The sequence below is a fragment of the Acinetobacter sp. HR7 genome (assembly GCF_000773685.1).
In the GTDB taxonomy this organism is placed as follows: Bacteria; Pseudomonadota; Gammaproteobacteria; order Pseudomonadales; family Moraxellaceae; genus Acinetobacter; species Acinetobacter thermotolerans.
In genome coordinates this window covers 1-57,671 of sequence record NZ_JPQO01000215.1, presented here as the reverse complement: position 1 = coordinate 57,671, position 57,671 = coordinate 1, and the positions used below count along the sequence as shown (strand labels likewise).

General features: G+C 46.1%; 50 protein-coding genes and 1 riboswitch (1 of these 51 running past the window's edge). Of the genes, 17 read left to right on the top strand and 33 right to left on the bottom strand.

The genetic code is table 11. From position 1 onward, the window contains the following. Window positions 1–2,194, top strand: partial view of a PAS domain-containing hybrid sensor histidine kinase/response regulator gene (locus GW12_RS14005; protein WP_034588714.1) — the 3' portion only. The gene continues 1,298 nt to the left of window position 1, outside the view; 2,194 of the gene's 3,492 nt are visible here — the last part of the coding sequence; its start codon lies off the left edge, out of view; it ends in the stop codon at window positions 2,192–2,194. A gap of 415 nt (window positions 2,195–2,609) precedes the next feature. After that, window positions 2,610–3,371, top strand: a complete 762-nt coding sequence (locus GW12_RS14000) for a hypothetical protein (protein ID WP_034588712.1) — start codon at window positions 2,610–2,612, stop codon at window positions 3,369–3,371. Between the two features lie 63 nt (window positions 3,372–3,434). Here GW12_RS14000 and GW12_RS13995 read toward each other — a convergent pair whose 3' ends face one another. After that, window positions 3,435–4,088: a response regulator transcription factor gene (locus GW12_RS13995; protein ID WP_034588710.1), complete on the bottom strand. Its 654-nt coding sequence runs from the start codon at window positions 4,086–4,088 to the stop codon at window positions 3,435–3,437. Window positions 4,089–4,461: 373 nt separating this feature from the next. Here GW12_RS13995 and msuE point away from each other — a divergent pair, with 373 nt between their 5' ends. The 4 genes from msuE (at window position 4,462) to phrB (ending at window position 8,647) form a co-directional block, all read left to right on the top strand. Further along, window positions 4,462–5,196: an FMN reductase gene (msuE, locus tag GW12_RS13990; protein ID WP_034588708.1), complete on the top strand. Its 735-nt coding sequence runs from the start codon at window positions 4,462–4,464 to the stop codon at window positions 5,194–5,196. Between the two features lie 31 nt (window positions 5,197–5,227). Further along, window positions 5,228–6,337 (top strand): dimethylsulfone monooxygenase SfnG, encoded by a 1,110-nt coding sequence (sfnG, locus tag GW12_RS13985; RefSeq protein ID WP_034588706.1) that lies wholly within the window; start codon window positions 5,228–5,230, stop codon window positions 6,335–6,337. A 155-nt stretch (window positions 6,338–6,492) separates the two neighbouring features. Next, entirely contained in the window at window positions 6,493–7,113 is a 621-nt protein-coding gene (locus tag GW12_RS13980) for a riboflavin synthase (protein WP_034588703.1), read from the top strand. 118 nt (window positions 7,114–7,231) lie between these two features. Further along, window positions 7,232–8,647 carry a deoxyribodipyrimidine photo-lyase gene (gene phrB / locus GW12_RS13975; RefSeq protein WP_034588701.1) on the top strand — a complete coding sequence of 472 codons (1,416 nt, stop codon included), beginning with the start codon at window positions 7,232–7,234 and terminating at the stop codon, window positions 8,645–8,647. 204 nt (window positions 8,648–8,851) lie between these two features. Here phrB and GW12_RS13970 read toward each other — a convergent pair whose 3' ends face one another. Further along, window positions 8,852–10,033 carry an acyl-CoA dehydrogenase family protein gene (locus GW12_RS13970; RefSeq protein ID WP_034588698.1) on the bottom strand — a complete coding sequence of 394 codons (1,182 nt, stop codon included), beginning with the start codon at window positions 10,031–10,033 and terminating at the stop codon, window positions 8,852–8,854. Between the two features lie 145 nt (window positions 10,034–10,178). Then, the gene (gene acs, locus GW12_RS13965; RefSeq protein WP_034588694.1) at window positions 10,179–12,122 is read right to left on the bottom strand and encodes an acetate--CoA ligase; all 1,944 of its coding nucleotides are present in this window, start codon (window positions 12,120–12,122) and stop codon (window positions 10,179–10,181) included. Window positions 12,123–12,415: 293 nt separating this feature from the next. Here acs and GW12_RS13960 point away from each other — a divergent pair, with 293 nt between their 5' ends. Both GW12_RS13960 and GW12_RS13955 read left to right on the top strand, forming a co-directional pair. Next, the gene (locus GW12_RS13960; RefSeq protein WP_034588692.1) at window positions 12,416–13,000 is read left to right on the top strand and encodes a DUF805 domain-containing protein; all 585 of its coding nucleotides are present in this window, start codon (window positions 12,416–12,418) and stop codon (window positions 12,998–13,000) included. 106 nt (window positions 13,001–13,106) lie between these two features. Continuing rightward, window positions 13,107–14,084: a mechanosensitive ion channel family protein gene (locus GW12_RS13955; protein WP_034588690.1), complete on the top strand. Its 978-nt coding sequence runs from the start codon at window positions 13,107–13,109 to the stop codon at window positions 14,082–14,084. On the opposite strand, the gene GW12_RS13950 is transcribed toward GW12_RS13955, so the two are convergent. From GW12_RS13950 to prfB, 5 genes are all read right to left on the bottom strand, one after another. After that, complete coding sequence (locus GW12_RS13950; protein ID WP_034588688.1) at window positions 14,058–14,771, bottom strand: 16S rRNA (uracil(1498)-N(3))-methyltransferase; 714 nt, start codon at window positions 14,769–14,771, stop codon at window positions 14,058–14,060. The genes GW12_RS13955 and GW12_RS13950 overlap by 27 nt on opposite strands. 372 nt (window positions 14,772–15,143) lie before the next feature. Next, entirely contained in the window at window positions 15,144–16,424 is a 1,281-nt protein-coding gene (locus GW12_RS13945) for a 3-deoxy-D-manno-octulosonic acid transferase (protein ID WP_034588734.1), read from the bottom strand. A gap of 98 nt (window positions 16,425–16,522) precedes the next feature. Then, window positions 16,523–17,581, bottom strand: coding sequence for an alkene reductase (locus GW12_RS13940; protein WP_034588686.1), 1,059 nt, complete (start codon window positions 17,579–17,581; stop codon window positions 16,523–16,525). 25 nt (window positions 17,582–17,606) lie between these two features. Further along, on the bottom strand, window positions 17,607–17,906 hold the full coding sequence (locus tag GW12_RS13935) for a helix-turn-helix transcriptional regulator (protein WP_034588683.1): 300 nt from the start codon (window positions 17,904–17,906) through the stop codon (window positions 17,607–17,609). Between the two features lie 145 nt (window positions 17,907–18,051). Next, a protein-coding gene (gene prfB / locus GW12_RS13930; protein WP_152598555.1) for a peptide chain release factor 2 occupies window positions 18,052–19,147 on the bottom strand; the annotation gives its coding sequence in 2 pieces (ribosomal slippage) (window positions 18,052–19,074 and window positions 19,076–19,147; 1,095 coding nt in all). A gap of 491 nt (window positions 19,148–19,638) precedes the next feature. Here prfB and GW12_RS13925 point away from each other — a divergent pair. Further along, entirely contained in the window at window positions 19,639–20,418 is a 780-nt protein-coding gene (locus GW12_RS13925) for a putative porin (protein WP_034588678.1), read from the top strand. A gap of 162 nt (window positions 20,419–20,580) precedes the next feature. Beyond that, window positions 20,581–21,315, top strand: a complete 735-nt coding sequence (locus GW12_RS13920) for a putative porin (RefSeq protein WP_227504173.1) — start codon at window positions 20,581–20,583, stop codon at window positions 21,313–21,315. A gap of 45 nt (window positions 21,316–21,360) precedes the next feature. Here GW12_RS13920 and recJ read toward each other — a convergent pair whose 3' ends face one another. The 11 genes from recJ to GW12_RS13865 form a co-directional block, all read right to left on the bottom strand. Then, entirely contained in the window at window positions 21,361–23,064 is a 1,704-nt protein-coding gene (recJ, locus tag GW12_RS13915; protein ID WP_034588672.1) for a single-stranded-DNA-specific exonuclease RecJ, read from the bottom strand. Further along, entirely contained in the window at window positions 23,065–23,721 is a 657-nt protein-coding gene (gene pdxH / locus GW12_RS13910; RefSeq protein WP_034588671.1) for a pyridoxamine 5'-phosphate oxidase, read from the bottom strand. Between the two features lie 26 nt (window positions 23,722–23,747). Next, window positions 23,748–25,082 carry a phosphoglucosamine mutase gene (glmM, locus tag GW12_RS13905; RefSeq protein ID WP_034588669.1) on the bottom strand — a complete coding sequence of 445 codons (1,335 nt, stop codon included), beginning with the start codon at window positions 25,080–25,082 and terminating at the stop codon, window positions 23,748–23,750. Between the two features lie 126 nt (window positions 25,083–25,208). After that, on the bottom strand, window positions 25,209–26,675 hold the full coding sequence (guaB, locus tag GW12_RS13900; RefSeq protein ID WP_034588666.1) for an IMP dehydrogenase: 1,467 nt from the start codon (window positions 26,673–26,675) through the stop codon (window positions 25,209–25,211). A 233-nt stretch (window positions 26,676–26,908) separates the two neighbouring features. Continuing rightward, a complete protein-coding gene (locus GW12_RS13895; RefSeq protein WP_034588664.1) occupies window positions 26,909–27,721 on the bottom strand; it encodes an MBL fold metallo-hydrolase in 813 nt (270 codons plus the stop codon). A 248-nt stretch (window positions 27,722–27,969) separates the two neighbouring features. Beyond that, the gene (locus GW12_RS13890; protein WP_081403508.1) at window positions 27,970–28,335 is read right to left on the bottom strand and encodes a YkgJ family cysteine cluster protein; all 366 of its coding nucleotides are present in this window, start codon (window positions 28,333–28,335) and stop codon (window positions 27,970–27,972) included. 97 nt (window positions 28,336–28,432) lie between these two features. Further along, window positions 28,433–29,230, bottom strand: coding sequence for an MBL fold metallo-hydrolase (locus GW12_RS13885; protein WP_034588660.1), 798 nt, complete (start codon window positions 29,228–29,230; stop codon window positions 28,433–28,435). Between the two features lie 181 nt (window positions 29,231–29,411). Beyond that, window positions 29,412–29,987 (bottom strand): TMEM165/GDT1 family protein, encoded by a 576-nt coding sequence (locus GW12_RS13880; RefSeq protein ID WP_034588733.1) that lies wholly within the window; start codon window positions 29,985–29,987, stop codon window positions 29,412–29,414. Between the two features lie 77 nt (window positions 29,988–30,064). Continuing rightward, a riboswitch (yybP-ykoY riboswitch) is annotated at window positions 30,065–30,207 on the bottom strand. An 88-nt stretch (window positions 30,208–30,295) separates the two neighbouring features. Continuing rightward, window positions 30,296–32,323, bottom strand: a complete 2,028-nt coding sequence (locus tag GW12_RS13875) for a 2-oxo acid dehydrogenase subunit E2 (protein ID WP_034588658.1) — start codon at window positions 32,321–32,323, stop codon at window positions 30,296–30,298. Window positions 32,324–32,325: 2 nt separating this feature from the next. After that, window positions 32,326–35,028: a pyruvate dehydrogenase (acetyl-transferring), homodimeric type gene (aceE, locus tag GW12_RS13870; RefSeq protein WP_034588656.1), complete on the bottom strand. Its 2,703-nt coding sequence runs from the start codon at window positions 35,026–35,028 to the stop codon at window positions 32,326–32,328. 328 nt (window positions 35,029–35,356) lie between these two features. Then, a complete protein-coding gene (locus GW12_RS13865; protein WP_034588652.1) occupies window positions 35,357–36,058 on the bottom strand; it encodes a M23 family metallopeptidase in 702 nt (233 codons plus the stop codon). A gap of 108 nt (window positions 36,059–36,166) precedes the next feature. On the opposite strand from GW12_RS13865, the gene GW12_RS13860 reads away from it, so the two are divergent. Further along, window positions 36,167–36,607: a DciA family protein gene (locus tag GW12_RS13860; RefSeq protein WP_034588649.1), complete on the top strand. Its 441-nt coding sequence runs from the start codon at window positions 36,167–36,169 to the stop codon at window positions 36,605–36,607. Between the two features lie 97 nt (window positions 36,608–36,704). Here GW12_RS13860 and lpxC read toward each other — a convergent pair whose 3' ends face one another. The 7 genes from lpxC to murG form a co-directional block, all read right to left on the bottom strand. Beyond that, window positions 36,705–37,607: a UDP-3-O-acyl-N-acetylglucosamine deacetylase gene (gene lpxC / locus GW12_RS13855; protein ID WP_034588647.1), complete on the bottom strand. Its 903-nt coding sequence runs from the start codon at window positions 37,605–37,607 to the stop codon at window positions 36,705–36,707. Between the two features lie 126 nt (window positions 37,608–37,733). Then, complete coding sequence (ftsZ, locus tag GW12_RS13850; RefSeq protein WP_034588644.1) at window positions 37,734–38,921, bottom strand: cell division protein FtsZ; 1,188 nt, start codon at window positions 38,919–38,921, stop codon at window positions 37,734–37,736. 160 nt (window positions 38,922–39,081) lie between these two features. Beyond that, window positions 39,082–40,344 (bottom strand): cell division protein FtsA, encoded by a 1,263-nt coding sequence (ftsA, locus tag GW12_RS13845; RefSeq protein WP_034588642.1) that lies wholly within the window; start codon window positions 40,342–40,344, stop codon window positions 39,082–39,084. 72 nt (window positions 40,345–40,416) lie between these two features. Next, entirely contained in the window at window positions 40,417–41,271 is an 855-nt protein-coding gene (locus tag GW12_RS13840) for a cell division protein FtsQ/DivIB (RefSeq protein ID WP_034588641.1), read from the bottom strand. A gap of 3 nt (window positions 41,272–41,274) precedes the next feature. After that, the gene (locus tag GW12_RS13835; RefSeq protein WP_034588639.1) at window positions 41,275–42,204 is read right to left on the bottom strand and encodes a D-alanine--D-alanine ligase; all 930 of its coding nucleotides are present in this window, start codon (window positions 42,202–42,204) and stop codon (window positions 41,275–41,277) included. Window positions 42,205–42,262: 58 nt separating this feature from the next. Continuing rightward, window positions 42,263–43,711, bottom strand: a complete 1,449-nt coding sequence (gene murC / locus GW12_RS13830) for a UDP-N-acetylmuramate--L-alanine ligase (protein ID WP_034588635.1) — start codon at window positions 43,709–43,711, stop codon at window positions 42,263–42,265. A 12-nt stretch (window positions 43,712–43,723) separates the two neighbouring features. Continuing rightward, complete coding sequence (murG, locus tag GW12_RS13825; RefSeq protein ID WP_034588633.1) at window positions 43,724–44,821, bottom strand: undecaprenyldiphospho-muramoylpentapeptide beta-N-acetylglucosaminyltransferase; 1,098 nt, start codon at window positions 44,819–44,821, stop codon at window positions 43,724–43,726. 397 nt (window positions 44,822–45,218) lie between these two features. On the opposite strand from murG, the gene GW12_RS13820 reads away from it, so the two are divergent. Further along, complete coding sequence (locus GW12_RS13820; RefSeq protein ID WP_034588631.1) at window positions 45,219–46,415, top strand: CynX/NimT family MFS transporter; 1,197 nt, start codon at window positions 45,219–45,221, stop codon at window positions 46,413–46,415. 53 nt (window positions 46,416–46,468) lie between these two features. On the opposite strand, the gene GW12_RS13815 is transcribed toward GW12_RS13820, so the two are convergent. Beyond that, window positions 46,469–47,581, bottom strand: a complete 1,113-nt coding sequence (locus GW12_RS13815; RefSeq protein WP_161788393.1) for a phytanoyl-CoA dioxygenase family protein — start codon at window positions 47,579–47,581, stop codon at window positions 46,469–46,471. Window positions 47,582–47,602: 21 nt separating this feature from the next. Further along, a complete protein-coding gene (gene gshB / locus GW12_RS13810; protein WP_034588629.1) occupies window positions 47,603–48,547 on the bottom strand; it encodes a glutathione synthase in 945 nt (314 codons plus the stop codon). 116 nt (window positions 48,548–48,663) lie between these two features. On the opposite strand from gshB, the gene GW12_RS13805 reads away from it, so the two are divergent. Next, window positions 48,664–48,888: a DUF3565 domain-containing protein gene (locus GW12_RS13805; protein ID WP_034588627.1), complete on the top strand. Its 225-nt coding sequence runs from the start codon at window positions 48,664–48,666 to the stop codon at window positions 48,886–48,888. A 63-nt stretch (window positions 48,889–48,951) separates the two neighbouring features. Here the strand turns inward: GW12_RS13805 and pyrE are convergent, their stop codons facing one another. Next, window positions 48,952–49,602 (bottom strand): orotate phosphoribosyltransferase, encoded by a 651-nt coding sequence (gene pyrE / locus GW12_RS13800; protein ID WP_034588625.1) that lies wholly within the window; start codon window positions 49,600–49,602, stop codon window positions 48,952–48,954. Between the two features lie 40 nt (window positions 49,603–49,642). On the opposite strand from pyrE, the gene GW12_RS13795 reads away from it, so the two are divergent. Both GW12_RS13795 and GW12_RS13790 read left to right on the top strand, forming a co-directional pair. After that, on the top strand, window positions 49,643–50,464 hold the full coding sequence (locus GW12_RS13795; protein ID WP_034588622.1) for an exodeoxyribonuclease III: 822 nt from the start codon (window positions 49,643–49,645) through the stop codon (window positions 50,462–50,464). A gap of 466 nt (window positions 50,465–50,930) precedes the next feature. Next, a complete protein-coding gene (locus GW12_RS13790; RefSeq protein WP_034588620.1) occupies window positions 50,931–51,281 on the top strand; it encodes a Spx/MgsR family RNA polymerase-binding regulatory protein in 351 nt (116 codons plus the stop codon). A gap of 69 nt (window positions 51,282–51,350) precedes the next feature. Here GW12_RS13790 and GW12_RS13785 read toward each other — a convergent pair whose 3' ends face one another. Then, complete coding sequence (locus tag GW12_RS13785) at window positions 51,351–51,788, bottom strand: DUF2147 domain-containing protein (protein ID WP_034588617.1); 438 nt, start codon at window positions 51,786–51,788, stop codon at window positions 51,351–51,353. Window positions 51,789–51,945: 157 nt separating this feature from the next. Between GW12_RS13785 and GW12_RS13780 the strand changes: the two genes are divergently transcribed. Both GW12_RS13780 and GW12_RS13775 read left to right on the top strand, forming a co-directional pair. Continuing rightward, the gene (locus tag GW12_RS13780) at window positions 51,946–52,857 is read left to right on the top strand and encodes an alpha/beta hydrolase (protein ID WP_034588615.1); all 912 of its coding nucleotides are present in this window, start codon (window positions 51,946–51,948) and stop codon (window positions 52,855–52,857) included. A 276-nt stretch (window positions 52,858–53,133) separates the two neighbouring features. Then, on the top strand, window positions 53,134–54,342 hold the full coding sequence (locus GW12_RS13775) for a GGDEF domain-containing protein (protein ID WP_034588614.1): 1,209 nt from the start codon (window positions 53,134–53,136) through the stop codon (window positions 54,340–54,342). Window positions 54,343–54,372: 30 nt separating this feature from the next. On the opposite strand, the gene dsbD is transcribed toward GW12_RS13775, so the two are convergent. Genes dsbD through GW12_RS13760 form a run of 3 tightly spaced genes read right to left on the bottom strand, consistent with a single transcriptional unit; the run spans window position 54,373 to window position 57,545 of the window. Next, a complete protein-coding gene (gene dsbD, locus GW12_RS13770) occupies window positions 54,373–56,199 on the bottom strand; it encodes a protein-disulfide reductase DsbD (protein WP_034588611.1) in 1,827 nt (608 codons plus the stop codon). An 18-nt stretch (window positions 56,200–56,217) separates the two neighbouring features. Then, window positions 56,218–56,973, bottom strand: coding sequence for a transporter (locus tag GW12_RS13765; RefSeq protein ID WP_034588609.1), 756 nt, complete (start codon window positions 56,971–56,973; stop codon window positions 56,218–56,220). Between the two features lie 26 nt (window positions 56,974–56,999). After that, complete coding sequence (locus GW12_RS13760; RefSeq protein ID WP_034588607.1) at window positions 57,000–57,545, bottom strand: ankyrin repeat domain-containing protein; 546 nt, start codon at window positions 57,543–57,545, stop codon at window positions 57,000–57,002. Window positions 57,546–57,671 lie beyond the last annotated feature (126 nt).

The window sequence follows — 57,671 nt, the reverse complement described above, 5'->3', positions numbered from 1 at the left end:
GGGGGTTTATGCTGGTCTACTGACTGGTTTCGCACTATGGGCCTATACCCTGCTGTTGCCGACCATTCTGCGTAGCCTACCGGAACCATTCCAGCAGTTTAGTCAGGATTTTCTGAACTTCGGTCCATTCGGCTGGAACTGGCTACGTCCAGAAGCCCTGATTGGCTTTGAATCTTTCAACTCCCTGACCCATGGCGTGGTCTGGTCGCTGGGCCTGAATTTGCTACTGTATGTCTGGGTGTCACGAATTTTCCGTCCAAGCGTGGCGGAACAGATTCAGGCAGAAAGTTTTTTCTATTATGAAACTAAGCCATTGCCATCGCAGAGTCCAAGCACTGATGTCAGCTATTCCCATCAGGATGTCGCGCGTCTTAAAGTCGGTGACCTGATTACCCTGGCCAAACGCATTACCGGTGAAGAACCAACCATGCGCGCATTCCAGCAGTTCTGTAATCAAAATAGTGTCGAGCTAAATGAAAGCAGTAGTGCCAATGGCATGTGGTGGCGTTTTACCGAACAGTATCTGGCGGGAACCATTGGCGCCGCTTCCGCTCGTACTCTGCTAACGACCGCGATGGTGAATAATGGTCTGGCACTCGGCCAGGTCGCCAACATTCTTGACCAAGCTTCTCAATGGCAGCGTTTTAACCAGAACCTGATCATGACCATGATCGACCACATGACCCAAGGGGTCAGCGTCGTCGATGAAAACATGTGTCTGGTGGCCTGGAACAACCAGTACCTGAAGCTGTTCGATTATCCAAAAGATATTGTTTATGTTGGTTGTCCGATCGCAGATCTGATCCGTTATAACGCTGAACGTGGTGAATGTGGTCCAGGTTCAGTGGAAGAACACGTGCGTAAACGGATTCACTGGATGCAGGTCGGTAGTGCGCATGAATTCGAGCGGATCCGTAAAGATGGCCGTGTGATCCAGATGCGCGGGAACCCAATTGAAGGTGGTGGTTTCGTGACCACCTTTGCCGATATTACCGCTTTCCGTGAAAATGAAGCAGTGCTGGAAGCTCGCGTGCGTGAACGTACCCAGCAGCTGGCTGATGCTTTATCGGAACAGCAACTGGCACGTGAACAAGCGGACAAAGCCAATATGTCCAAAAGCCGATTTATTGCCGCCGCCAGTCATGACCTGTTACAGCCAATGCATGCCGCGCGTCTATTTAGTACCGCTCTGGAACAAAGTGTGCAAAGTGAAGAAGACCGCAAAACCTTGCAGCAACTGGATCGTGCGCTGCATGGCGCAGAAAGCATGCTCTCTGCCCTGCTGGATATTGCGCGTCTGGAAGGCGGTACCATTCAGCCGAAACGTCAGGCCTATCCATTGCATGACCTGCTCAGCGATCTGGAACTGCAATTCAAATCGATTGCAGCCCAACGTGGCATCAAACTGAGCGTACATGATGCCCAGTTCTGGATTGATACCGATCCACAGTGGATTCGCCGGATTATCCAGAACTTCGTCAGCAATGCCCTGCGTTATACCGCACGCGGTAAAGTCGTGGTCGGCGTGCTGCGTTCAAGTAACCGACCGAATCATATCCGTATCGGGGTCTGGGATACTGGTCCGGGTATTGCCGAAGAACAGCGCATCAAGCTGTTCCAGGAATTCGAGCGCTGTGGTCATACCTCACCTTGGGGTGAACAGGGTTTGGGCTTGGGTCTGGCCATCGTACAGCGTATGACCAGCATGCTGGACTATCCGGTACATGTCTATTCTGAACTCGGCAAAGGTTCCTGCTTCATGATTGACGTACCGCTGACCGAGGCTCCAAAAGTCGTACCAGCACCGGTACAGGCGGTTCCGCTGAAATCCAAAGCCTTTAAAGTCCTGTGTCTGGACAATGATGAAACCATTCTGGAAGGCATGTCGACCCTGCTGACCAAATGGGGCTATGAGGTATTTAAAGCGACTGAGCCAGAACAGGCACAACAGCTAATCGAGCAGGAAAATATTCAGGTCTGGTTAGTCGATCAACACTTGAATAATGACAAGCGTGGTCTGGACTTCATTATGGCCAATCGCCAAAATGATGTGCCAGTCGCCTTGATTACTGCCGATTCTGATCCGGAACTGCCACAACAACTAAAAGATTTAAATATCGTGCTGCTGAAAAAGCCGCTGAAACCAGCCTCTCTACGTTCTTGGTTATCCGGTTTAAAAATTTCAGATCGCTAAGATTATTGATACTGTGGATTGCCTGTTTTACCTAGTGTAAAACAGGCATTTTTATTGCAATTGTCACAAAAAATTTCAATATTTGCCTAATTTTCAAAGTTATAGGCCAAAAGCATCAAAATCAGACTAAAAATCCGGCTATGGATTGGCTAAAAATATCATTTTAAAAATCACTATGGCAAAACCTCACCATTGTTGCTGTCAACGTGTGTAAGCTTGGTTAAAATTTTGTAAGTTGTTATTTTTAATAAACTAATAATATCTTAAGGTCATAATTTGAACTTTAGTCGTACTTTCCTAACCCAGGTTTTAACCCTGAAAATAGGAATTAAGAAACGATCAGTTTCAACCATGTCGATCACCCTCATCCCCCATGGCAGCTGATCAGTTATTACTGCATAAAGGATGACGAATTATGAGCTTAGATATTATCCCTGACATCAATCAGAGCCGACAGTTTCACCGTCAGTATGGTGCCAATGCCATGCTGCCTGAAATCAACTGGATCCAGCTGTTTAAATACAGCAAGCTGAATGAAGCTCAGGTCGAAGCGCTGGAAACCTTATATCAGTGTGCTGTTCCCCTCGCCCTGCAGGTGTTTGATGAACTGCATTTTGATGTATTTGAACCACATGCCTATAAGCCACAGGGCTTGGGTCTGTTCGAACGTCTGGCCGAACAGGAAGACAAACTGATCCAGTCTTTAGAAGAAGCATCAGTTGAACTGAGTGAACACACTCGTCACCAAATCTGGAGTATGTTGCTGCGTGGCGGTGCGGTACTGGTATTCAAAGCTTGGCTGGGCAAAGTCAAAACCGGTGAAGACCAGCTGGATACCAACCATTTTGATGAGCTGTCAGAATTGCTCTTCATTAAGACTTCACCACACGAACTGGCAGAACGCCTGCGTGTGGAACCAATGGCGGACTATGACCATGTGTTCCTGATGTATGGCAATGACGTATATCTGGACCGCTTCAACAGTCTGGAAACCGCAGCGCTGTTTGTTGATCTGGGTGTATATGATGCCGCTTTCCTGAGTCTGCGTGATGACCGCGTGGCAGAATACTTAATCGATAAAGGTTATGTCACCCAAGAACAGATTGATGAATTGCAATGCGCGCTAAATCCATTGTTCTGTGCGGATCTGACACCTAAACAGGATTGCATTGCCTAATCACTTCTATATAGGCAATAAAAAAGACCTCGCTTGAGGTCTTTTTTTGTCGCTTGAGAAAGCTCAGATTTTCTTTTCTTCAATATTCAATGCATTGATCGCCAGTACCGCCTGGGTACGGTTCTGTACACCCAGTTTACGGAAGATTGCCGTAACGTGTGCCTTAATAGTTGCTTCAGACACATCCAGTTCATAGGCAATCTGTTTATTCAGCAAACCTTCAGCCACCATCATCAGTACACGGAACTGTTGCGGTGTTAAAGACTGGATTCGCTCAGCCAGTGCCGTTTCATCCGCAGCACGCGGGTCAAAGTTCATGTTGGCAACCGGCAGATTTGGTGGTAACCAGATTTCGCCTTCCAGCACTTCACGAATCGCTTCACCAATATGGCTTGGATGTGCTGATTTTGGAATATAGCCCATTGCACCGTGTGCAATCGCACGCTGGATAATGCTGACTTCTTCGTGTGCCGATACCACAATAATTGGAATCGAAGGATATTGGGCACGCACGTGAACCAGAGCAGAGAAACCAGAAGCCCCTGGCAGGTTCAGGTCGAGTAGCACAAGATCAGGTTCAGGGCCATTCTCGAGGCGTTCATAGAATTCATTGACGGCAGCAGTCTCATGGATTTGAGCTTGCGGCAAGCTATAACGAACGGCTTGAATTAAAGCATGACGAAACAGGGGATGATCATCAACGATTAAAATATTCATAGGACCTGAGGAGATCTTGTGCACGGTGACTCTATTCTAACCACACTCGACACTTTTGGGATATGCAAGACTGTACAATTTTTAAAAATAATGCCCAGTTTTGCTACATAAAAGCCAAAATTTCCCTATTTCAGTAATTCTTGAATTCTCAGCATTTTTTTATATATGGTTTATCTACTGCTAGAAAAGCTTATTAATATTGAATATAAGTTGAAATATCAAAATATTAGCAACTTGTATCCTGACAAGAACCAAGCAAATTACTTATATATAAAAATGAGATAACTTTTCTGATTTTCCTTATTTTACACTGCTAAGCCCATTTTGGATTAATAGGCTCATTCCGAGACCAACCGAATTTTTAGGTTCCAAAATGTCAAATCAAGATCTACAAAAACCACTGAATATCGTTGCCGTTTCTGGTGGTTTAAATAATCCATCTAAAACTGAAGCACTGGTTCAAGCCATTATTGATGAGCTGGGTGAAGCAACTCCAATCAATGTTCATTTCATTAAATTCAGTGAAATTGCTCACCTACTGGGTGGCGCAATCTACCGCAACCAGTTGCCACAACGCGTTCAGGACGACCTGGCAGCTGTGGAAGCTGCTGATGCGCTGATCGTGGGTACTCCTGTTTACCGCGCATCCTTCACTGGTCTGTTCAAGCATTTCTTCGACTTCGTAGAACAAACTGCGCTGGTGGATGTGCCTGTACTGTTAGCCGCTTCTGGTGGTAGTGACCGTCATGCACTAGTGCTTGAACATCAATTACGTCCATTGTTCAGCTTCTTCCAGGCGCAAACACTGCCAATCGGTGTATATGCAACCGATCGTGACTTCACCCCTGAATACACGATTCACAGCGAATTATTACGCGCTCGTATCACACTGGCTGTCGCACGTGCATTACCAATCCTGGAATGGGCACCAGCTAAAGGCAAACGCGCTGAAGTGATCAAGGAAAAGTCAGAACAGGCCAACCAGAACTTGGGCATTAATAAACAGATCGAGCAGGAAGAAGTATTGCCTTCAGCAGCAGTACCGAGCCTGGATGCAGCAGAGTCTCGTTTACACGGTAACAAAGCGCCAAAAACTCAAGTGGCTTAATAAGGCCACTTCTTCTAGAGGGTGAAGAAGAATGTCAAATAACAACAATATTACATTTGCATATTGGGTTCCAAACGTCAGCGGCGGTTTAGTCGTCAGTGACATCGAGCAGCGTACCGACTGGAGCTACGACTATAACGTGCGTCTGGCACAAACGGCGGAAAAGGCAGGCTTTGACTATGCCCTGACCCAAATCCGTTTTACCGCGGGCTATAACGCAGAAAACCAGCATGAATCAGTGAGCTTCAGTCACGGTATTCTGGCGAAAACTGAACGACTGAAAGTCATTGCTGCGATTCTACCGGGTCCTTGGAAACCGGCACTAGCAGCGAAACAGCTGGCAACCATTGACCATTTAACCAATGGCCGTATCGCAATTAATGTTGTCAGTGGCTGGTTTCGTGGTGAGTTTGATGCGATTGGTGAAGAATGGCCTGAGCATGATGAACGTTATGCGCGTTCTGAAGAGTTCATTCGCAGCCTGAAAGGTATCTGGACGCAAAACAATTTCAGTTTTGACGGCAAGTACTACCAGTTCAAGGACTACACCTTGAGTCCAAAACCAGTACAAAAGCCGCATATTGAAATCTTCCAGGGCGGCAGTTCCCGCGCGGCGCGCGACATGGCATCACGCGTATCGGACTGGTACTTCACCAATGGCAATACCCCAGCAGAGCTGAAAAAGCAGATCGATGACATTCGTGAAAAGGCCAAAGCCAACAATCACATAGTGAAAATCGGTGTGAATGCCTTCATCATCGCCCGCGATACCGAAGAAGAGGCGCAAGCGGTTCTTCAAGAGATTATTGCCAAAGCCAATGTGCAGGCGGTGAAATCTTTCAGTGACGCGACCCGTGAAGCCGGTGCAGCAACGGCGGAAGGTGAAGGCAACTGGGCTAAGTCCACTTTTGAGGATCTGGTACAGTACAACGATGGTTTCCGTACCAACCTGATTGGCACGCCACAGCAGATCGCAGAACGTATCGTTGAACTGAAAAAAATCGGGGTTGATCTGGTACTGTCTGGCTTCCTGCACTTTATTGAAGAAGTGGAATATTTTGGCCAGAAGGTGCTACCGCTGGTCCGTGAACTTGAAGCACAGCAGGCAACGGCGGTGCAACAAGAAGCTGAGCTCGTATAACGATTCCAATAATTCTCAGCGGACTCCATTCACTCCCCTAAGGCTCGGCTTAGGGGATTTTTTTATTGGAAAATCAACCGAACCAGTAGAACCCTAGCCGGATGCTACTTTCCCACCTACAATGTGATGCAACTGCAAGAATAGAACTTTGAACCATGTATACCGGTATTGTCCAAGGCCTGGAAAAGGTCGTAGAAATTCGTAAAGGCGATGGTTTTATCACCATCATCGTCAGTGACCAGCAAGGCTTCTTTGATGATGTGTTTATCGGCGCCAGTGTCGCGGTGAATGGCGTGTGCCTGACTGTGACCACCATTGACCGTGAAAACCAGCAGATTCATTTTGATGTGTCTGATGTCACCCTCAGCCTGACCACGCTGAAATCCCTGCAAGTTGGTGATGACGTCAATATTGAACGCTCAGCCAAGGTTGGTGCGGAAAATGGCGGCCATAACCTGTATGGGCATATTGAAGGGATGGCCAAAGTCACCCAGATCGAGCATCGTGGAGAAACCCTGCATATCGACCTGAAAATTCCAGATGGCAATATCAAATACTTCTTCCTGAAAGGCTTTATTGGGCTGAATGGCTGCAGCCTGACCGTGAACCGGGTTGACCGTGCCAAAAACGAGATTTCGATTGACCTGATTCCAGAAACCTTGCGCCTGACCACCTGGAAATCCGTTCAGGTCGGCGATGAAGTCAATTATGAAATTGACCAGATGACCCGTACCCTGGTGGATACGCTGGAAAATATCCATTTAGCCAAAGGCTGATTTCTTAAAGGCCGAGTAAGAGAATGCTCGGTCTCTATCTCGTTAATACTTCTCTACTATTTCTATCCTGCCAGATTGCCTAGAATGCTTGGCATCGTATTTTCTTTAGAAAAATGCCATGTATCTGATCTGGTTCCGGAACGACTTACGCCTGCATGACCATGCTGCCCTGTGGCATGCTACGCAAAGCAGACAATGTTTGGCGCTGGTCATCCTGTCGCCTGAGCAATGGCAGCTGCATCAGGATGCACCGATCAAGATTGACTTCTATCTGCGCCGACTCAAAATCCTGAAACAGCAACTTGAAGAATATAATATTCCCCTTCTGATTCTGAAAATTTCACGCTGGGAAAATATTCCAGAACAGCTTTTAAATCTTTGCCAACAGCTGCAGATCACTGCCCTGCATTGCAATATAGAAACCGGTGTCAATGAACAGCAGCGTGATCAAGCAGTTGAACAATTGTTGCAACAGCATCAGATTAATTTTGAAAGTTATGAAGACCGCACCCTGTTTCCTTTAGGCTCGATCCGCAATCAGAGTCAGCAGCCTTATCAGGTGTTTACCGCGTTTAAAAAGAAATGCTATGAACGACTGATTATCGATGTGCCTTCCTGCTTTCCAAAGATTGAAGCCCAGTCCAAGTTACAATTCGATTTTTCTAACTTTGATTTTGACTTAGATGCTTTTGCGCAAAATTATCGGCAAGAAGCTACCAGCCAATATTGGCCGGTTGAAGATCAGCATGCTTTTGAGCTACTGAACGAATTTATAGATGATCGGCTAGAGCTCTATAAAACTGATCGCGACTTTCCAGCCGTGGATGGTACCAGCCAGTTATCACCCTATTTAAATATCGGTATCCTTTCGATCCGGGAATGTGTCCAGGCTTTATTCGCTTCTTCTCAAGGTTATTTTCAGCTTAAAAATGAAGGCCAGCAGACCTGGCTGGATGAACTACTCTGGCGCGAGTTTTATCAGCATACCCTGCATGACTTTCCCAAAGTATCCAAACATCAGCCCTTTAAAGACAATACCAAAGCCATCGCGTGGCGAGAGGCACCTGAAGATTTAGAAGTATGGAAATATGGAAAGACCGGTATTCCCATTGTCGATGCCGGGATGCGCCAGCTGTTGGCAACTGGCTGGATGCATAATCGGGTGCGTATGATCACCGCCATGTTCCACACTAAGAACCTGCTGATCGACTGGCGACTGGGTGAAGCTTGGTTTATGCAACACCTGATTGATGGTGACCTTGCTGCTAATAATGGTGGCTGGCAATGGTGTGCTTCCACCGGCATGGATTCTGCACCCTATTTCCGGATTTTTAATCCCGTCAGCCAGTCCCAGAAGTTTGATCCTCACGGGGGCTATATCCGCAAATGGGTACCGGAACTAGCGCATCTGGACAGTAAAAGTATTCATGAACCTTATGCCAAAAATCCAGACTTAGAGCTGAATTATCCAAAGCCAATTGTCGATTTAAAGCAGTCCCGAACCCGGGCCATTGAAGCCTTTAAAAATCTGTAATCTAATTTTGAGTTAAATCATAAAAGAATATTGGAATGAAAGAGGTGGCATGGATGCCACCGTTTCCCATCATGACATGGATGTCATGTATGGGAAACAAAGGGCTTTTGCTGCTTTTGGCCCGTCAAAAGCAGGACACTGCCTAAACAACAGTTATTTGATGAATAACGGTATGTGAGGCTGTGCTATCATTCAAATGGTTGTTTAAGAATAAAAACTTGGATCAGGTACTTTACCGGTCAGCACCCATTCCCCCACTTCCTGATATTTATAATCCACCGGATCATGCAGAGTCTGGGTGCGCACATTGCGCCAGAAACGGTCCAGATTCAGCTTGGCTGTGGTGGCACGTGCACCCATCACCTGGAAGATATTTTGGGTAATATATAGTGAGGTATTGGTTGCGGCGATTTTAGCAGTCGCAATCGCAATCGATACTTCACCACGCTGTTCGGCATTCAAATCAGGACCAACCTCCCACGCTTTTTGCAAAGTCTGAATCGCTTTATTAGCCAGAAGGCGAACGCCTTCTAGCTGCACATAGAATTCGGCGAAATGCTTTTGGATAAATGGATCATTGGCTGCATTTTCGACCAATGACTTCGACCAGGCTTTCTGGGTTTGTACGGTCTGTTTCGCGACTTCAAAAGCTCCTTCAGCTACACCCAGGAACATATGTACAAAGATCAGTTGGGCAATCAATGGACGTAAGCTGGAATACGGGGTACTCAGTGGACCTGGATTCAGCAACAATTCATCTTCATGGATTTTCACCTGTTCAAAATGGCTGGTACCGCTATCGGTCTGGCGTTGCCCCATATTGTTCCAGTCACCGAGGAAACTCACTCCTTTACGCTGGGTTGGAATTACGCCAATCAACAGCTTGCCTTCGTCGTTATAGCCGGAACAGAGCAAAATATCGGAATCCATTGAGCCGGAGCAGAAGCTTTTGTCCCCATGGAAAATATATTCTTTCTCAGAAATCTTTGTCGCTGTAGTGCGGCGATCCAGCGGATTCAGGGTGTTGCCCCAGAATAGATTTTCTCGAGCAGTGTGCTCAAACCATTTGCCATATTGTTCTGGTTGAGAAAACAGCTCGACTGTCGCGATCAGCAGATGATGGAAGCCATAGACATGCGCCAGTGAACTGTCGACGCGTGCAATAATCTGGATAGTCTGATAAATCGTCTCCCAGTCTGCACCCTGCCCGCCATATTCCTTGGGAATCGACAGTCCCAGCAATCCGCTCTGACGAATCAGATCGCGTTGCTGCTTAGGATTGCCGCCCTGTTTGTCACGTTCAGCCGCGGTCAGGGCAAACTGATCTGCCAGGGATTGGGCAATATCCAGCGGAGATTGATCCAGGTATTGTTGTCGCGCATTCATTATTGTGTACTCATTTCAGCTCTCTACAGCATGTCAGAAGCTTAACAGATCAAACTTCCAGGCTATATCCGAAAGCATGCAGAGCTTATTAATGATATAAAAATACCGGCTGATCGTAGCCGGTATTTAATTGAATTTAAAATATTTAAGCTTTTCTTTGCACTTCAGCAATCAGGTTATCGACTACCTGTGGTTCGGCTAAAGTCGAGGTATCGCCAAGGCTATCCAACTCATTCGCCGCTATTTTTCTCAAAATCCGGCGCATGATTTTGCCAGAACGGGTCTTCGGTAATGCCGGTGCCCAGTGCAGAGCATCCGGGGTCGCGACCGGTCCAAGTATCTTACGTACCCAGGCCACCAGCTCAGCACGCAACTCCTCTGCGCTTTCCGTACCAGCCTGCAGCGTCACAAAAGCACAAATGCCCTGTCCTTTGATGTCGTGCGGCATACCGACTACAGCCGCTTCAGCAACCGCTTCATGTGCCACCAGTGCACTTTCAATTTCCGCCGTACCCAGACGGTGTCCGGATACATTCAGCACGTCATCAACACGGCCGGTAATCCAGTAATAACCATCTTCATCACGGCGCGCGCCGTCACCGGTAAAATAAGTCCCCGGATAAGTCGAGAAATAGGCCTCAATAAAGCGTTCTGGATCCCCCCAGATGGTGCGCATCTGACCTGGCCAGGAATCCTTGATCACCAGATTGCCTTCGGCTGCACCTTCCAACTCCTTGCCTTCAGCATCCACAATCGCAGGCTGAACCCCAAAGAATGGTCGTGTCGCTGAACCGGGTTTCAGATCCGTTGCACCCGGCAATGGTGTGATCATGAAACCACCGGTTTCGGTCTGCCACCAGGTATCCACGATCGGACAGCGGCTTTCGCCTACAACACTGTAGTACCAGTTCCAAGCTTCTGGATTGATCGGCTCACCCACCGAACCGAGTAGACGCAGACTGCTGCGGTCACTTTCACGCACGAAAGCATCGCCTTCACGCATCATGGCGCGAATCGCAGTTGGCGCGGTATAGAGAATAGTGACATTGTGCTTGTCGACGATATGCCCGGTACGTGCCCAGGTCGGATATTGCGGCACACCTTCAAACATCAGGGTAGTGGTACCATTAGACAGTGGACCATAGAGCACATAAGAATGCCCAGTAATCCAGCCCACATCGGCAGTACACCAGAACACATCATCCTGTTTAATATCAAAGACTTCACGGAAACTGCAGTTTACATAAGTGAGATAACCACCGGTGGTATGCAGCACCCCTTTCGGTTTCCCTGTTGAACCTGAGGTATACAGGATAAACAGCGGATCTTCCGCATTCATCGGCTCTGGCGGGCAGATTTCATTCACGGTCATGATTTCCATGTGATACCACAGGTCACGACCTTCCTTCATTTCAATCGGGTTACCAGTCCGGTGGACCACGATCACGTTCTGTACCGACTCAGTTCCTGGCAATTTCAGTGCTTCGTCCACATTGGCTTTCAGTGGAATCTGCTTGCCGCCGCGCATACCCGAGTCTGCAGTAATCACCATTTTCGCCTGACTGTCTTCAATTCGGCTGGCCAATGAGTCTGGAGAGAAACCACCGAACACGACACAGTGCACCGCACCAATACGGGCACAGGCCAGCATGGCTATCGCCGCTTCAGAGACCATTGGCATATACAATACGACGCGATCACCTTTTTTAATCCCGTTCTTTTTCAGTACATTGGCAAAGCGGCAGGTTTCATCATATAGCTCATGAAAGGAAATAATCTTGTGACGGGAGGGATGGTCGCCTTCCCAGATAATCGCCGGCTTATACGGATGTTCTTTCAGATGTCGATCCAGACAGTTGGCACTCACATTCAGCTGACCATCAGCAAACCACTCGATCTTGAAATTGTCTTTATCAAAACTGGTATCTTTGACTTTGCTAAATGGCTTGATCCAGTCGAGGCGCTGAGCCTGTTCGGTCCAGAACACATCCGGCTCTTCAATAGAACGTTTATAACGTTCAAAATATTCAGCCTCGGTGGTCCGTGCGGTTTTCTTGAATTCTTCTGGTACAGGATAGATCTCTTTCATTCTTTACTTCCTTGATCTTCTTCCATCTCATCACGAGAGGTTCATGCCACTTTATTGATTGTTTTTTATGCATAATCGCAGTATGAACTGCTTATTTCAAGTTGGACAATCATGCTTTGGTCGTATTCTGATCAATCCATTTAAAACATAGCTTTACAGGCGAATCCAACATATTCCTGTCTAATTTTCGTATCTCATAGTCCGATTTAATTCTATAATAGTGCTGAATTTTTATACTTTCATGCAGACAAAAATGCCTGCCTGTTCCGACTGGATTACTACTGGCTCAGCCCATGAACTCTAAAGATACTTCGCCCTTTTTCTCCCGCCCTCCGGCGTCCGCCAATGACAATCCGCTGTCACTGGAAGGCCGCTTTGGCCGTCTCAGCTTTATCGGCTGGTACGCTTTCCTAAATATCATTTTCTTTTTTGCTTCGATTGCCTTAAGCCTGGTTAGCGGTATGTTCAGCCTGACCACCTTGTCGCTAGATAATCAGCAGGTCGTAAATGCCGTGACCGGTCTAGGAGGTCTGGGGTACCTGTTGCTGGTGGTGTTCTATATCTATTTTTATATTGTTGTGGTGGCACGCCGCCTGCATGACTTAGATAAATCCGGCTGGCTGATGTTGCTAATATTGATTCCAGTAGTAAATATTTTCTTTATTTTTTATCTACTACTGGCGGCTGGTACACCGGGACATAACCGTTTTGGGCTACCACGTCCGGCTGCGGTCTGGGAAAAAATCTTGGCCTGGCTGATGATTCTGCTCACTGTACTCAGCCTGTTTGCGGCCAGCAGTGTGGTGTCCTTTATGATGGGCAGCGGTGAGCTGGAAAGCCCGCAGGAAGTGATCCAGAAAGGCACAGAATATTTTTAAACTTATGTTAAGTTTTGCTACCACCCGCAAGGGCTGTGCAACTTTCTATTAAGTTCACTGTAAAAATCAAGCAAAATAACGCGAATTTTTTAAAATCGGGATACTCGTGGCTGAAAAAGAAAATGCTCTAAACCAGGTGACTGAAGGGACAACTGAACTGTTGCAACAGGCAACGGAAAAAACCGCTCAGACCGTCATTGAGCACACGGCAAAATATAACGATGCGTACTCAACCGTCGATAAATTTATTGAGGCATTCTGGGAGCGCCTGCCTTATATCTGTATCGCTCTGGTGATGTTCAGCATTTTTTATCTGCTGTCGAAACTGTTTAAACTATTTGTGCGCAAAGCCATTAGTGAGCGCAGTTACAGTAAACAGAATCTGGTACTGGTCCTGAACCGTGTCGGTAGCTCCGCAATTATTTTTATCGGCTTCCTGATTGCCATGGTTATCGCCATTCCTGGCTTTACGCCAGGCCAGCTGATGAGTGCCTTGGGGATTGGTTCGGTGGCAATCGGTTTTGCCTTCAAGGACATTTTCCAGAACCTGCTTTCTGGGGTACTGATCCTGCTCGGTGAACCGTTCAAAATCGGCGATAGCATTATTGTTTCCGGCATGGAAGGTACCGTGGAAGACATTCAGATCCGTGCAACGTTCTTACGCTCACCCGATGGTCGCCGTATCGTGATTCCAAATGCAACTGTGTATACTAGCGCAGTAACCGTGAATACTGCCTATCCACACCGCCGTTGCCAGTTTGTGGTCGGTATTGGTTATGAAGATGATGTACAAAAAGCCAAAGACATCATCATGGCGATTCTGGATAAAGATCAGACTATTCTTAGCCAACCCGCGTTTAGTGTGAATGTGACTGAACTGGCTGACTTCTCCATTAATCTGACCGTGACTTGGTGGGTAAATACGGATGAATCGACTATCGGTAATTCGGTCAGTACCGTTCAGGAACATATCATCCAAGCCTTTGCTGAACATGACATTTCCATTCCATATCCGGTACAGGAAGTGAAAGTCTATCGTGGTGGCGGCGAAGATGTCTCAGCACGTGCTAAACATACGACCTAAGACATAAGGAATTACCGTTTCAGTACGGATAATACGGTTGCCAAGGCTCACTGCCTGGCAGCCGTTTTTTATGAGCAGATCCACCTCATACGGAATAAAACCACCCTCTGGACCAATCACTACCGTACACGGATGCTCAATCGCATAGGGCATTTTATTGTCGGTATAAGGATGCGCGACATAGGCAGGTCGCTCGGTACTGATCAAGGTAGGCAGCACATCTTCGACAAAAGGTTTAAAGCGTTTATACAACTCAATCTGTGGGGCAATAGTGTCCCCTGCCTGTTCCAGCCCGAGTTGTACATAATGATCCAACTGCTGCAAAAATGGCGTCTGCCAGTAACTTTTATCCACCCGATAGCTATGCAGCAAGATGATCTTTTCTACCCCTAATGTCACAGCATCCATAATCAAACGGCGTAGCACTTTAGGCCGTGGTAAAGCCACAATTAAAGTTACTGGCAATTTGGCTGGAACTCGCTCTTCCTGCAAGGGTTTTAACCGAACTACTTTTTCGGTGATCTCGACAATTTCTGTGAGATAACGTTTTCCCTCCCGAATCCCGACTTTCAGTGTATCCCCCACTTGAATCTCCAGATGCTGTTGTAGATGCTCCAATTGCCGCTTGGAACTGATTGACCACAGCTCAGATTCAGTTTGGCGGGGATCAAGAAGGACGATATTCATAAAGGAATTAAAACCAAAATAGAAAGAAGGTTAAGTTTCTGAATCATAAAACTAAGATTATAGGCAAAGCGAACCACTAGATTCTTATAAATACGAATTCAATTAAACATTTGCTACCAGATCGGCGACAGGGATGTCGCCCGCGGTGCTGGCTAGCGTATTTTTTAAAAGCAGTGCTTTAAAAAATACTCAGGAAGTACCTTCAGTGCTGCAAAAGATTTTTGCTACTTTTCATCTCTGAAAAGTAGAGAATTCCGACAAATGATTGAAGAACTTATCCTGTAAAATTAGGGTATAATGCAACTTAAATAATTAAAAATCGCAACTCAACCGTTCCCACAAAAAGATTGTTCTACGATGCAACTTTAATTTTTAAAGATATTGATCAATCACCTGAATATGCTTTGCCAATGAACCTCGATTCTGCTGCATAATCTTTTGTGCAGCAGCATTCAAACTTTCTGCTTTTACTGAACTGTTTAAAATTTTCAGTAAGGTCTCAGCAGCCTGCTTGGCGTCCTCCACTACTTCCACCGCTTGGGCTGCCACAAACTCATCAACAATAGTCTGGAAATTAAAATAATTCTTGCCCAAAATCGTCGGCACATTTAGTGCAATCGGCTCCAGAATATTATGCCCACCACCTGGCTCATTTAAAGAACCACCAACATAACAAGCCTGGCTTAAGGCATACCACAGCCACATCTCGCCCATCGAATCTGCCAGATAAATCTGAGTATCCACTTCAACTGTCTGTCCTAAGCTACGGCGCTGGGTACGTAAATTTAAAGCCTGCGCTGCCTGAAACACTTCCTCAAAACGCTCTGGATGTCTTGGCACAACAATACACAGTAAGCTTGAATCAGCATCTAAAGCTGCTTTCAATTCAACCATCAGCTGCTGTTCTTCAGGTACATGGGTACTGGCCAGAGTAATAATTTTACGGCCCTGTAATCCCCAATCCTGTTTTAACTGTTCAGCACGCTCAATAAACTGCTCTGGTGCAGTAATATCAAACTTGATGTTCCCCAACACCTGCGTTTTTTCAGGGGACATCCCTAGAGTAATATAACGCTGTTGAGTTGCAATATCTTGGGCCAATAACTGTCGCATTGAACTGAGCATACCACGTGTCAGGCCTTTGACCTTGCCATAGCCCTTGGCAGATTTTTCTGAAAGACGGGCATTGAGTAACAAACATGGGACGTTAAAATTCTGCGCTTGATCAATCAAATTCGGCCACAGTTCAGTTTCCATCAGCAGCAGTAATTTCGGCTGATATTTCTGATAAAAATCTCGGATCAGAGTTTTTTGATCGGCAGGTAAATACACTGCCTGAAAAAGATTTAAATAAGGCTCTTTTAAAAATAATGATTTTGCACGAGCCTGACCGGTTTTGGTGGTATTGGTGACCAGTACCGGATAACCGGCTTTTAAATAATGTTCAATCAAGGGCTGCGCAGCATTGGTCTCTCCAACCGAGACCACATGAAACCAGATGGCATGTTGATTTTTTGGTGTTTGAAACGGACCAAAACGCTCAAGCAGTTCCTGTTGCAGTTGTTCAGGACTTTCCGCACGCTTGCGAATACGTGACTGATATAAAGGCTTGATGAGTGCCAGTGCTGCGTTATACCAAAATGGAGTTGCCAAATGCTTTACCGAATTCCTTTCAATCGGCTGAATATAACAGAGCCACAGCAACATGTTAATCACTGTGGCTCAGGATTATTTTTAAACGGAAAAATTAACTAAGCTAAAGCCGGGTAATCAATATAACCTTCAGCCGTCTGACTGCCGATCATATTTTCCATTTTCAGCTCATTTAATGGCGCATTCTGCAGCAGGCGCTCATACAAATCCGGGTTAGCAATATAAGCCTTACCAAAAGAGACTGCATCCGCCTTGCCAGAGGCTAATAGTTCAATCGCATCCTCACGACTTAAACGCATATTGGCAATATAGGGTACGCCGCCTGAACGCTGTTTCATGTATTCAGAAATACTGTCTTCCGCTAGATATTCACGAGTAAAAAAGAAGGCAATCTTGCGTTTACCTAGTTGCTCCATGACATAGCCGAATGTTTCACGTGGATCATTATCACCCATATCATGCTCATCACCACGTGGTGCTAGATGTACACCAACACGATCGGCACCCCAGACTTCAATTAGCGCATCCATCACTTCCAGCAGGAAACGGGCACGGTTTTCAACTGAACCACCGTACTCATCTTCACGCTTGTTGGTTTTGCTTTGCAGGAACTGGTCAATCAGATAACCATTGGCTGCATGCAACTCTACCCCATCAAAGCCAGCTTCTTTGGCACGAATCGCTGCCTGTCTGTATTGCTCGGTGATCGCATGAATTTCCGCAATTTCCAGTGGACGTGGCAAGACATAAGGGCGCTTAGGACGTAGCAAGCTGACATGCCCCGCCTGTTGTACCGCACTTGCTGATACCGGTATTTCTCCATTTAACAAATCTGGATGCGACACACGACCCACATGCCATAATTGGGCAACGATCAAACCGCCCTTCTCATGCACGGCTTTAGTTACTAGCTTCCAACCTTCGACCTGCGCATCGGTAAACAGTCCCGGAGTATTCAGATAACCATTGGCTTCTTCAGAAATCACGGTTGCTTCGGAAATGATCAGACCGGCACTGGCGCGCTGGGCATAGTATTCTGCCATCATTGGCGTTGGAACACGGTCATCGGTTGCACGACTGCGAGTGAGCGGTGCCATCACGACACGGTTTTTCAGCTCAAGCGCACCGAGCTTGAGAGGAGAATTCAATTCAGCCATTCGGACTCCGACCTCGAGTTTTGACTCAGAGGTGTTGTTGTAGATGTTCGATATATTGCTGAATCAGGGCTTCATTGCGGGAGAAATAGGACCATTGCCCGTGTTTGGTGGCAGTAATTAGACCCGCCTGCTGTAACACGGACAGATGGTTGGACATGGTGGACTGGGAAACCTGACCAAGTTTTTCAATCTGCCCGGCGCATACACCACGCTGAAAGCCACCACATTCTTCCGCAGACAGATACTGCTCTGGTGTTTTCAACCATTGCAGAATTTGCCGGCGAGTCGGATTTGCCAAGGCTTTGAAAATCAGATCAAGATCCATAGTCACATCACATGTCATGCGCAACAAAGCTGAATCAGCATTTGTTTCAGTATATCGTATTTTTTCGATTTATATATCGATATTTTTAGATATACATATTCTAGGCTGTATCAACTTTGTTATGCAGGGATTTAGAAAGGCCTGCTTACAGACCTTGTTTCAAGCTTGCTTCAATAAATTTGTCCAGATCACCATCCAGAACAGCGCCAGTGTTGGAGTTTTCTACACCAGTACGCAAGTCTTTGATACGTGAGTCATCCAGAACATAAGAACGGATCTGGCTACCCCAACCGATGTCAGACTTGGAGTCTTCCAGCGCTTGAGCCGCTTCATTACGTTTGCTCATCTCCAGTTCATAGAGTTTTGCACGTAACTGCTTCCAGGCATGGTCACGGTTGGCATGTTGTGAACGCTGGTTCTGACACGCGACCACGATACCGGTCGGAATGTGAGTCAGACGTACCGCAGAGTCAGTTTTGTTAATGTGCTGACCACCTGCACCAGATGCACGGTAAGTATCGGTACGAACATCTGAAGGATTGATTTCAATTTCAATATTGTCATCGACTTCAGGTGATACGAATACAGCAGAGAATGAAGTATGACGGCGGTTACCTGAGTCAAATGGCGATTTACGAACTAGACGGTGCACACCAGATTCAGTACGCAGCCAGCCATAGGCATACTCACCTTCTACACGGATGGTTGCCGATTTAATACCTGCGACATCACCATCAGACACTTCCATCACATCAGCTTTAAAGCCATGACGTTCGATCCAGCGCAGGTACATACGTAGCAGCATCGATGCCCAGTCCTGTGCCTCGGTACCACCTGAACCCGCCTGAATATCCACATAGCATGGATTTGGATCCATCGGATTACTGAACATACGGCGGAATTCCAGTTTCGCCAGCTCCGCTTCTGCAGCATCCAGCTCAGCCTGTACATCTGCCAGCATGCTTTCATCATCGGCTTCAACTGCCAGATCCAGCATCGCCTGCACATCTTCTAATTGGGTAGAAAGACCATCCAGCACATTGATCACGTTTTCAAGCTCACCTTTTTCTTTGGCCATGGCTTGAGCACGGTTCTGGTCATTCCAAATTGCCGGGTCTTCTAATTCACGGAGAACCTCTTCTAAACGCTCTTTTTTTAGATCGTAGTCAAAGATACCCCCGTAGTGTTTGACCACGTTCGTTTAAGTCTTTCAGCTGGAGTAGATAAGGATTAATTTCCACGTGAATTTCTCTCAATCAATAAGGCATAAATTTTTAGCAGGCCATTATATCACAGACCTTTCCTGCAATTTTAGCGCTACAGTTATATGATTTTTTCTTTTAAATCATGATCCAGTTCCAAGCAAAAATACAACTCGATTATGTTTCATTTTAGATATTTAAAGAGCTAAAAGCATTCCTCAAATCCCCCTCTTTTTATAAAAGAATTTCCCGATTTTTCACTTCTTAAATAGAATTATAAAATGACAACATTTAGCCTATTTTTTAATCAAAATCCTTAAAATCCACAATTATTACACAGTTTTAATAAAACAAAACATTTCATTTTTATTATTATATTTCAAATATTTAAAATTAAAAAATTACAAAAAATTACTATCTTCACATTACTGCAACTTTCTCTTGATTGACCCAATTTTTAGTTGCGCTAGACTGAAACTGTAACAAAAAATGTATTAATCCCAGCCAAACTTTCAGAGGGGAGAATCCGCATGAAAAAATTAGCAATCGCTTCAGCACTACTTTCAGCAGTCGCACTTACAGGCACAGCAGCACATGCATACCAAGCTGAAGTTGGTGCATCAGCAGGCTTAGTCGATCCGGATAACGGTAGCTCAAGCGGCTCTTTCGGTGTCGAGGGTACTTATTACTTTAACCCGGTTCAAACCCGTAACTCCCCTCTTGCAGAAGCAGCGTTCCTAGATCGTGCAAGTAACGTAAAAGCTGAATATGAATATCAAGAAGTTGGTGATTCTGAAGCACATCGTTATGGTGTAGGTGCAGAAGTTTTCGTACCAAATTCTGATTTCTACTTGAGTGGTAAAGTCAGCGGCCACGATTTCCAGGATAATAATGAGTTAGATAACGACCTGACTACCTATGCAGCAGAAGTAGGTTATCTGCCAGCTCCTGGCTTATTAATCGCTGCTGGTGTGAAAGGTTGGGATAATGACCGTGATGACGGTGTAGACCCTACCCTTCGTGCCAAATATGTGACTACATTAGCAAATGGTAAAGACATTAACCTTGAAGCCGGTGCCGCTTTTGGTGACCTTGATGAGTACAACGTGAAAGCTGACTACTTCATCGACAAAACTTTAAGCGTTGGTGCTGATTATCAAAGCAATGATATTACAGACCGCAGCGAGTTTGGTGTAAGTGCCCGTAAATTCTTTACCCCTCAAGTCAGCCTTGAAGGTCGTGTAGGTTTCGGTGAAGTCGGTAATAACGACTACAACAAATTTGGTGTAGCTGCAAAATACCGCTTCTAATCATCTAGCCTTACACGTTGAAAAGAAAAGCCTCTCTCTGGAGAGGCTTTTTATTGCACCAAAATAAGACAAGTGGTATTGATCAAAAGAATAAAAAACATACTATTTGTTACATCTGTAATCTGACAGATTTAACCTTCTAATAACCGAGATTTTGAAATGATAAAAAAAATTGCTCTTACAACTGCACTTCTTGCCAGCCTGGGAACCGCTCATGCTTATCAAACTGAAGTAGGCGGCACTATTGAGATTCTAGACCGAGATCGTGGGGGCTCAGATGTAGGATTTGCGATTGATGGCACTTATTACTTCAACCCAGTTCAAATTAAAAACTCGCCTTTAAATGAAGCTGCTTTCTTGAACCGTGCGAGCAATGTAAATGGTGCTCTAAGTTATATTGATGACTCCGACACTTTCGGCATTCATGCAGGTATCGAATACTTTGTTCCAAATTCAGATTTTTATTTGAATGGCAGTATTTCGCATTTTGACAATGATCTTGGAGATTTAACCAGTTATGCTGCGGAAGTAGGTTATCTTCCAGTTCCAGGACTATTAGTCGCGCTTGGTCTTATCGGTATTTCAGAAGATGATGCAGATGATGAAATTGACCCGACCTTACGTGCAAAATATGTAACTCAGGTTAGCGCTTATGATATGAATTTTGAAGCAGGTGCCAGTTTTGGCGATATCGATGCTTATAACTTAGGTGCAGATTTATATCTGGATAAAACTTTCAGTGTCGGTCTTGGATTCTCTGATTCTGACTTAGACGGTACTGATGTATTTACTATCCGTGCCAAGAAATTCTTTACTCAGCAATTCAGCTTAGAAGGTGCTATTGCTTTTGGTGATGATGCAGATATCTTTGGTGTACGCGGCGCTTACCGCTTCTAATCCCCCTAAGCAAATAATAAAAAACCGCTCAACGGAGCGGTTTTTTTACTGTTCCAGATGGGCAATCCGCATTTGTAGGCTGATATTGCCATTAAAGACATTTTTATCCAGCTCATAGACCAGACGCACACTGTCCTGCATCGGATCAAACTGATATTTGCTGGCTGCATTAAAAGCAATCGCATCCACGACTTGACCATTTTCCAAAGCTACACGTAGTTTTAGATGTACATCCTTCAACCAGCGGTAATCCAGCACCTTAAAGATACCTTCAAATATCGGCTGTGGAAATTTCTGTCCCCACGGACTTAAGTTATGCAGTAAATCAACAGTATTAATCTGGAAAGCTGAAGCTGGCAACTCACCATCGGTCCATAACGTCGCGGTAAACAGACTCTCATCCATACTACCAATCAGCTGTTCAAAGGTCTGCTTAAACTCGGCAAAGTGTTCGCGTTTGATGGTCAACCCCGCTGCTGCTGCATGCCCACCAAAGTGACTGACGATATGCGGATGCTGTTCTGCCACCAATTCAATCGCATCGCGAATATGAATGCCTTCTATCGAACGTGCCGAACCTTTGATATGCACGCCATCTTCATCCGCAGCAAAGACGATACTTGGACGGTGGAACTGCTCTTTTAAACGGCCAGCCACAATACCAATCACACCCTGATGCCAGTGCTGTTCAAACATGATCAAAGCAGCCGGTAACTCTGCTTCATCCAGCTGGATTTTTTCCAGTTCAGCCAGGGCTTCCTGCTTGATCTTGCCTTCCACCTGACGGCGTTCAACATTGAGCTGGTTCAGCTGTTCTGCCAGTGGATAAGCCGTTGCCAAATCCTGAGCCAGCAGACATTCAATACCAATATCCATGGTTTCCATACGACCCGCAGCATTGATCCTTGGGCCGAGAACAAAACCCAAATCCTGTGCTTTTAAAGTCGCGGCATCCCGACCCGCAATCTCCAGCAAGGCACTAATCCCCGGACGGCATAAATGCTGCTGAATCCGCTTTAGACCAGCATCAATCAGAATACGGTTGTTATAGTCTAGACTGGCGACATCAGCATAAGTCCCGAGCGCCACCAGATCCAGATAATTGGTAATGTTAGTAAAAGATTTACCCAGCTTTTTACGATGTGTCGACAGATTCGCCAAGACATAAAAGGCCACCCCCACACCAGCCAGTGCCTTGCTTGGAAACTCGCAACCTAACTGGTTTGGATTGACCACAGCCTCTGCGGCAGGCGTCGGCTTGGTGGTTAAGTGGTGATCGGTGATGATCACTTGCATGCCATGATCCTGGGCTTGCTTAACCCCATCATGACTGGAAATACCATTATCCACGGTAATCAACAAATCAGGCGTAAACCGAGTAAAAGCCAGATCGGCAATCGCCGGGGTCAGGCCATAGCCATACTTGAAACGATCCGGTACCAGATACTCGACATTAGCTCCCATATCCCGTAGCGCCAGCATCATGAGTGCTGTACTGGTCGCACCATCAGCATCATAGTCCCCGACAATCACGATCTTCTGACCTGCATCAATGGCAGCATCCATCAACTGGATTGCTTCAGGCAAGCCTTTCATGGTGGGTGCCAGCAGATGCTTGAGTTTCAGCTCAAGCTCTTGCTGAGATTCCACACCACGACGTGCCAAAATTTCAGCAACAAAAGGCGGCACACCCTGAAATGCTTCAGGACAGGTTAGAAAGGGTCGCTGTCTGATTTCAAGTTTTGACATTTATGGCATCAGTCGCTGTAAAGTCCACTGACCATCGGTCTTGGTATAGCTGAGACGGTCATGTAGGCGGTTCGGACGTCCCTGCCAGAATTCATAATAATCCGGTACCAGACGGTAGCCGCCCCAGAATGCCGGCTTGTCCAGTTGCTCCTGATTGGCAACACGGTCATGCAAATCCCAGAAACGTTGCTGCAGCTCTTCACGGCTAGAAATTACCCCACTTTGCGGAGTGCTAACATATGCTGCAATCTGACTGTCACGTGGACGCTTGTGATAATAATCAGTCGATTCTTCTTCAGAGATTTTGACTACACGACCAGAGATACGGATCTGACGTTCCTGCTCCTGCCAGTAAAACAATAGCTCTGCATAAGGGTTGTTCGCTAAGTCTATGCCCTTCTGGCTGTCATAATTGGTATAGAAGTCATAACCTTCTTCGGTGGCACCACGCAACAATACGGTACGCACATGTGGACGTCCCTCTGCATTAGCCGTAGCCAATGACATCGCATAGGGTTCATGCAAGCGTGCTTCTAGCGCATGGTTAAACCAGAGCAAAAACTGTTCATGCGGATTCGGATTGACCTGCTCTTCATGCAACTCCCCTTTCTGATAATTCAGACGAAGTTCACTCAGATCCTTAATTAAATCAGTCATTATATCTTTCTCGTCAGAAGATAAATTTAGGCAGCTGCGTTGGCACGTACTGCATCTGCCAGTGAATGTGCCAGTGCATTGACTTCTTCCAGGTCTTCGCCTTCCACCATGACACGAATTACTGGTTCTGTACCGGATTTACGGATCAATAGGCGGCCACGACCTTTCAGCTGTTCTTCAGCTTTGGCAAATTCAACGGCTAATGCAGGCACTGAATACGGGTCAAACATGGCTTCCAGACGCACATTGACCAGCACATTTGGCAATAAATGGAAATCTGCGACCAGTTCATGTAGGGCTTTTTGCTGCTCGACCATCACAGTCAGGACTTGCAGTGCAGAGATGATAGCATCACCGGTAGTACTCTTGTCCAAAGTCAGGATATGACCCGATGGTTCGCCGCCAATCACCCAACCTTTTTCTTCCAGACCTTGTAATACATAGCGGTCCCCGACTTTGGCACGCAGCAGTTCAACACCTGCTTTTTGTAAAGCCAGTTCCAGTGCCATATTGCTCATCAACGTACCAACAATACCTGCTGGTTTTTTACTGCTCTGTGTCGCTAGGATATACAGGATATGGTCACCGGTAATCAGCTCACCATTTTTATCGACCATAATCACGCGGTCAGCATCACCGTCAAAGGCAATACCAAGGTCAGCACCATGTTCTACTACTGCTTTTTGCAGGTTTTCCGGATGGGTTGAACCACAGTTTTTATTGATATTCAGACCATCAGGCTCATCATACAGCGCAATCACTTTGGCACCGAGTTCACGGAATACCGCCGGACCAACGTTATAAGCCGCACCATTGGCACAGTCCACCACAATTTTCAGATCATTAAGGTCCAGATGATACGGGAAAGTTGATTTACAGAATTCGATATAACGGCCGTTGGCATCCTTCACTCGGAAGCTTTTACCCAGGTTCGCGGTATCTTCAATCACCAGCTCTTTTTCAAGTTCGGCATTGATTTCATCCTGCAACTCGTCTGATACCTTTTTGCCTTCACTCGAAAAGAATTTAATCCCGTTATCAAAGTACGGATTATGCGATGCTGAAATCACGATTCCCAAATTGGCATGTAGGGCACGAGTTAAATGAGCAATCGCAGGTGTAGGTAATGGACCTAATAAGTGCACATAGACACCCGCCGCATTCAACCCCGCCTGTAAAGCAGATTCCAGAATATAACCGGACAAACGTGTGTCTTTGCCCATCACTACCAGCGGTTTATTCTTCTTACTATTGCGCTTGAGAACCTTTCCTGTGGCAAAGCCCAGTTTCAATGCAAACTCAGGCGTAATCGGCAACTCACCAAACTTGCCACGAATACCATCGGTGCCAAAATAACTCATCATTGTCTCACTTCTTATGGGGTGATTTGCATCATCCATTTTTACAATGAGTCACACTTTACACCAAAACAAAAAAGCCGTCATTTGCATGACGGCTTTTTTCATACGAACAATTTGTTTTAGGAATTAACCCATACGATAGTTCGGTGCTTCTTTGGTAATGGTGACATCATGAACGTGTGATTCAGACATACCCGCAGAAGTAATTTTCACGAATTTCGCATTTTGGCGCAGGTCATCAATGGTTGCTGAACCGGTATAACCCATCGCAGAACGCAGCCCGCCCATCATTTGATGCACGATGTTACCCATAGGGCCTTTGTACGGTACGCGGCCTTCGATACCTTCCGGAACCAGTTTCTCAGCACCCGCTTTAGAGTCCTGGAAGTAACGGTCAGCAGAACCTGTTGCACCCGCCATTGCACCCAGTGAGCCCATACCACGGTAAGCTTTATAATAACGGCCCTGGAAGAACTCAACTTCACCTGGCGCTTCTTCAGTACCGGCCATTAATGAACCGACCATGATGGTGCTTGCGCCAGCGCCAATCGCTTTGGCCATGTCACCAGAGAAACGGATACCGCCATCAGCAATCAATGGAATTTGTTCTTTCAATGCATTCGCCACTGAATCAATTGCAGAGATTTGTGGCATACCGATACCGGCAACAATACGTGTAGTACAGATCGAACCAGGACCGATACCCACTTTCACTGCATCCGCACCCGCATCAAGCAATGCCAGTGCAGCATCACCAGTTGCGATGTTACCGCCAATCACTTGCACTTGTGGGTAGTTTTGTTTAACCCAACGTACACGCTCGATCACACCAGCAGAATGACCGTGTGCAGTATCTACTACGATCACATCCACACCCGCTTCAACCAGCGCTTCTACACGGCTTGGAGTTTCAGCACCCGTACCTACAGCAGCACCTACGCGCAGGCGGCCAAGGTCATCTTTACAGCTGTTTGGATAGTTTTCAGCTTTGCGGAAATCAGTAACGGTAATTAAACCTTTCAGTTCCTGGTTGTCATTCACAACCAGCACTTTTTCAATACGGTGTTTTTGCAGTAACGCCTGGATGTTTTCTTTCGATTCACCCTCACGTACTGTTACCAGACGATCCTGACCAGTCATGATGTTGCTCACTGGCTGCTCAAGATTGGTCTCAAAGCGTGTATCACGACCTGTCACGATACCCACTACTTTACCGTCTTTCACTACTGGCACACCGCTGATGTTGTTCGCCTGAGTCAGCGCAATCAGCTCACGTACAGTTGTTTCAGGGGTTACTGTAATCGGATCTTTTACGATACCTGATTCGAATTTCTTCACACGGCGTACTTCTGCAGCCTGTGCAGCAATATCCATGTTCTTATGCAGGATACCGATACCGCCATTTTGTGCCATAGCGATTGCCATACGGGATTCAGTCACCGTATCCATAGCTGCAGACACAAGAGGAATATTCAGGTTAATGCCGCGAGTCAGGCGTGTCTTTAGAGAGACATCTTTTGGGAGGACAGTAGAGTAGGCAGGGAGTAATAGGACATCATCGAAGGTTAACGCGTCTTGAACGATGGTCAACATAACAGTCTCACTGGTAATTTCCGTGCGCTATTATAAACAAATTTGGCTTAAAATTTCATTGCAATTGCAAAATTTATTTTTGCCAAATCTGCACTTATTTTTATTTTCCTTCGCTAAGGCATTGATTTATATCCTGAGTTAATCGAATAAATTTTATCCAGCCTACCCTGTATTTTTTGTATAGAAAATCATGCTGTCCTATTTTAGCGATTACTGCAAATCAGGCACTTAGCTTAAGCCACAGCCAACCTGGTTTTCGGACAACGATAAATCCGCGGCTCAATCAGGTCGACACCACATTCCAGATGCCAGAGCCAGTCCAGGAACTGCTCAATCGGCTCACGCCCGACAAATGGTGCGCCATGCTGCGGAACGATCATGTCGATATCCATTTCCCGAACCATTTCCACCCAATATCTCAAGATGCGATTCGAGCACATATAGCGTTGATGAAAACCACGCATACTGCGTAAATGTGCCTCCATATCCGTCACCGGCGTCTGTGGGTCACCTACGACGGATGCACCGAGGTCACCAGAAAACAGGACTTTGGAAATTGGATCATAAAACTGGAAATTACCGACTGAATGAAGGAAATGCGCTGGGATACAACATAGTTCTGACTGGCCAATCGGCACACTCATGCCTTCATCTGGCAGTTCAATCAGCCTGTCTTCCCAGTTCCCAGTCATTTTTCCACTGGTAAAAGCCGAGTTTAGATGCGGCAGGAAACGCGCCCAAAGTTTGGATGCCACGATGCTGGCCTGAGTATGCATCAGCCAGCGTGGCATCGAAGTGATAATGTCAGGATCCTGATGCGAACCAAACACATAGCGAATCCGATTCAAAGGAATATATTTCAGCAGTTCAAAGGTCAGCGGTGAATAGGTCAGATCACCGCCCGGATCAATCACTGCACCTTCACGGTCGTTAATAATCAGAAACTGATTGGCCTGAATGCCCTCGCCTTTAACCAGACTGGTAAAGACAATGCACTTATGTTCACCGTTATCAAATAAAATATAGGAACTGGTCTTATTATCCATTTTTGTTTCCTTCTCGTTGTTGTCGTTTACTGATTATTACTGTTGTTATTCTGATCAAATTATAACCAAATTAATCCATAATAAAATTATGGTTTTGTACTTAATTATCTATAATAAATCGCTTTTTTATTGTTCAATTTTGATTTTTCTGTTACGGAAGTCACAACTAAATCCAAGCATTTTCATTGATTTTTACCCATAAAAAAAGCAGAGCCTGAGCCCTGCTTTGATCATTTGAAATTTTTTACCTAGCTGACGCGTTCAAAGTTATCGTCATTTTCTGCTTCATCAGCTTCAATCTGGATAAATGGCACCATATTGTGAGCCATACGCGCCTTGTTACACTGCGCATCCGCGATCTGCACTTCCTTGCAGGATGAGCTGCGTAGCTCATACATGCCGCAACTGACCTGTTCCCCAATGGTTCCTTGCAGGGCAATACAACGCGGATTTTTCTGGTTGGTACCTGCCATGCATGAATAGACCGGGGTGAGTGGTTCGGTATAGTTTTCTGGCATGGGAATTCCCTCTGCCCAATAGAACGAAACCCGGAAATAGGCGCAACATGCACCACAACTTAAACATGCATCCTGTGTTGGAACTTGAGACAACATTTCTTATAGATTCTCGTCATCAAATAAAGTTTTTTGAAAAACGAAAAATATAAAAAATGTTGTTTTTTCACTCAAGAATTTTTTTTGATTTTTCCAGTTATTCTGGGCAGGTAAAGATGGTTTCATCCATCAGGTCAGTACCGCATTCCAGCGTTTCAATCCAGTCCAGGAACTGGTCAATCTGCTCCTTGCCCACAAACGGCGTACCGTGCTGTGGCACGATCATTTCAACATCCATGGTACGTACCATCTGCACCCACAGGCGAATTACCTTGTTATTGCACATATAGCGCTGGTGGAATGCTTTCATCTTTGGAATATGTGCAGCAAAGTTTTCTAGTGGACGTGAGGCATCTTCGACCATAGACGCGCCCATATCGCCTGAGAACAGGATTTTGGCGATCGGATCGTAGAACTGGAAGTTACCCACAGAGTGCAGGAAGTGCGCTGGTATCGCGATGATGTCGGAATTACCCAGCTTGATGATCTGGCCATGGTCTGGCAGCTCCACCAGACGGTCCAGCCAGTTGCCCTTCATCCGGTCACTCATGAAAGCTGAATTGAGGTGTGGCAGGAAGCGCGCCCACAGCTTGGAAGCCACCACTTTGGCATCGGTATAGACCAACCAGCGTGGCATCGAAGTGATAATGTCTGGGTCCTGATGTGAAGCCATGACATAGTCTAGATTGGCCAGACGTGTATATTTGTTCAGCTCCATGGTCAGCGGCACATAGGTCAAGTCACCACCCGGATCCAGTACTGCTGCACGGTTATTATCCAGAATCAGAAACTGGTTGGCCTGAACGCCTTCGCCTTTTACCAGACTGGTAAAACTGATGCATTTATGTGTGCCATCATCAAATAAAACTTGTGATGTGGTGCGTTCAAAAGCCATAAACTTCCCCAATTTTTCATTTAAAAATGATTTTTGTGTTGTTGTTAACATATAAGTATTTAGAGAAACTTACAATAATTAAAAATGAATATATAGCTTTACTTATCAATATTTTGAGACCCGTTTCACAATAAAAAATCCTGAGTTTTTAGCTCAGGATTTTTGTTATTATTCCGATGAATTAGAAATAATAATGTTTTAGCAATGTACCCACACCAATCAGCAGGAAGATCAGCGCACCAATTTTATGAATCAAGGAAATTGGCAGACGATTTGCCAGCTTGTCACCAATAAATACCGCAGGAGCATTGGCAATCATCATGCCGACCGTAGTTCCCATCATCACCCAGAGTACACTGTCAAAACGCGCCGCTAATGCCACGGTTGCGATCTGGGTTTTATCCCCGATTTCCGCCAGGAAGAACAGAATGAAAGTCGCACCAAATACACCGAGTTTCTGCCATTTATTGATGCTTGATGATTCATCACCCAGTTCATCCGGAATCAGCATCCAGATCGCCATGGCAATAAAGCCGATCGATACCACCCACAACAGAATATCCGGGCTGATAACCGTCGTGATCCATTGACCCAAAGCTGCAGACAAACCATGGTTAATGATGGTGGCTAACAGGATCGCAACCAGAATCGGAACAGGTTTTCTAAAACGTGCAGCCAACAGCAAAGCCAGAAGCTGGGTTTTATCCCCCATTTCAGCCAGGGCAACGATAGACGTGGAAAGCAGGAATTCGTACATGTGTGTCTTTCTCTGGCTGGCATGTGCGATACCCATGACTTACCCTTCCTGCCAGCCAAAAATCTGCAGAATGGTAAATCAAAGGTCTTGCCAACAAAAGAAAGCTTCGAGAAGCTCATTCGGTTCTTTGCTATGATGACCATGTCCGGTTCAGGACAATTATGTTGACCATCACCCTTTCGCTTTGCGCAAAAGGCGGCTACTCCCCAATGAAGTGGCTTCATTATAGCCAAGCGTGAATACATTTACAAATAATCACATATAAAAAACCCTGCCAAAGCAGGGTCTTATTTTTGCACTTATATCAATCAGATCAATAAAGTACGGATGTCTTTCAACAGCTTGGTCAGCTTATTGGTGAAACGTGCTGCATCGGCACCATTAATTACACGGTGGTCATAAGATAGCGACAACGGCAACATCAGGCGTGGATCAAAGCTTTCACCATTCCATACCGGCTGCATAGTGGCTGGAGAAATACCGAGGATCGCCACTTGCGGCCAGTTGACTAACGGCGTAAAGGCAGTACCGCCAATCGCACCCAGGCTGGAAATGGTGAAGTTGGCACCTTGCAGGTCTTTCGGTGTCAGTTTCTTGTCACGCGCTTTCTGGCCCAGTTCACCCAGTTCAACCGCGATCTGCTTGATCGATTTCTGGTCTGGATTACGTAGTACCGGCACGGTTAAGCCATCCGGCGTTGCGACTGCGATGCCCATATGGATTTCTTTGCGCAGCAGTACCGATTTACCATCATCTGCCAGGTGGCCGGCAAACTCGCGCTCTTCTTTTAACAGATTAGCGACCGCCTTGATGATGAAGGCCATAATGGTCAGGCTAATGCCTTCTTTCTTAAAGTTGCCTTTCAGCTCATTACGCCATGCTTCCAGTTCAGTGATGTCTGCAGCATCAAACTGGGTCACTTGTGGAATGTAGTTATTTAAAGACAACTGCGGAATAGAAACCTGTTGCAGACGGCTCAGTGCTTTCTCTTCGACACCACCAAAGGCATCGAAGCTTGGCAATTTTGGCAGGCCTGCTGGTGCAGCCAGCGCTGCTGGTGCAGGTGCCGCTTGCGGTGCAGTTAAGCGGTTCTTCACATAGGCAAACAAGTCTTCTTTCATCAAACGTGCATGTGGACCCGATGCTTTCACATCTGACAGTACTACTCCAAGTTCACGTGCCAGCTTGCGCACTGCCGGGCCGGCATACACTTTAGCATTGGCGGCATTTTGTTCTTTGGTCAGCTTGTCTGCACTATGAACTGCAGGCACCACTGCTGCTTCTACTTTCGGTGCTGCCGCAGGTACAGGTGCCGCTTTAGGCGCTTCTGCCTTGGCTGCTAGAGTCGGAGCGGAAGCAGCTTGGCCTTCAGCCTCAACCGTAATAAGAGCTATGCCTTCAGACACGCTTTGCCCCAGCTCAACATGAATCTCTTTGATGGTACCTGCAACTGTACTTGGCACTTCAACCGTTGCTTTGTCTGATTCCACCACGATGATACTCTGGTCTTTTTCGACCTTGTCACCGACCTGAACCAGAATTTCAGCAACCGCGGCTTTGTCCACGCCCAGGTCTGGCACTTTCACTTCCATATCACTGGCTGGAGCAGACGGTGCTGGCGCTGCAGTTTCAGCTTTGGCTTCAGGAGCAGCTGGTGCAGATACCTGTTCAGTCTGAGGCGCTGCAGCCGGCTGAGCCGCTGGTGCAGCACCGGCAGTTTTTACAGTTAGCAGGACCACGCCTTCTTTGACAGTATCGCCTTCTTTAATCTGGATCGCTTCAACCGTACCCGCAACAGTGCTTGGCACTTCAACAGTCGCTTTATCCGATTCCACCACCACGATGCTTTGGTCGACTTCGATTTCATCGCCCACCTGTACTAGAATTTCACCCACCAGTGCTTTTTCTACACCAATGTCTGGCACTTGCACTTCAACAGTTGCAGCTGCACCGCCGTTAGCAGTAGGTACCGAGCTTTGTGAAGCAGTAGCACCTGGCTGATGTGAAGCCACTTCTTCTAGGATTTCATCATCTGGCAGCGAAGTTGGGGTATTTTCAGAAGTCTTGTCAGCCGCACCGGCTTGCTGGGTTTCTACTGCATTAGCATCATCCTCAGCCTGTAGTTCAATCAGCACTGTTCCTTCAGACACTTCATCACCCTGATTGATCAGGATACTTTTTACCACACCTGCTGAAGTGCTTGGCACTTCAACAGAGGCTTTGTCCGATTCCAGCAGCACGATGCTATCATCCACCGCGATGATATCCCCCACGTTGACCAGAATTTCAGCAACAGTGGCCTTATCTACACCAATATCAGGAGTCGTAATTTGCATGATTAGTTCTCCTCCTTGTAGTCAGCAACAGCGTGCAGTTCTGGTGTTGCCTGTGGTGCCCATGCCACTGGGCGGTCAGTATCCAGCTCGAAGCTAGAGATCGCATCTTTAACCAAACGTGGATCTACTTCGCCTTCGTCTGCCAGTTTCTTCAGGGTTGCTACTACGATATGTGCTGCATCAACACCGAAGTAGCTACGCAGGTTAGCACGGGTATCGGAACGGCCATAACCGTCAGTACCCAGCGCGACGAATGGACGACTGTCTGGTAGGTAAGCACGAATCTGTTCGCTATAAGCGCGTATGTGATCAGTAGCTGATACTACAATCCCTTCTTTACCGCGTAACTGTTGCGATACCCATGGCTCTTTAGTTTCTTCAGCCAATGGATGCAGTCGGTTGTATTCTTCACATGCCATACCGTCACGCGCCAGTTCGTTGAAGCTGGTGACGCTGAAGACGTTGGCGTGGATTTGATACTCTTCACGCAGGATTTTCGCTGCCTTGATCACTTCACGCAGAATCACACCTGAACCCAGTAGCTGAACAGTTGCCTTTTCATCTTCTTCCAGCAGGTACATACCACGCTTGATGCCTTCCTCAACGCCTTGTGGCATTGCTGGATGCTCATAGTTTTCATTCATCAGGGTCAGGTAATAGAACACGCGTTCCTGATCGACATACATGCGTTTCAGACCATCATGTACGATCACTGCTAGTTCGTAACCAAAGCATGGGTCATAAGACACACAGTTTGGAATGGTATTTGCCAAGATATGTGAATGACCATCTTGGTGCTGTAAACCTTCACCGTTAAGGGTAGTACGACCAGCGGTTGCACCCAGTAAGAAACCTTGCGCCTGTGCATCACCCGCAGCCCATGCGATATCACCAATACGCTGGAAGCCGAACATCGAGTAGTACATGTACATCGGGATCATTGGCAGATTATTGGTTGAATAACTGGTACCCAACGCCGCCCAGGCACTCATCGCACCCGCTTCGTTAATCCCTTCCTGCAGCATGTGACCATCTTTGGCTTCACGGTAATGCATCAGCTGTTCCTGGTCTTCAGGGGTATATTTCTGACCGTGTGCGGCATAAATGCCCAGCTGGCGGAACATGCCTTCCAAACCGAAAGTACGCGCTTCATCCGGTACAATTGGTACTACGCGATCCTTGATGGCTTTTTCTTTCAGCAAGGCTGAGATCAGACGCACCATCACCATAGTGGTCGATTGCTCTTTACCATTGGAACCTTTCAGTACGCTGTCAAAAATAGACAGCTCTGGGATCGGCAATGCTTCGCTTTCTTTACGGCGTGCTGGCAGGTAACCACCCAGTGCTTCACGACGTGCCTTCATATATTTAATTTCAGGCGAGTTTTCGCTTGGGCGGTAGAATGGAATTTCTTCCAGCTGCTCATCGGTAAATGGCAGATTGAAACGGTTACGTACGTATTTTAGCGATTCCAGCTGCATTTTCTTGATCTGGTGGGTTTTGTTGACCGCTTCAATCTCATCAGACAAACCATAACCTTTTACGGTTTTTGCCAGGATTACAGTTGGCTGACCATTGGCTTTAGTTGCTTCCGCATAAGCTGCAAAGACTTTATACGGGTCGTGACCACCACGGTTCAGGTTATCAATATCTTCGTCGCTCAGGTCTTTCACCAAGGCTTCCGCTTCTGGGTATTTACCGAAGAAGTGCGCACGTGCATAAGCACCACCTTTCACTTGATAACGCTGGTAATCACCATCCACCGCTTCTTCCATCACGGCTTTTAAAGCGCCGGATTCGTCTTTAGCCAAAAGTGGATCCCAATGACGGCCCCAGATCACTTTAATCACGCGCCAGCCTGCACCACGGAATAGCGATTCAAGTTCCTGAATGATTTTGCCGTTACCACGTACCGGACCGTCCAGACGTTGCAGGTTACAGTTCACCACCCAGATCAGATTATCCAGTTTTTCACGACCAGCAAGAGAGATTGCTCCCAAGCTTTCCGGCTCGTCCATCTCACCATCACCGAGGTAAGCCCAGACTTTACGGTCTTCTTCTTTGATCAAGCCACGGTTCATCAGGTATTTCTGGATGTGGGCTTGATAAATCGACATGATTGGTCCCAGACCCATGGAGACGGTCGGGAACTGCCAGTAGTCCGGCATCAAGTATGGGTGTGGATAGGAAGGCAGACCTTTGCCACCGACTTCACGACGGAAGTTATTCAGGTGCTCTTCGGTCAAACGACCTTCCAGGAAAGAACGGGCATAGATTCCCGGTGCACAGTGACCTTGGTAATAAATCAGGTCACCGCCAAAGTTTTCATTATTAGCACGGAAGAAATGGTTAAAGCCCACGTCATATAGGGTTGCTGAAGATGCGAAGCTGGCCAAGTGACCACCCAAGTCATCGCCAGTCTTGTTGGCACGTAGCACCATCGCCAAGGCATTCCAGCGGATCAGGGCGCGAATACGGCGCTCCATATCCTGGTCACCTGGCATTGGCGGTTGCTCTTCAACAGAAATCGTATTTAAGTAAGGAGTATTTAAACGCTGAATGGGAACATGCTTAGCAATTGCACGCTGATAAAGTTTTTCCAATAAAAAAGCCGCACGCTCTGTGCCCATATGCTGCAAAACTGAGTCAAATGCGTCCTGCCATTCCTGAGTTTCTTGCGCGTCTGTATCACCATAAAACGCCATAATCTACTATTCCTAAAGACTTACACTAATCGTTTATATGTATCACATTTGGGAGAGGCACAGGTATGGCTGGGGCTGAATGCGAATTGGATACAGTATTTAATAACTAAATACCTATTGATTATTTATTACACAAAAATACAAAAAACTGCCAATCCAGCCATAAAGTTATATATTTTCTTATTTTTTGTTAATGGAAGAAATCTCTAAAATGACAAATCCCTTGTTTTTATTCAAACAAGGGATTCATTGCTTTTAAATATAGATACGTTTTATATGCAGAGCTGCTACACAAGACTGTAAATAGCTAGGCTATATTGATTCCATATTAAGGCAACATTGCTAGATAAGTTGATGGATTTTTACGTTGACCGTCTTTTACTACTTCGTAATGCAAGTGTGGACCAGTACAACGACCAGTACAACCCACATTGGCAATGTGTTCACCTGCTTCTACACGATCGCCGACACGGGCAATCAGACGTGAAGCATGTGCATAGCGGGTCAGGTAACCATTACCGTGATTAATTTCGATATATTGGCCATAACCTGTGCCCCAGCCAGATTTGGTCACGATCCCTGGGCCAGTTGCATAAATCGGTGTACCACTTGGTGCAGACAAATCCAGGCCAGAATGGTTCTCAGCACGACCATTCATGGTACGGCCACCGTAGTTAGAGCTGACACGTTTCATATCTGGAAGGGGATGAGCAACTAACCAAGAGTATGGAGAAGAAGAGAAACTGGAAGAAGACTTATAAGAGGTAGATTTTGAAGAGCCGTATTTTTTTTCGATCGTTGCATTATTCAGCTCAATGGGCTTTTCACGAAGCTGGACATTAAGCTTCGTCTCGGCAGGGATATAAATATCGTCTGAATTCGTATAAGAGCCCTGCGCCAAAGTCCGTGTCAGCTGCTCTAGACGATCAACTGAACCATTTTCCGGACCTAACTCCACTAGGTCGGCAAACGCGACCGAAGCTGCGGACACTGACAGGGAAAATGCCAATAAAATACGTCGAAAATGCATAAAAAACCTCTCCAAAACTGTTCTTAATCGAGTTCCTTGGTGATCTCTTCCTTGATATCTACCGAAAAGAGCGCATAAGATTAAGGCATAATCATGAAGGAATGATGTATGTCTGAACCTGTCAACGTTTTTCAACAAACAAGAAAACACATAAAAACAGGAAACTTCTCGTTTCTCTCATCACAAGTTGCTGCGTGGCAGAAACTTACAAAACTCATCCAACCGTTGCTGCCCCAACCGGAGCAATGGCAGGTGGTCTGTTATCAAAACGGTGTGTTAACGATTACTGGTGAAAATCAGGCCATGATTTCTCAACTGGCATATTTACAAAAGCAATACGTTTCACAACTCTCTCAAATTCATGAATTAAAGAACCTGACCAAAATCCAAGTATGTTTACGAAATCCTTCCAAAACACCCTTGGTTACAGAAAAGTCCGAAAGAGTATTAAGTCCAGAAACACGCGAGATGCTTCGCAGTGCTGCTGACTTTATTAATGACCCTAAGCTTAGCCAAGCTTTACTGCGTTTGGCAAGTAATAAAAAATAACATATTAATCAAATAATCTTGATTTACAATACAATAAGTAAGACCTGAGTCTCACTTTACAATGTTATAATGTAACGAACATCTAAAAGACAATGACTTATGTCACACTCACATAACTGATCGGGCATTGATCTATGTCATCAAATGTTACAATTTCATAACTACTTGGATCGGTACTGACATTGCGTAATAGCTGGTTATTCAAGGCATGACCGGACTTGTAACCGTCAAATTTGGCAATAATCTGATGCCCCATCAGATACAAATCTCCAACCGCATCCAGAATCTTGTGACGGACAAACTCATCCGAGAAACGTAGTCCCTCTTCATTCACGACCCCGGTATCATCTACACCAATCGCATTTTCCAGGCTTGCACCGAGCGCCAGATTATTGGCTTTCAGATAATCCAGATCTTTCATAAAACCGAAAGTACGCGCTTCACTGACTTCATAGACAAAGGTTTCAGTTGAGAAATCGATCGTCGCAGACTGGTATTCTTTTTTAAATGCAGGATGGTCGAAGTCGATGGTAAAATTGAGCTGAAATCCTTCATGCGGAGTAAACGCGGCGCGTTTGTCATCAATCAAGGCTTCGACCGGTTTGAGGATCTTGATGAATTTTTTTGGTGCATCCAGTTCCTGCAGTCCGCCCTGCATGAGTAGGTAAATGAATGGACCAGCACTACCATCCATGATTGGCACTTCAGAAGCAGACACTTCAATAATCAGGTTATCGATGCCCAGACCTGCGATGGCACTCATCACGTGCTCAATGGTGCCAACCTTGGCATTTTCCTGTACCAGGTTCGAGCACATAAAGGCTTCCTGGATCAACATGGCATTGGCTTGAATGTCCACAGGTGGGTCCAAGTCGATGCGTCGAAACACAATTCCCCCATCGGCGTGGTGTGGCACGAAGTTAATCAGCACTTTCTGCCCACTATGAAGACCGATCCCGCTCGCTTTCACGACACGTTTCAGGGTACGTTGTTTCAACATGCTTTTATCATCTGTTCACCAATAAAACCGCTATACGTTAGCATATTTAGCCATTGATAAAAAATAAAAAGGTGGCTCTACAGCCACCTTTTCTGTTGGTTCATCGTAAACATATCTTGTTACATATTATTTACGTTGTTGATTTTTAAGATAATCCTGAATGCTCATTGGCGTTGGACGAGGGCTGGAAACCGAAGCTGCCGGTGTAGGCGCTGCAGTTGTACCCGCCTGTTGACGCTGAATCGCTGGCACATCATCTTCATCCACAGCAGTTGGTGCTGTTGCAGGACGTGACTGCTGTACATTGGTACGTTTTGCAGGTTCTACTGCATCCGCCGAGTTACGAGTCAGACCAGTCGCAATCACAGTCACACTGATTTCATCACGTGCATCTGGATCAAATACCGTACCGTAGAACACTTGACCTTCGTCCAAGTCTACGATCTGGTTCACCACATCAGTGATTTCTTCAATTTCACCAAAAGTAACGTCGTCGCCACCCGTTACGTTAATCAGAATGCCCTTGGCATTCATGATAGTCACGTTATCCAGTAATGGACTACGGATTGCCTGTTCAGCAGCTTGACGCGCACGGTTTTCACCACGGCCTAAGCCCACACCCATCATGGCATAACCACGGGTACTCATCGCAGTTTTCAGATCGGCGAAGTCAAGGTTAATGTGACCTGGGCGTACCACAAGATCAAAGATACTGCGTACCGCATTTAGCAAGACATCATCTGCTTTCTTGTAAGCATCTTTCATGGAGATGTCACGGAAGACTTTAAGCAGACGCTGGTTCGGAATAATGATCAGCGAGTCAACGTGCTGTTCCAGTGCTTCAATGCCTTTTTCAGCAGATTGCAGACGGCGTTTTCCTTCGAAGTTAAATGGTGTAGTCACTACACCTACGGTCAGGATGCCCATTTCTTTGGCAATTTCTGCAACCACTGGTGCAGCACCGGTACCTGTACCACCGCCCATACCCGCAGTGACGAACACCATATCGGTGCCTTCCAGATGTGCGCGGATAAATTCACGGCTTTCTTCTGCAGCGGCCTGACCCACTTGCGGATTTGCACCAGCGCCCAGACCACGTGTGCATTGTTCACCCAACTGGATCTTAAATTCCGCTTCCATACGGTCCAGCGCCTGTTTATCTGTATTAGCACAGACAAACTTCACGCCTTTGATGTCGGATTGCAGCATATGCTGAACTGCGTTACCACCCGCACCCCCTACACCAAATACAGTGAAACGGGCTTGACCAATGCTATCGTCTTGATCGTCTTCAAAAAATTCAAATGAGGCCATGACCTATAAAATTCCTAATTTAATACTGGCAGTCACTAAGCCCGTATACTGCCCTGATCTTAATAAAAAATTGTTTTTAAGAATGCTGCTCAAGAACTGAGTTGTCAAGTGCAGGCATTTTTTAGTACAACTTCTCAACAATATTCACAATAAAATTCGACTAAAACAGCGATTTCAATGTTTCATTAAAACCTGAAAAGGCACGCTTAATGCGCTGACCCATTGATAGTCTTTCAGTATCTTCCGATTCCACGATGGTTTCCTGTGCATCGCTCTGGCTAAACATCAGCAAACCGGCAGCAGTTGCATACTGGGAACGGCGCAGTGCGGCCTGATGCGCTTCATCGGCATGCACCTGACTTGGCGCATTGCCCAAGTGGGCTGAAACCCCTAAGGTACGACGGACATAGCTGACCATACCTTCGATCTGGCTGGCATCACCAGTCAAGACTACACCGTGATACAGGCCTTGCATCGCGCCACTATTTTCCAGTTCTTCACGAACCAGACCCAGAATCTCGCTATAACGTGCAATGATGATTTCGGTCAGCTCAATCCGGCTAATGGTTTGCGGACCATCAATTCCCTGGAACTGAATCATGTGATCCGGTTTCACTACTTTTAAATCGACACAACCATAAAGCAACTTGATACGTTCTGCTTCTTCAGTGGTGGTTTGCAACACGGCTGCGATATCACGTGTCACATGTTCCCCACCACGCTGAATAGTATGAGTGAGAGCTAAACGACCATCCAAGTAAACTGCGATATCCGTCGTACCCGCACCGATATCCAGCAAGCAAACGCCATATTCTTTTTCATCTTTGAGTAGGCTTGCTTCAGCGGTTGCGAGGCTAGACACCACCATTTTTTCCACACCGATATTCGCGCCTTTCAAGGCACGGTCGATGTTCTGCATGGTACTGATCGGTAACATCATGAGATGGTAATGTCCGGTCATGCTGTGCGCCGACATACGGATCGGGTTCAGCACCCATTCTGGCGCATCATCCAGCTCAAAACCGAGTGGTACAGCACTTACCATATAATGGTCCGGGGACAAATGGCTCGCTTTCGCCAGTTCCAGTGCACGTACGACTTCGCTTGTTGTAATTGTATGCTCAGCATTTTCAATCGTGGTACGACCAGAAGCATAGAAGCTTTTCAACTCCGCACTTGGAATTGAAATCCAGGCAGAGTGGACACGGCATTCCGCCATATCTTCCGCTTCCTGAACGGCATTTTTTATTGCGGTAATGACTTTGTCGAGACTTACAATTTTCCCTTTATTCATGCCTCGGTTACGAGCAGTCGCCATCCCGATGACCTGGATATTGTCTGGCGCATGTACCTTACCAATCAAAACTGAAACTTTGTGCGTCCCAATGTCAATCGCAACAACTGAGGGAACAGCTTCATTCATTATTTGCTACTACCATTACCTATGTGTTTAATTTATGGCTTTAATTGCCTCTTGATTTTTTAAAGCCGAACATTATGGCTTCACTGTAACCCCGTTCTCAACGTCGGTGTCATTATTAGTTACAATAAAGTGGCCATTTTGTATCTTTGGTGGAACGGCATTTTTCCACTGAATTGCTAATCCATTTCTATAGCGTAAATCAATTGACGAGATTCTAGACCAAACTGGCTTCAAATCGCTATAGGACAGATGGCTTAAGCGCTGCAGTTTACTCATGGTCTGATCCTGATCCACGATCACACGCAGCCCTGAATCAAACTGCATAAACCAGGTCATGCGTTCTGTCAGATAAAGCTCTTTCAGGCGAATCCCATGTGGTGCGAACAACTGATTGATTTCATTATAACGTCGCATCATGTTTTTAGCCTGACTGGCCGGACCATGTAATAACGGCAGTTCCGGATAGTTCTTTGGCGTCACTTCCGCAAAGATTTGTCCGCTGTCACTTAGCAAGCGACCTGTACCCCAACGGGCAATGGCATGATGCGGCATGATCCGCACACGAATCGCATTTGGCCAGGCACGCGATACCACCACACGATCAACCCAAGACAATTCCAATGTCTTGTCACGAATCGATCTTAAATCCGAAGTAAAGTAATTGTCGGTAATAATCGGGGAAACATGCTGTATCACCTGACGCTGTTCTGCAGCCGATCGCGTACCAATCACATCCAGCTCTGCCACCTGGGCATCGGTCATGACCCGGTAAAAACCTAGGATTCCTGCAGCCAGTACCACGATTGCGACCAGCAGCAATAGCCAGCCACCAAAGTTGGCCAGCTTTTCCTTTTTGCTTGGTGGCTTATCGTGAATTGAGGTAATCGCAGCACGTTTACGGCGCATGGATGCAGGAAGTTGTGCCATAGCTTAGCGAGCCACACCGTTCAGAGTTTGTTCCAGAATCGCCATACACAGCTCATCGAAACTGTAACCCACCGCAGCGGCGGCTTTCGGCACCAGCGAGTGGCTGGTCATGCCCGGTACAGTATTGACTTCTAGTAACCAAAAATTGCCATCCTGATCCTGCATCGCATCAATACGGCCCCAGCCGCTAGCCCCTACTGCCTGGAAAGCACGTAAAGCCAGTGCTTGCAAGGCTTTTTCTTCAGATTCGCTCAGACCACATGGAATACCATACTGCACATCATTACGGTTGTATTTGGCTTCGTAGTCGTAGAATGCGACATCTTCCGGTGGCTGCAGGCGAATCACTGGCAGTGCCTGACCATTCAACAGCACAATGGTAAATTCACGACCGGTAATCCATTTTTCTGCCATCACTACAGCATCATGTTCAGTCGCTTTGGCAATCGCAGTGGCAAAGTCTTCAATTTTTTCCACTTTGCTCATGCCGATACTTGAACCTTCATGTACCGGCTTGATGATTAGTGGCAGGCCCAATGCCGCAACAATTTCTTCCGCATTGGAGTCTTTGGTCACAATGCGATAGGGTGCGGTTGGCAGTTCAGAACCTTGCCATACCTGCTTGGTCTTGACCTTGTCCATGCCAATCGCTGAACCCTGTACGCCTGTACCGGTATAAGGAATATTCAACCATTCCAGTGCGCCCTGAATCTGGCCATCTTCACCACCACGGCCATGCAGCACGATAAAGGCACGGTCATAACCCGACAGTTCAGTGATACTACGTTCCTGTGGATCGAAGCCTTCTGCGTTCACCCCCGAACGCACCAATGCCTCAAGTACCGCCATACCACTGTCCAGCGAAACCTCACGCTCTGCAGATTTTCCACCTAGCAATACGGCAACTTTTCCGAATTTTGAAGCATTTGACACGTTTATATCCTTAAACTTTTTAAATCAGGTCAATTCTATTTTAAGCCACATTAAGCGACTATTTGATGTATAAATTATTCTGTGCAAGTTCAATTGAAATTGCACCGACATTACCAGCACCTTGGGTCAGCAACAGATCATTTGCTTTTAGCACATTTTTCATGACGTTGCTCAGGTTTCCTTCGACTGGATCAATCAGGATTGGCTCCACTTCCCCACGCAAACGGATACTACGTGCCAAGGCACGACTGTCCGCACCAACAATTGGCTTCTCCCCTGCTGGATATACTTCCAGTAACAACAACTGATCAACTTGAGAAAGCACTTCCACAAAGTCTTCAAAACAGTCACGGGTACGGGTAAAACGGTGTGGCTGGAACATCATTACCAGACGGCGGTCCGGGTGGCTGGCACGTGCTGCTTTAATGGTGGCTTCTACTTCTTTCGGATGGTGACCATAGTCATCCACCAGCTTCACATCCCCGCCTTCTATTTCGAACTGACCTTGTACCTGGAAGCGACGGCCGACACCGCTAAAGCCTTCCAATGCACGACAGATGGCACCATCGGATACACCTTCATCCGTTGCAATGCCAATCGCTGCCAATGAATTCAGGATGTTATGTGCACCTGGCATATTGATGGTAACACGGAGTGGTTCACGGTCTTTACGCAACACCGTAAAGTGTGAACACATACCATCCTGTTCAATATCCACTGCACGGATGTCGTTATCTTCATTAAAACCGTAAGTCACCACTGGACGGCCAATACGCGGCATGATTTCACGGATATTGGCATCATCGCCACATACCACTGCCAGACCGTAGAACGGCAGTTTTTGCAGAAACTGTACGAAAGTATCTTTCAGTACATCGAAGCTACCACCATAAGTATCCATATGGTCAGCATCGATATTGGTCACAATCGCAGCCATTGGTTGCAGATACAGGAAAGAAGCATCAGACTCATCCGCCTCTGCCACAATATAACGACTGGCACCCAGTGCAGCATTGACACCTGTACGGTTCAGCAAACCACCGATCACATAGGTTGGGTCAAGATTTTCTTCCGCCAGCATACAAGTCACTAGACTTGTGGTAGTAGTTTTACCATGTGTACCTGCAACGGCGATGCCGTGACGGTAACGCATGAGTTCACCAAGCATTTCCGCACGGCGCACTACCGGAATACGTTTTTCTACTGCAGCCTTGATTTCCGGGTTTTCAGGGTCAATCGCAGTCGACACGACGATTACATTCGCGCCCTGAATATTTTCCGCAGCATGACCGATATAGACCTTGATACCATTTTCTTCGAGTTGTGCTGTGGTCTTCGAGGCCTTGATATCCGAACCAGAAACTTTGTAGCCCTGGTTTTGCAATACTTCGGCAATACCGCACATCCCTGCACCACCAATCCCCACAAAGTGAATGTGTTTGATACGGCGCATTTCTGGCACTTTAATTAACTTTTTCGCTTGGTCAGCTGGGGTTGATGGAGACATAATTTACTCGGTTTACAATTCTTGAATTAAACGAACCACATGTTGGGTTGCATCGGGTTGAGCCTGACGACGTGCTTTCACAGCCATTTCCATCAGGAGCTGGCGATTGAGCATCGGTTCGAGCAGCGCTTTTAAACTGTCTGGGGTCATAGTCGCCTGCGGGCAGATTTTTGCTGCACCCAGGTCGGCCAGAAACTTTGCATTTGCAGTCTGGTGATCGTCCACCGCACTTGGTAGCGGCACAAAAATCGCCGCTACACCGGCTGTGGCAATTTCGGTGACGGTCAATGCACCGGCACGGCAAATGATTAGATCGGCATCGCTATAGGCTTGGGCCATATCTTCAATAAACGGCTGCACTTCGACCTGCAACGTATCCGGCTTATCCACATAACGTGCACGGGTGGCATCGGCATGATTTTGACCACACTGATGATAAACATTCAGTGGAATATTCAGCTGTTTTAAGGCTTCAGGCACACGTTCATTCAGTGCCTGTGCCCCTAGTGAACCACCCACGATTAAAATACGTAATGGTTCACCGGCTTTTTCACGTTCCTGATAACGCCAAGATGGATTCAGAATTTGGGTGATTTCCTTGCGTACCGGATTTCCCGTAGTGACCACCTTATCCTGTGCTGGAAAAGTATTAGGAAATGCCTGGCACACCGTTTTGGCGATACGTGATAGCTGGGTATTGGTAAAACCGGCGACCGCATTTTGCTCATGAATAATCACGGGAATACCCAGCATACGCGCTGCCAGACCACCCGGACCTGCGACATAGCCACCAAAGCCGGCAACGGCATCCACGTTCAGCTGCTTCATGTATTTCATGGCGCTGAGTGTCGCTTTCAGAATCTTGAACGGTGCAGCCAGTTTGCGTACGATGCCATTACCGCGCACTCCCTGGATATCAATCTGATAAATTGGAATATTGTGATTTTTTAATAATCGGTTTTCCATGCCCGCCGGAGTCGCTAACCAGGACACTTCGATCCCTTGTTGTTGTAAATCTTTTGCAACAGCTAAAGCTGGAAATACATGTCCACCGGTACCTGCGGCCATCATCATGACATGTTTAGGCTGTTTTTGCGGAGCGTCGGTCACGGTCTAATTCTTCAATTCTAAAATAAAATGGGGAATAGGATTTAAGTCGTCAATTGTAATCACAAACGCCTAGGCATGAAAGTTTATTTACTTTATTTCACGAAGCACTTCATTGTTTTTTTTCACGCGTTTTTGAAGTTTAAACTGTATTTGTCATCAGGTCTGCATTTTTCATCAATTTTTATTGAAAAACCTTTTTTTGCTTCGGCTTTTCTCTATTTTCCCTGCCTGTTTCAGTTAACATCTCACCGCTTAAATTACTCAGTATATCCATTAATTTTAAGTATCAACTTATAACTAAATCATATGAAAAATAATGAAGTTGTATGCTATTTATGCATTTTCTTAATTTACACAAATATCTGAACAGATTGATTTTATGGATTAAACCTGACTTATGTCCAGAATTTCAGTGCACGACAGCTCGGTAATCCTGGCTGGCTATTTGGCAGCGATTCATGCAGGCAAGCTTTCTGCCGTGATTCCGATCCTGCAACAAGACTTGGGACTCAGCTTTACCCAAGCCGGTTTTTCTCTGTCTCTGGTCCAAGGGGCTGGCATGCTCTTTGCCCTCAGTATTGGCGCCTTTTCGGAAAGATTTGGGCTGAAACGCTGCCTGATTCTCGCGTTACTGATTTTAGGCTTTAGTAGTATGGCCGGACTCTGGATTCAGCATGTCGCTGCACTATATTTCTTCCGTTTTACTGAAGGCATCGGTTTTCTGACCATTTCCCTCTGTGCCCCAGCGATTCTGAAACGGATCAGCCGACCAGAGCATCTGAATTTCAAGATGGGATTGTGGAGCTCCTATATGGGCGTCGGGGTCAGTCTGGCAGTGCTGTGTATTCCGGTACTATTGGAGTGGCTAAACTGGCAGACTATCTGGGCTTTACTGGGTGGATTATGCCTGCTGATTGCCCTGATGGTACAGCGTTATCTACATCTTGAATTACAAACTCCCGCAACTCAAGCTGCTACACCTGCAACGACTTCTTCCTTTTGGGAAATTGTCCGTGTCACCATTACTCATCCACCGATTCTGTGTCTGGCGGTGATTTTTGCCTGCTATACCAGCCAGTGGCTAACCGTCACCGGCTTCTTGCCAAGTATGTATGTGGCAGACCGGATTGATCTGAAAATTGCCGGCATGCTGGCTTCTTTGGTCGTACTTTCTAATCTTGGTGGAACCTTTGGTGCCGGCATGTTACTGCAACGTGGCTGGCAGCCGAAAACCCTGCTCTGGACCGGCTTTATCACCATGATGCTGACCAGTTTTCTGGCCTTTGCTGCACGTTCGTGGTTGATGCTGGAATTACAGGTACTGAGTGCCATCCTATTTTCTCTGGTTGGCGGGATCATTCCCACTACCGTATTTGCCATTACTCTAAAATATGCACCTCGGTCCAATGCTGCCGCGGCGAGCGTAGGACTGGTGATTCAAGTCTCCGCCTGTGCCCAGTTTTTTATCCCGCCACTCAGCGCATCGCTAGTTTCAGCCACCGGGCAATGGAGCAATATCGCCTTGGTCACTACCTGTCTTTCAGTTCTCGGTTTGCTGATGAGCGGTTATCTGTTTAGACGGCAAACTGCATAAAAAAGAGCCTCGATTGAGGCTCTTTTTATTTTTGCTTTTAATGGATAAAAAATTTATTTGGTTTTTACCACAGCTTCATCGGTTGCTAGCAGCTTACCGACTTTACGCCATGGGTTTTTACGCTGGTATTTCTGTTCCAGATAATCCAAACCTTTCCAATACCAAGGAATTAAACGGTCTTTGATTACTGGCAGTGCCAGTGGATGTAGACCAATCCAAGGTAAGAATGGACTACGGCGTCCATATGCCCAAAGCTCTATCCGTGTCGATGGTCGTACACTCGGCCCGCGTGCATGAAAACCGTAAGTATCTGCAATCACCAGAGTATTTTTCTTGACTGCAAAAGCCTGAGGCTGACCATAACCGAGTTCAGCCAACTCATTGGGTTGAATACGCAAAGAACCGCGGCGGCTCATGGCATCAGTCTTTGGATTAACAGCAATCGAACGCTGATATTCCCATGCTAAGCGCTTTTCATTCAAGATGTGCGAACCAGGTACATACACAAATGGTCCCTCATCTTCAGCCACATCTGTTAAAAATAGCCAAGCTTTCATATTTGAATGAAAGGTATCACTGTGCAGATTGGTTTGAGGATCAGGACGGCCTTTACGTACATGGGAAATAATCACTTGCACGTAATACATGGGCTGTACTTTGGAACTGTTCACATAGTTTAAAAGTGCACGCCAATGCTTACTTTCAAGCAAGCGCTTGGTATGCGGTAGTTGCTTAAGTGCCTGACCATCCAGTGCCATCCGGCGTGTTACCGTATCACCCTGCAAAGTTTCACGGGTATCCAAAGCCGTTTCCAATAACTCTTTAGATAAAGCTTCAAACTCATCTTCAGGCAAAAAATTCTCTTTTAAAATAAAACCATTTTGCTGAAAGAACTCAACTTCATCTGTGCCGAGGTATTTCGCCAACTTTTCCCGACGGGATTCAGCGAGTTTTGCTGCCTGCTTCACCCGGAAACGGTGCAACCCCAAGGTATTTAGAGTTTTATTGCCAATAATGGAATGAGATTCAAAGCTTTTAGCTGTACCGAAAAGTGTCACAGCATCTGCTGCAAACTTTTTCGGATTGGCTTGAGCCACTTTTTTCAGCTCCTGGACGACAGTTTGGAACTGTGCATTCCCCCAGATGCGTTGAATAGATGAAAACACAATAAACTCTCGGTTTAGTTATTATTTTTTAATACCTGCTTCCAGTACATCAAACAGATCATCTGCAATTGAAGTACCAAACTGGGTATCAATTTCACGGATACAGGTTGGGCTGGTGACATTGATTTCTGTCACGTAGTTACCAATCACATCCAGACCCACAAAAACCAGACCTTTTTCACGCAGGAATGGACCAACTTTCGCAGCAATCAGTTTGTCATTTTCACTTAAAGGACGTGCCTTTCCCAGACCACCAGCGGCCAGGTTACCGCGTACTTCACCATTTTGCGGGATACGTGCTAGGCAGTAAGGTACCGGCTCACCATTGACCATCAGGATACGTTTATCTCCTTCCACAATTTCCGGGATATAACGCTGTGCCATGATAGGCTGGGTTCCGTTATTGGTCAGAATCTCGATGGTTGAACCAATATTTACACCATCCTGAAACAGACGAAAAATCCCCATACCACCCATGCCATCGAGTGGTTTCACGATCACATCGCCATGCTCTTTCAGGAATTCACGGATCAGGCTTTCCTGTGAAGTCACCAGTGTTGGGACCTGCAATTCCGGGAATTGGGTCGCAAACAGTTTTTCATTACAGTCGCGCAGGCTTTGCGGCTTGTTAATAATCCACGCACCCTCACGTTCCGCCTGTTCCAGAATATAGGTGGTGTAAACAAAATTCATGTCGAAAGGTGGATCTTTACGCATCAGCACCACATCATAGGCTGCAATAGATTCCTTTCGCTTTTCACCCAATTCATAGTAATGCTCATAATCTTCAAACACCTGTAATGGTGCAATCAGACCAAAGGCCTTGCCCTGATCAATATACAAATCTTGCTGTAATGCATAACCCAATTCATGGCCACGGCGTGCGGCTGCCCATAGCATCGCCATGGTTGAATCTTTTTTCAGGTTTACATTTTCGATGGGATCCATCACAACAAGTACGCGCATATCTTTGGCTCTTTTCTAAAAATGAATTTGGCAATGAGTATAGCCGAGATTATTCTTTTGTTTATTCAGATTTTGCATGAGTATGTATGCATTCATGTGTTTAAAGAGGAATGAAAATGCTGCAAGCCATTGTCGGTTTTCATTTAGATGAGGAAAATCATTGGGTCGCTGAGCTTGTCTGTGGACATGACCAGCATGTACGGCATGATCCGCCTTGGCAAAACCGCCCTTGGGTCATGACTGAAGCGGGTCGTAAGGAAAAGTTAGGGATGAAATTGGACTGCAAGAAATGTGAGGAAGAAAAGAACTCTGAAGTTAATCCCTCGTGTTCCTTAAAATGAAATTAAAAACAAAAAAAGGAAGCTTTCGCTTCCTTTCTATGACTCTCTAAGAACTAAGAAATCTTAGATACCATATTTCACACGGTATGCTTCCATTTTTGCCAGCGCTTCTTTATCGTCTTTCGCATCTAGATAATCCATCAGGTCTTTCATTGTGATCAGTGCATGCACTGGAATTTCCAGTTCTTTTTGCACTTCCTGAATTGCAGACAGTTCACCTTGGCCTTTTTCCTGACGGTCTAGTGCTACCAGTACACCCGCAATTTGCGCACCAGCATTTTTCAGGATGGTTACCACTTCACGAATCGCAGTACCTGCAGTAATCACATCATCAATGATCCAGACTTTTTTACCTTGTACCGCAGCACCGACCAACACGCCGCCTTCACCATGATCTTTGGCTTCTTTACGGTTAAACCCCCATGGCACACTCACGCCATGATTTTGTGATAATGCCACAGCAGTTGCTGCAACAAATGGAATGCCTTTATATGCAGGGCCAAAGATCACTTCGACATTGTCACATTCCACCAATTTTGCTGCATAGCCAGAAGCCAGTAGCGACAAGGCTTCACCATCATTCAACAAACCCGCATTAAAAAAATAAGGACTCACACGACCTGATTTTAAAGTAAACTCACCAAATTTAAGCACACCGCGTGATAATGCGAGTTCGATAAAAGCTTGCGGGTTAAACTGAGCTGGCGTTGACATGAGGTGCTCCTAAATCCATTAATTAAGGTAAGACTTGCGCATGATACCAAAGAGTAGCTATCCAGGTGATCAAAAAATTCTTCGTGTCGTTTCAATTAATGTCAACGGCTTACGTTCATCCGTGACCAAAGGCCTGCTGGAATGGATGGAAAAATCGGATGCTGACGTGATTTGCATGCAAGAAAGCCGAATTACCCATGCGCAGTGGACCGATAAATTCAAGCCTGAAGGCTGGTATACACACCTGTTCCCGGCAGAGCGTCCTGGCTATGCCGGTACAGCGATTTATAGCCGCCTGCCTTTTGTTTCCATTACCGATGGTCTGGGTTTTGAACTGGCAGATTCTCAAGGCCGCTTTATCTCGGCAGAATTTGATCTGGGCCTGGATAAACCTGCCTATATCTGTTCTTTATACCTACCCTCCGGTTCATCGGGTGAAGAGGCTCAGGCGCGCAAAGACCACTTTCTGGAAGAATATAAAAAGATCCTGAAACAGTGGCGGGATGAAGATAAATCTATCATTGTCTGCGGTGACTACAACATCGTGCATAAACGTATCGACATTAAAAACTGGTCAGGCAACCAGAAAGCTTCCGGCTGCTTACCACATGAACGTGCCTGGCTGGATCATATTTATTACGAATTAGGTTATGTCGATACTTTCCGTGAGGTGCGTAAGGAAGCAGAGCTATATTCATGGTGGTCGAACCGTGGTCAGGCTCGGGCTAAAAACGTAGGCTGGCGAATTGACTATCAAGCCTGCTCGCCAGACTGGAAAGTACGTACGGTGAATGCTTGGGTCTATAAAGATGAATGGTTTAGCGACCATGCTCCAGTGATTATTGACTATAAGCTAGATTAACACGCTTTACACTTAGTGAACAATCGTTCACTCAATAAGTCATGATGACTTACAAAACAATACGGTATTTCCAGCTATTTTTACAATCGCATCCATAGCATTATAGTCACACGGCACAGGGACATGTCAGGATGACAACAAAAGGACAGGACGCCGTAGGAAGAATTAAAAAACAAACTAGATATAGCTTGTTTTCATGGATGTGACAACGGACGTTAAGATGAGACCCGCATAATCAGGAAGATTGGATGCGGGTTTTCTCATTGTGGTACCTGAAATTTTTTCCCATTGTTTGATTCAACTTCTTTACTCTTATCGCTATTTTGCTTGATCAAGGTGTCAGTCTGATGACAGCGCGCTCCTCTGCTCTTTTTTCAGGTAAATTTTTATATCTCTAAATTCACAGTCATATGCCTGTTTAACAAATTTCGCTAAGCTATCGGCAGAGAAACGATAGGTGATCAAGATGTTAAAAATTTATGGTATTAAAAACTGCAACTCCATGAAAAAAGCCTTTGACCTGCTGACTGAACTCGGTCTGAGCTATGAATTCCATGACTATAAAAAACAAGGTATTGATGCTGAAACCGTAAAAACCTGGCTAGATGCCTTAGGTCAGGATGTGGTACTGAATAAAAAAGGCACGACCTGGCACAAACTCAGCGAAGAAGAACAACAAACTGCCTTAGCTAGTGAAGAGAATCTGATTCAGGCACTCACCACCCATACCAGTCTGATCAAACGTCCAATCCTCAATACAGGTGCAGCTTATATTGCCGGCTTTGATGAAGCCGCCTATCAGGCGCTGAAAAAATAAAAAATTCAAATTTGAAAAATAAAAAAAGCCTGATCGATGTCAGGCTTTTAAATGAATGCTAGCAAAAGATTAGTTCGCGCGAATCCAGGTCTGGTTACGGCCTAGTGCAGCTACACCGATGAAGCCACGTAATTCAAGCTTCTTGCCACCATCTGTCAGTTGACCTTTTAGTTTATAAGTCTTGCCTGTTTTTGGATCCAGAATCGAACCGCTGTCATATTCTGTACCGCCAACATTTTTCAGGCCTTTTACAATTGTTAAACCTTTCAGCGATTTGTTATGGTATGGGCCTTCACAAGTGGTGCAGGCATTTTCCTCACCTTTCGTTAACACTTTCTGGATGCTCGCACTTAAAGTACCGTTGCTTTGCTCGGTAAATTTCACAATCGCTTTTGGCTGTTTGGTTTTGTCATCAATCGTTTTCCAGAGTGTTCCATTTAATGGATCTGCAGCATTCGCCAATGCACTTAAACCCAGTAATCCTAACACAAGCGCTATCTTTTTCATTTTTGTTTCTTTCCCTAGTCTGTGATTAGACTGTTGTAGTATTAATTAAGTCACAACAATTTATCAATTTTTGCACGTGACCGTTTAGTGTAACCTTGTAAATATTGTTGGTAAATAACTCACAAGACCAATGGAAACATAAAAAGATGGAAAGAAAATGAAGATGAGCCCCCTTACGAAACAATTGATTACAGAAGCTTTTCTTAAAACTACAATTCGCAAACCGAGCCAGTTTAATCTCCCACCTACCACCCAGCGCAAAGCCCTGGAACAACTGTGCAAACTGTTTCCACAGGACAAAAATGTTCAGATCCGTTCTCTGAAACTGGCGGGTTTAAATGCTGAAGAAATCAAACCGCAAAGTGAGGCGACCCAGCTAATTTTTCATATCCATGGGGGAGCTTTCTTTGCTGGTTCGCTGAATACCCATCGTGCTTTTATGACCCAGATTGCAGCCCGTACTCAGATGCAGGTGCTGCATGTCGATTACCCACTGGCGCCGGAAGCGCCTTATCCGGCAGCATCGGATGCCCTCTTTCAGGTGTATACGGAACTCCTTGATCAGGGCATTCAGGCCAAAGACATCATTCTGTCTGGAGATTCCTGTGGTGCCAATCTGGCTCTTACCTTGGCCTTAAAGCTCAAAGATCTGGGGTTACCATTGCCGAGCGGGCTAATCCTGATGTCACCCTTTGTTGATCTGACCCTGACCAGTGAATCCCTGCGTTATAACCAGGTTCATGATGCCCTACTCTCGATCGATGCACTAGAAACCGGAATTGGGTATTACCTACCATCTTCAGTCGATCCGAGTGATCCGGAAGTTTCCCCCTATTTTGCTGACTTAAGCGGTTTGCCGCCGATGCTGATTCAGGTTGGTTCCAAGGAAATCCTGATGGATGATGCCCAGCGCCTACGTGACAAGGCTGAGGAAGCGGGCGTGCATGTCGAATTCAAACTCTATACCGGCATGTGGCATAACTTCCAGATGTTTAGCGCCTGGTTTGAGGAGGCACGCCAAGCCTTAGCTGAGCTTGCCGACTTTGCCCATCGTCTCGATCAAGACTGATTTGTTTACCCGCTCCATCTTCAGGATAGAAAAAATTTTCCATTCGGCAAATTTCAGAAAACGCTAAAAATATTACAAACTGCTTTCTATCCTGTTACAGGCTTAGCATTCACCTATCATTTTAGGTTACATACAAGCGAAAAATGACCCTTGTGGACAAAATTCACACATTCTCTTTTTACCATAATCCTGTTATCTTAACTATCAGATATAAAAACATATTCATAATTCTAGCCAGTTATTTTCATACTGGGTTATTGTGGGAATCCGCTTTGTATGAAGCCCGTTTCACCCGCCACGCAGGCTATTTTTAAGCACAAAATCACCAAGTATCTGGTCGAAGATGAAGTGGTGATGAATTGGGGAGTTTTAAAAAAATGCATCCTCATGCTAGCGCTCGGTTGTGGCATTCATGTGAGCTGGCTTATCTGGGATATCTTTGTTCTACTGAATCCACAATACTGGCAATATGTCGATACCAGTATCGTGCGACAACAGGTCAGTACCAATAGCATCTTTCTGCTGATTCTGATTTTCCTGATCTATCCTTGCTATAAGTTCCGCAACAACCTTCAGGTTGAGCGCTATCTGCCCTTCTTTGCGATTGGAATATTTGTCTTTTCTCTCTGCCGTGATGCCTATGTGGTCGGGGTGGTGAGTCCGGTTTCCATGATTGCTTATGTTAGTCTGGTCACTGTAGGTTTGGTCCTCTTCCCTCGTGTGCTGGTCTATAGCATGCTGATTCCGGCCTCTATTTTTCTGACAGTCTGTGGTTATTTAAGTTATACCAATCAGCTGGCTTATGCCCCTGTGTTTACCATTGAAGAGAAACTCTTTTTTAATGGTTTCTGGCTGGCATCCATGTTTTATTTTATTCTGCCAATTCTTGCCATCTGTCTGGTGCTATTTGAAATTCTGCTCAGTCAATGGCGGCATCGCGAAAAACTGATCCAGCACCTGAGCCAGATTGATCCGTTGACCAACCTGTTTAACCGCCGCAGCATCAACCAGTGTCTGGATGCACTAAATAATCAAACACCGGAAAGCTATGCACTGGTGTTACTGGATCTGGATCATTTCAAGAAAATTAATGACCACTATGGTCATGACAAAGGTGATGAAACCCTGATTCGGGTCAGTCATGTACTGACTCAATTGCTGCGTGAAAGTGATGTGGTCGGGCGTTTTGGTGGAGAAGAATTTATTCTGGTGCTGAAAAACTCCAATCTGGAAAAAGCCCGTCAGGTGGCAGAACGCTGCCGTGCTGCGATCCAGCAGATTGAAATCTTTAGCGATGAAGGCGAACGTATTCCGGTGACAGCAAGTTTTGGGATTGCTCTCTCCAGTCCGAATCTACGTCCTCAACAGCTGCTGAGTCAAGCAGACAAGGCCTTGTATCAGGCCAAAGCCTGTGGTCGAAATCTGGTCAAAGCATATAACCAGTCCTTTGAAAACAGCACTCAATTACATCCTGATTCCGCTTAAGTTTTTTAGGCTTTACGGTTATCTCTAAGCTTAATTTGACTGTTCAAAACGCTGTAGCTGGGCCAGCAATTCTTTTTCAGTAAATGCTCCGGTCAAACGCAGGTTACGCACTTCCTGCTGTTCCGTATTTAAGAATAAATACGTTGGTGGCCCTAAAATTTCCCATTGGTTTAATAGTGATTGATGGGTTGCATCATAATGGCTGAGATCCAGCTTGATCAGGAAATACGGTGCCAAAGCCGCCTGCACATTATTAGATTTTAAAATACGCTGTTCAATCGGCTGGCAGGCCACACACCAGTCGGCATAGACATCAATAATAACTTTTTGCCCTTTTGGTACAGCATCCAGTAACTTTTCAAATTCTGCCCCAGTCTGGGCAATATGCCAGTTGGCCTGCTGCGGACTGGTCTCGACAAAAAATCGCTGGCTGTGCTGATACTGGCTATAGCCAATATAAGGCACAGCAATCACGAGACTAATGATATACAGCCATCGCAGTCCGGTATTTTTCCAAAACAGGCATGCCAACAGATAAGCCACAAAGCTTAAGCCTAGCCCGAGTGACAGCCATTGCAAAGCCGCTTCAGAAATCAGCGGACGGATAAAATACAGCGCCAGTGCCAGCATGATAAAAGCAAATAGCACCTTGATCTGATTCATCCAGTGTCCAGCTCGTGGCAAAATACGTGAACCTAAAACACTGGCTAGCAGCAACGGCGTACCCATGCCAAAACCCAAAGTAAACAATAGCAAAGCTCCCTGCCATTGACTCTGGGTCTGGGAAATAAATAACAAAGCACCTGCCAATGGTGCGGTCATACATGGCCCGACCAGAAGTGCTGATACCATCCCCATGATACTGGCACTCACCAAGGTGCCACCCTGCTGCATCGCCTGTACCCGATCCAGTTGATGCACCAGTCGCTGTGGCAGCTTGATTTCAAACAGGCCAAACAGGTTCAGAGCAAACACCACAAATAGCAAACTAAAAGCAATTAAAGTTGCCGGCTGCTGTAACCAGCGCTGAAAATTCAGTCCGGCAGATGACGCGATCAGGCCCAATACCGCATAAACCAGCGCCATGCTGATGACAAAACTCAAGGCAATCATCCAGGCCTGTAAACCACGTCGATCCCTCACAATCAATGAGGTCAAGATTGGAATCATTGGCAGGGAACATGGGGTAAAGGCCAGCAACATGCCTAAACCAAAGAATAACAACAGGCTATATGCCAGCGAGTTTTCCGCCAGACGTGCTGACCATTTCTGATCCTTGGCGACTGCATCCGTGTCATTGAGATTACTGCTGAGAGGCTGATCCGTACGTTCTGCTTCAGTACTGTCAAGAAGGGTATTTTGCTCAACTGCTGAACTGTTGAAATCCAGTAAGCGTTTTTGTGTTGTCTCGGCGGGTAGATATTGCACCAGGCCGGACAAATCAGTTTTAAACTCGATGCTTTGTGGTGGATAGCAGAGACGATCTTTAGCACAGCCTTGCCAGCTGACCCGATAGCTTTGCGAAGCCTCGGTTGGAATAGTGAATTTGAGTTGCTGATAATAAACCTTGGTTTGGCCGTAATTATCATCATGCAGGTCCTCAGCAGGTGGCAGGTTTAACCGCAGGGTCTGACCACCCTGCTGGACTTCAACCTTATGCTGATAGAGGTAATAATTATCAGGAATATCCCAGCTTAGTTCCGCCTGCTGCGCACTGGTAGAAATCACCGTGAATGGGAAAGCTTGCTCCGGAGATAGCAACGATGCTTCTGCCTGTACTATAGTACTCAGCAGCAGGCCGCTGAATAAAATCCGGCAGCCAGAATGAAACCAGCTTTTCAGTTTGCTCACATCCATGGTAATGGCTTGCTGTCCTTAGAAAAGGAAGGAAACACCCAGTCCTGACTTGTAGCTCTTGTCTGAACCATTCAGGTCAACATCGACACTGGCATCCAGCTGCACGCGGTCATTTAGTGCATACATCACACCTGAACCGAGTCCATATTCATAGTCCTGGCTTTCTGCCTTGCGATAGACAAATTCCGAGAAACCAGAGAGCTTATCGGTAATTTTATATTCCAAGGTTGGAACAGCCTGCACTGCCCATTGATCATCCTGCCATTCATAACGCATGGTAATGGATGTATTGATCAAATCACTGTACTGATAGGCTACGGCTGAACTCAGACTGTAGATATCTTCATCGTTGCTAAAGCCCTGGTTTCCGGTTGCAATCACGGCTTCTGCCAGCACAGCCATCGACAGTTTTTCATCATCCAGATTGATGGCTTTTTTCAGACCAATGCTGACATCGCCTAGACCATCATCTTCAACTTTTACGCCATGCTCACGGACTTTAGCCCAGCTTGGACCATCCCAGCCCATTTGTAATTCCAAGCTGTCGGTTAAACCAGTACGCAACAACATATCGGCATTAAGTGTAGTGGTATGTACGTCACCTGATTCACGATAGGTCGCAGAAGGCAATCCTTGTTCCCAGGCCAGTTGGCCTACCGGAGTGGTTGTGGTACTAAAACCGGTACCCGGACGGTCAAAGGCAAAATCAGCTGCAAATGCCTGCATGCTTGCTCCCGCGAGCATCACTAAACCCAATGTCTTCAATGTTGTCATAAATACGTACTCTTTATATTCCTAGCCTATTTTCCAAGTTCCTTGGACATTTTCGCGCCACGGCTACGTAGCAATTCTAAAGTCTGTTTTTCCTCTTCCAGCGCTTCGGCCCAGTTCACTTCATCAAAGTCGCAATCAAAGAACAGGTCACAGATCGAGGACAGGATGGTCAGACCATCTTCATCTTTGGTATTTGGATCGACCTTTTCATCCAGCAGTCGCTGCACGGCAGGTACACAGGCGGCGCTAGCGGCATCCCAAAGCGGGCCATACATTTCTTCAGCATCCCACAGATGCAGATTGACCTTAGCTTTGATCAGGGCATCCAGAATATCCAGATGCACCTGCAGTTTTTGCTGTTTTTCTTCGCTAGAAAGTGCCTGTCCAGCTTCATAAGCCTCACAGACTTCTTCCCACCATTTAAACAAGCCATCAGACCAGACTGAAATTGCTGGACCTTTTTCCATATCAATAAAATTCGGATTGAGTCCATCTGCCAGGAGCTTTTTCACCAGTTCCAGATTCAGTTCTTCTAGGGCTTGCACAAAAAGTTGTTGTTGCGCAGTTAACATGATGGAGCTCACTTCAATTCGTTTTCACTTATTATGCCGAATAAAGAGGGATTTGTTTTTATTCTCATCAGTTTATTTTGTCTAAAATTGAAAAAAGCCCCCGATGGGTAATGCCAGTCAGTTAAG

What these genes read in the sequence shown, in the direction of transcription:
- guaB (WP_034588666.1), bottom strand. Translation starts at nt 26,675, where the DNA reads ATGTTGACCATCGTTCAAGACGCGTTAACCTTCGATGATGTCCTATTA.
- GW12_RS13765 (WP_034588609.1), bottom strand. Translation starts at nt 56,973, where the DNA reads ATGACAACATTGAAGACATTGGGTTTAGTGATGCTCGCGGGAGCAAGC.
- GW12_RS13935 (WP_034588683.1), bottom strand. Translation starts at nt 17,906, where the DNA reads ATGGATCTTGATCTGATTTTCAAAGCCTTGGCAAATCCGACTCGCCGG.
- GW12_RS13925 (WP_034588678.1), top strand. Translation starts at nt 19,639, where the DNA reads ATGAAAAAATTAGCAATCGCTTCAGCACTACTTTCAGCAGTCGCACTT.
- glmM (WP_034588669.1), bottom strand. Translation starts at nt 25,082, where the DNA reads ATGAGTTATTTTGGCACCGATGGTATTCGTGGCAAGTTTGGTGAGTTG.
- sfnG (WP_034588706.1), top strand. Translation starts at nt 5,228, where the DNA reads ATGTCAAATAACAACAATATTACATTTGCATATTGGGTTCCAAACGTC.
- GW12_RS13950 (WP_034588688.1), bottom strand. Translation starts at nt 14,771, where the DNA reads ATGAATATCGTCCTTCTTGATCCCCGCCAAACTGAATCTGAGCTGTGG.
- GW12_RS13820 (WP_034588631.1), top strand. Translation starts at nt 45,219, where the DNA reads ATGTCCAGAATTTCAGTGCACGACAGCTCGGTAATCCTGGCTGGCTAT.
- GW12_RS13970 (WP_034588698.1), bottom strand. Translation starts at nt 10,033, where the DNA reads ATGAATGCGCGACAACAATACCTGGATCAATCTCCGCTGGATATTGCC.
- ftsZ (WP_034588644.1), bottom strand. Translation starts at nt 38,921, where the DNA reads ATGGCCTCATTTGAATTTTTTGAAGACGATCAAGACGATAGCATTGGT.
- GW12_RS13790 (WP_034588620.1), top strand. Translation starts at nt 50,931, where the DNA reads ATGTTAAAAATTTATGGTATTAAAAACTGCAACTCCATGAAAAAAGCC.
- ftsA (WP_034588642.1), bottom strand. Translation starts at nt 40,344, where the DNA reads ATGAATGAAGCTGTTCCCTCAGTTGTTGCGATTGACATTGGGACGCAC.
- pdxH (WP_034588671.1), bottom strand. Translation starts at nt 23,721, where the DNA reads ATGACTGATTTAATTAAGGATCTGAGTGAACTTCGTCTGAATTATCAG.
- phrB (WP_034588701.1), top strand. Translation starts at nt 7,232, where the DNA reads ATGTATCTGATCTGGTTCCGGAACGACTTACGCCTGCATGACCATGCT.
- GW12_RS13895 (WP_034588664.1), bottom strand. Translation starts at nt 27,721, where the DNA reads ATGGATAATAAGACCAGTTCCTATATTTTATTTGATAACGGTGAACAT.
- pyrE (WP_034588625.1), bottom strand. Translation starts at nt 49,602, where the DNA reads ATGTCAACGCCAGCTCAGTTTAACCCGCAAGCTTTTATCGAACTCGCA.
- GW12_RS13890 (WP_081403508.1), bottom strand. Translation starts at nt 28,335, where the DNA reads ATGTTGTCTCAAGTTCCAACACAGGATGCATGTTTAAGTTGTGGTGCA.
- GW12_RS13960 (WP_034588692.1), top strand. Translation starts at nt 12,416, where the DNA reads ATGAACTCTAAAGATACTTCGCCCTTTTTCTCCCGCCCTCCGGCGTCC.
- GW12_RS13980 (WP_034588703.1), top strand. Translation starts at nt 6,493, where the DNA reads ATGTATACCGGTATTGTCCAAGGCCTGGAAAAGGTCGTAGAAATTCGT.
- GW12_RS13860 (WP_034588649.1), top strand. Translation starts at nt 36,167, where the DNA reads ATGTCTGAACCTGTCAACGTTTTTCAACAAACAAGAAAACACATAAAA.
- gshB (WP_034588629.1), bottom strand. Translation starts at nt 48,547, where the DNA reads ATGCGCGTACTTGTTGTGATGGATCCCATCGAAAATGTAAACCTGAAA.
- GW12_RS13775 (WP_034588614.1), top strand. Translation starts at nt 53,134, where the DNA reads ATGAAGCCCGTTTCACCCGCCACGCAGGCTATTTTTAAGCACAAAATC.
- GW12_RS13760 (WP_034588607.1), bottom strand. Translation starts at nt 57,545, where the DNA reads ATGTTAACTGCGCAACAACAACTTTTTGTGCAAGCCCTAGAAGAACTG.
- aceE (WP_034588656.1), bottom strand. Translation starts at nt 35,028, where the DNA reads ATGGCGTTTTATGGTGATACAGACGCGCAAGAAACTCAGGAATGGCAG.
- GW12_RS13780 (WP_034588615.1), top strand. Translation starts at nt 51,946, where the DNA reads ATGAAGATGAGCCCCCTTACGAAACAATTGATTACAGAAGCTTTTCTT.
- recJ (WP_034588672.1), bottom strand. Translation starts at nt 23,064, where the DNA reads ATGTCAAAACTTGAAATCAGACAGCGACCCTTTCTAACCTGTCCTGAA.
- GW12_RS13885 (WP_034588660.1), bottom strand. Translation starts at nt 29,230, where the DNA reads ATGGCTTTTGAACGCACCACATCACAAGTTTTATTTGATGATGGCACA.
- GW12_RS13995 (WP_034588710.1), bottom strand. Translation starts at nt 4,088, where the DNA reads ATGAATATTTTAATCGTTGATGATCATCCCCTGTTTCGTCATGCTTTA.
- GW12_RS13940 (WP_034588686.1), bottom strand. Translation starts at nt 17,581, where the DNA reads ATGGCTGAATTGAATTCTCCTCTCAAGCTCGGTGCGCTTGAGCTGAAA.
- GW12_RS13785 (WP_034588617.1), bottom strand. Translation starts at nt 51,788, where the DNA reads ATGAAAAAGATAGCGCTTGTGTTAGGATTACTGGGTTTAAGTGCATTG.
- msuE (WP_034588708.1), top strand. Translation starts at nt 4,462, where the DNA reads ATGTCAAATCAAGATCTACAAAAACCACTGAATATCGTTGCCGTTTCT.
- lpxC (WP_034588647.1), bottom strand. Translation starts at nt 37,607, where the DNA reads ATGTTGAAACAACGTACCCTGAAACGTGTCGTGAAAGCGAGCGGGATC.
- GW12_RS13880 (WP_034588733.1), bottom strand. Translation starts at nt 29,987, where the DNA reads ATGTACGAATTCCTGCTTTCCACGTCTATCGTTGCCCTGGCTGAAATG.
- GW12_RS13805 (WP_034588627.1), top strand. Translation starts at nt 48,664, where the DNA reads ATGCTGCAAGCCATTGTCGGTTTTCATTTAGATGAGGAAAATCATTGG.
- dsbD (WP_034588611.1), bottom strand. Translation starts at nt 56,199, where the DNA reads ATGGATGTGAGCAAACTGAAAAGCTGGTTTCATTCTGGCTGCCGGATT.
- acs (WP_034588694.1), bottom strand. Translation starts at nt 12,122, where the DNA reads ATGAAAGAGATCTATCCTGTACCAGAAGAATTCAAGAAAACCGCACGG.
- GW12_RS13875 (WP_034588658.1), bottom strand. Translation starts at nt 32,323, where the DNA reads ATGCAAATTACGACTCCTGATATTGGTGTAGATAAGGCCACTGTTGCT.
- murC (WP_034588635.1), bottom strand. Translation starts at nt 43,711, where the DNA reads ATGTCTCCATCAACCCCAGCTGACCAAGCGAAAAAGTTAATTAAAGTG.
- GW12_RS13840 (WP_034588641.1), bottom strand. Translation starts at nt 41,271, where the DNA reads ATGGCACAACTTCCTGCATCCATGCGCCGTAAACGTGCTGCGATTACC.
- GW12_RS13865 (WP_034588652.1), bottom strand. Translation starts at nt 36,058, where the DNA reads ATGCATTTTCGACGTATTTTATTGGCATTTTCCCTGTCAGTGTCCGCA.
- GW12_RS13795 (WP_034588622.1), top strand. Translation starts at nt 49,643, where the DNA reads ATGATACCAAAGAGTAGCTATCCAGGTGATCAAAAAATTCTTCGTGTC.
- GW12_RS14000 (WP_034588712.1), top strand. Translation starts at nt 2,610, where the DNA reads ATGAGCTTAGATATTATCCCTGACATCAATCAGAGCCGACAGTTTCAC.